Origin of the sequence: Natrialba sp. PRR66, from assembly GCF_034808065.1 — an archaeon.
Lineage (GTDB): Archaea > Halobacteriota > Halobacteria > Halobacteriales > Natrialbaceae > Natrialba > Natrialba aegyptia.
In genome coordinates this window covers 795,690-852,020 of sequence record NZ_JAXHGN010000001.1, presented here as the reverse complement: position 1 = coordinate 852,020, position 56,331 = coordinate 795,690, and the positions used below count along the sequence as shown (strand labels likewise).

Annotated in this window: 55 protein-coding genes, 1 tRNA gene, 1 other RNA gene and 2 pseudogenes (2 of these 59 running past the window's edge); 36 read left to right on the top strand and 23 right to left on the bottom strand. The window is 62.8% G+C overall.

Going from position 1 to position 56,331, the window contains the following annotated elements; genetic code table 11:
* The 4 genes from SM755_RS04025 to SM755_RS04010 form a co-directional block, all read right to left on the bottom strand.
* Positions 1-755 carry the 5' portion of a DMT family transporter gene (locus tag SM755_RS04025; RefSeq protein ID WP_323171543.1) on the bottom strand. Its footprint begins 169 nt before the window's first position, so 755 of the gene's 924 nt are visible here — the first part of the coding sequence; it begins with the start codon at positions 753-755; its stop codon lies off the left edge, out of view.
* Between the two features lie 70 nt (positions 756-825).
* A complete protein-coding gene (locus tag SM755_RS04020; protein WP_323171542.1) occupies positions 826-1,563 on the bottom strand; it encodes a helix-turn-helix domain-containing protein in 738 nt (245 codons plus the stop codon).
* A 143-nt stretch (positions 1,564-1,706) separates the two neighbouring features.
* Positions 1,707-2,018: signal recognition particle sRNA (ffs, locus tag SM755_RS04015), an RNA gene on the bottom strand.
* Positions 2,019-2,112: 94 nt separating this feature from the next.
* On the bottom strand, positions 2,113-3,759 hold the full coding sequence (locus tag SM755_RS04010; protein ID WP_323171541.1) for an NAD-binding protein: 1,647 nt from the start codon (positions 3,757-3,759) through the stop codon (positions 2,113-2,115).
* A gap of 249 nt (positions 3,760-4,008) precedes the next feature.
* On the opposite strand from SM755_RS04010, the gene SM755_RS04005 reads away from it, so the two are divergent.
* Both SM755_RS04005 and SM755_RS04000 read left to right on the top strand, forming a co-directional pair.
* Positions 4,009-4,341, top strand: coding sequence for a DUF5798 family protein (locus SM755_RS04005; protein WP_323171540.1), 333 nt, complete (start codon positions 4,009-4,011; stop codon positions 4,339-4,341).
* 119 nt (positions 4,342-4,460) lie between these two features.
* Positions 4,461-5,441: a PLP-dependent cysteine synthase family protein gene (locus SM755_RS04000; protein WP_323171539.1), complete on the top strand. Its 981-nt coding sequence runs from the start codon at positions 4,461-4,463 to the stop codon at positions 5,439-5,441.
* Here the strand turns inward: SM755_RS04000 and SM755_RS03995 are convergent.
* From SM755_RS03995 to SM755_RS03980, 4 genes are all read right to left on the bottom strand, one after another.
* Positions 5,411-5,644, bottom strand: a complete 234-nt coding sequence (locus SM755_RS03995) for a hypothetical protein (protein WP_006664059.1) — start codon at positions 5,642-5,644, stop codon at positions 5,411-5,413. The two genes, SM755_RS04000 and SM755_RS03995, sit on opposite strands and share 31 nt — an antisense overlap.
* A gap of 61 nt (positions 5,645-5,705) precedes the next feature.
* On the bottom strand, positions 5,706-6,131 hold the full coding sequence (locus SM755_RS03990) for a CoA-binding protein (RefSeq protein ID WP_323171538.1): 426 nt from the start codon (positions 6,129-6,131) through the stop codon (positions 5,706-5,708).
* Positions 6,132-6,208: 77 nt separating this feature from the next.
* Complete coding sequence (locus tag SM755_RS03985; RefSeq protein ID WP_323171537.1) at positions 6,209-7,066, bottom strand: geranylgeranylglycerol-phosphate geranylgeranyltransferase; 858 nt, start codon at positions 7,064-7,066, stop codon at positions 6,209-6,211.
* A gap of 162 nt (positions 7,067-7,228) precedes the next feature.
* Positions 7,229-7,423: a hypothetical protein gene (locus tag SM755_RS03980; RefSeq protein WP_006664062.1), complete on the bottom strand. Its 195-nt coding sequence runs from the start codon at positions 7,421-7,423 to the stop codon at positions 7,229-7,231.
* 136 nt (positions 7,424-7,559) lie between these two features.
* On the opposite strand from SM755_RS03980, the gene SM755_RS03975 reads away from it, so the two are divergent.
* Positions 7,560-7,634, top strand: a tRNA-Arg gene (locus SM755_RS03975).
* A gap of 334 nt (positions 7,635-7,968) precedes the next feature.
* On the opposite strand, the gene SM755_RS03970 is transcribed toward SM755_RS03975, so the two are convergent.
* Positions 7,969-8,610: a class I SAM-dependent methyltransferase gene (locus SM755_RS03970; RefSeq protein ID WP_323171536.1), complete on the bottom strand. Its 642-nt coding sequence runs from the start codon at positions 8,608-8,610 to the stop codon at positions 7,969-7,971.
* Positions 8,610-9,557 (bottom strand): NAD(P)/FAD-dependent oxidoreductase, encoded by a 948-nt coding sequence (locus SM755_RS03965; protein ID WP_323171535.1) that lies wholly within the window; start codon positions 9,555-9,557, stop codon positions 8,610-8,612. Before SM755_RS03965 ends, SM755_RS03970 begins: the two co-directional genes overlap by 1 nt.
* A 220-nt stretch (positions 9,558-9,777) precedes the next feature.
* On the opposite strand from SM755_RS03965, the gene SM755_RS03960 reads away from it, so the two are divergent.
* Complete coding sequence (locus tag SM755_RS03960) at positions 9,778-10,176, top strand: helix-turn-helix domain-containing protein (protein WP_323171534.1); 399 nt, start codon at positions 9,778-9,780, stop codon at positions 10,174-10,176.
* A gap of 308 nt (positions 10,177-10,484) precedes the next feature.
* Here the strand turns inward: SM755_RS03960 and SM755_RS03955 are convergent, their stop codons facing one another.
* The 3 genes from SM755_RS03955 to SM755_RS03945 all read right to left on the bottom strand — a co-directional run bounded on the left by SM755_RS03955 (position 10,485) and on the right by SM755_RS03945 (position 13,105).
* Positions 10,485-10,928 carry a VOC family protein gene (locus tag SM755_RS03955; RefSeq protein ID WP_323171533.1) on the bottom strand — a complete coding sequence of 148 codons (444 nt, stop codon included), beginning with the start codon at positions 10,926-10,928 and terminating at the stop codon, positions 10,485-10,487.
* A gap of 440 nt (positions 10,929-11,368) precedes the next feature.
* Positions 11,369-11,941, bottom strand: coding sequence for a dihydrofolate reductase family protein (locus SM755_RS03950; RefSeq protein WP_323171532.1), 573 nt, complete (start codon positions 11,939-11,941; stop codon positions 11,369-11,371).
* A 531-nt stretch (positions 11,942-12,472) separates the two neighbouring features.
* Positions 12,473-13,105 carry a GAP family protein gene (locus SM755_RS03945; protein ID WP_323171531.1) on the bottom strand — a complete coding sequence of 211 codons (633 nt, stop codon included), beginning with the start codon at positions 13,103-13,105 and terminating at the stop codon, positions 12,473-12,475.
* A gap of 279 nt (positions 13,106-13,384) precedes the next feature.
* On the opposite strand from SM755_RS03945, the gene SM755_RS03940 reads away from it, so the two are divergent.
* Positions 13,385-13,789, top strand: coding sequence for a DUF5518 domain-containing protein (locus tag SM755_RS03940; protein ID WP_049915811.1), 405 nt, complete (start codon positions 13,385-13,387; stop codon positions 13,787-13,789).
* Positions 13,790-14,033: 244 nt separating this feature from the next.
* Positions 14,034-14,234 carry a hypothetical protein gene (locus tag SM755_RS03935; protein WP_323171530.1) on the top strand — a complete coding sequence of 67 codons (201 nt, stop codon included), beginning with the start codon at positions 14,034-14,036 and terminating at the stop codon, positions 14,232-14,234.
* Between the two features lie 107 nt (positions 14,235-14,341).
* Here SM755_RS03935 and SM755_RS03930 read toward each other — a convergent pair whose 3' ends face one another.
* Positions 14,342-15,517, bottom strand: coding sequence for a Xaa-Pro peptidase family protein (locus SM755_RS03930; RefSeq protein WP_323171529.1), 1,176 nt, complete (start codon positions 15,515-15,517; stop codon positions 14,342-14,344).
* A gap of 181 nt (positions 15,518-15,698) precedes the next feature.
* On the opposite strand from SM755_RS03930, the pseudogene SM755_RS03925 reads away from it, so the two are divergent.
* From SM755_RS03925 to SM755_RS03915, 3 genes and pseudogenes are all read left to right on the top strand, one after another.
* Positions 15,699-16,226 (top strand): annotated as a pseudogene (locus tag SM755_RS03925) (transposase); the annotation flags it as partial.
* Between the two features lie 96 nt (positions 16,227-16,322).
* Complete coding sequence (locus SM755_RS03920) at positions 16,323-17,081, top strand: creatininase family protein (protein WP_049903106.1); 759 nt, start codon at positions 16,323-16,325, stop codon at positions 17,079-17,081.
* A 561-nt stretch (positions 17,082-17,642) separates the two neighbouring features.
* The gene (locus tag SM755_RS03915; protein ID WP_323171528.1) at positions 17,643-17,966 is read left to right on the top strand and encodes a hypothetical protein; all 324 of its coding nucleotides are present in this window, start codon (positions 17,643-17,645) and stop codon (positions 17,964-17,966) included.
* Positions 17,967-18,320: 354 nt separating this feature from the next.
* Here the strand turns inward: SM755_RS03915 and SM755_RS03910 are convergent, their stop codons facing one another.
* The 6 genes from SM755_RS03910 to SM755_RS03885 form a co-directional block, all read right to left on the bottom strand.
* Positions 18,321-18,767 carry a S26 family signal peptidase gene (locus SM755_RS03910; protein WP_323171527.1) on the bottom strand — a complete coding sequence of 149 codons (447 nt, stop codon included), beginning with the start codon at positions 18,765-18,767 and terminating at the stop codon, positions 18,321-18,323.
* Between the two features lie 7 nt (positions 18,768-18,774).
* Positions 18,775-20,574 (bottom strand): hypothetical protein, encoded by a 1,800-nt coding sequence (locus SM755_RS03905; RefSeq protein ID WP_323171526.1) that lies wholly within the window; start codon positions 20,572-20,574, stop codon positions 18,775-18,777.
* A gap of 6 nt (positions 20,575-20,580) precedes the next feature.
* The gene (locus SM755_RS03900) at positions 20,581-21,756 is read right to left on the bottom strand and encodes a hypothetical protein (RefSeq protein WP_323171525.1); all 1,176 of its coding nucleotides are present in this window, start codon (positions 21,754-21,756) and stop codon (positions 20,581-20,583) included.
* Between the two features lie 39 nt (positions 21,757-21,795).
* A complete protein-coding gene (locus tag SM755_RS03895; RefSeq protein WP_323171524.1) occupies positions 21,796-22,494 on the bottom strand; it encodes a hypothetical protein in 699 nt (232 codons plus the stop codon).
* A gap of 320 nt (positions 22,495-22,814) precedes the next feature.
* Positions 22,815-24,401, bottom strand: a complete 1,587-nt coding sequence (locus SM755_RS03890) for a solute carrier family 23 protein (protein WP_323171523.1) — start codon at positions 24,399-24,401, stop codon at positions 22,815-22,817.
* A gap of 94 nt (positions 24,402-24,495) precedes the next feature.
* Positions 24,496-24,708 (bottom strand): hypothetical protein, encoded by a 213-nt coding sequence (locus SM755_RS03885; protein WP_323171522.1) that lies wholly within the window; start codon positions 24,706-24,708, stop codon positions 24,496-24,498.
* A gap of 249 nt (positions 24,709-24,957) precedes the next feature.
* On the opposite strand from SM755_RS03885, the gene SM755_RS03880 reads away from it, so the two are divergent.
* The 13 genes from SM755_RS03880 to SM755_RS03820 all read left to right on the top strand — a co-directional run bounded on the left by SM755_RS03880 (position 24,958) and on the right by SM755_RS03820 (position 40,369).
* The gene (locus SM755_RS03880; protein WP_323171521.1) at positions 24,958-26,358 is read left to right on the top strand and encodes a cobyrinic acid a,c-diamide synthase; all 1,401 of its coding nucleotides are present in this window, start codon (positions 24,958-24,960) and stop codon (positions 26,356-26,358) included.
* Positions 26,359-26,552: 194 nt separating this feature from the next.
* Positions 26,553-27,650 carry a hypothetical protein gene (locus tag SM755_RS03875; protein ID WP_323171520.1) on the top strand — a complete coding sequence of 366 codons (1,098 nt, stop codon included), beginning with the start codon at positions 26,553-26,555 and terminating at the stop codon, positions 27,648-27,650.
* Positions 27,647-28,264: a hypothetical protein gene (locus tag SM755_RS03870; RefSeq protein WP_323171519.1), complete on the top strand. Its 618-nt coding sequence runs from the start codon at positions 27,647-27,649 to the stop codon at positions 28,262-28,264. Before SM755_RS03875 ends, SM755_RS03870 begins: the two co-directional genes overlap by 4 nt.
* 107 nt (positions 28,265-28,371) lie before the next feature.
* A complete protein-coding gene (locus SM755_RS03865) occupies positions 28,372-29,229 on the top strand; it encodes a hypothetical protein (protein ID WP_323171518.1) in 858 nt (285 codons plus the stop codon).
* Positions 29,230-29,377: 148 nt separating this feature from the next.
* The gene (locus tag SM755_RS03860; protein ID WP_323171517.1) at positions 29,378-30,208 is read left to right on the top strand and encodes a hypothetical protein; all 831 of its coding nucleotides are present in this window, start codon (positions 29,378-29,380) and stop codon (positions 30,206-30,208) included.
* A gap of 68 nt (positions 30,209-30,276) precedes the next feature.
* Positions 30,277-30,726 (top strand): universal stress protein, encoded by a 450-nt coding sequence (locus SM755_RS03855; RefSeq protein ID WP_323171516.1) that lies wholly within the window; start codon positions 30,277-30,279, stop codon positions 30,724-30,726.
* A 69-nt stretch (positions 30,727-30,795) separates the two neighbouring features.
* Positions 30,796-32,778 (top strand): acetate--CoA ligase, encoded by a 1,983-nt coding sequence (acs, locus tag SM755_RS03850; protein ID WP_323171515.1) that lies wholly within the window; start codon positions 30,796-30,798, stop codon positions 32,776-32,778.
* 123 nt (positions 32,779-32,901) lie between these two features.
* Positions 32,902-35,154 carry a bacterio-opsin activator domain-containing protein gene (locus tag SM755_RS03845; RefSeq protein WP_323171514.1) on the top strand — a complete coding sequence of 751 codons (2,253 nt, stop codon included), beginning with the start codon at positions 32,902-32,904 and terminating at the stop codon, positions 35,152-35,154.
* Between the two features lie 225 nt (positions 35,155-35,379).
* Positions 35,380-37,356 carry an acetate--CoA ligase gene (gene acs / locus SM755_RS03840; protein ID WP_323171513.1) on the top strand — a complete coding sequence of 659 codons (1,977 nt, stop codon included), beginning with the start codon at positions 35,380-35,382 and terminating at the stop codon, positions 37,354-37,356.
* A 67-nt stretch (positions 37,357-37,423) separates the two neighbouring features.
* Entirely contained in the window at positions 37,424-37,876 is a 453-nt protein-coding gene (locus tag SM755_RS03835) for a DUF4212 domain-containing protein (protein ID WP_323171512.1), read from the top strand.
* A complete protein-coding gene (locus tag SM755_RS03830) occupies positions 37,873-39,603 on the top strand; it encodes a cation acetate symporter (protein ID WP_323171511.1) in 1,731 nt (576 codons plus the stop codon). Before SM755_RS03835 ends, SM755_RS03830 begins: the two co-directional genes overlap by 4 nt.
* A gap of 2 nt (positions 39,604-39,605) precedes the next feature.
* A complete protein-coding gene (locus tag SM755_RS03825; RefSeq protein ID WP_006109555.1) occupies positions 39,606-40,067 on the top strand; it encodes a universal stress protein in 462 nt (153 codons plus the stop codon).
* Positions 40,068-40,150: 83 nt separating this feature from the next.
* Positions 40,151-40,369: a hypothetical protein gene (locus SM755_RS03820; protein WP_006664088.1), complete on the top strand. Its 219-nt coding sequence runs from the start codon at positions 40,151-40,153 to the stop codon at positions 40,367-40,369.
* Positions 40,370-40,406: 37 nt separating this feature from the next.
* Here the strand turns inward: SM755_RS03820 and SM755_RS03815 are convergent, their stop codons facing one another.
* Positions 40,407-40,634: a hypothetical protein gene (locus tag SM755_RS03815; protein ID WP_006109557.1), complete on the bottom strand. Its 228-nt coding sequence runs from the start codon at positions 40,632-40,634 to the stop codon at positions 40,407-40,409.
* A 48-nt stretch (positions 40,635-40,682) separates the two neighbouring features.
* Positions 40,683-41,159, bottom strand: coding sequence for a cupin domain-containing protein (locus SM755_RS03810; RefSeq protein ID WP_323171510.1), 477 nt, complete (start codon positions 41,157-41,159; stop codon positions 40,683-40,685).
* A 108-nt stretch (positions 41,160-41,267) separates the two neighbouring features.
* Here SM755_RS03810 and SM755_RS03805 point away from each other — a divergent pair, with 108 nt between their 5' ends.
* The 5 genes from SM755_RS03805 (at position 41,268) to SM755_RS03785 (ending at position 44,504) form a co-directional block, all read left to right on the top strand.
* Positions 41,268-41,849, top strand: a complete 582-nt coding sequence (locus tag SM755_RS03805) for a tRNA (cytidine(56)-2'-O)-methyltransferase (protein ID WP_323171509.1) — start codon at positions 41,268-41,270, stop codon at positions 41,847-41,849.
* A gap of 78 nt (positions 41,850-41,927) precedes the next feature.
* Positions 41,928-42,308, top strand: coding sequence for an amphi-Trp domain-containing protein (locus SM755_RS03800; RefSeq protein ID WP_323171508.1), 381 nt, complete (start codon positions 41,928-41,930; stop codon positions 42,306-42,308).
* Between the two features lie 171 nt (positions 42,309-42,479).
* A complete protein-coding gene (gene tfe, locus SM755_RS03795) occupies positions 42,480-43,016 on the top strand; it encodes a transcription factor E (protein ID WP_006664092.1) in 537 nt (178 codons plus the stop codon).
* Positions 43,017-43,024: 8 nt separating this feature from the next.
* Positions 43,025-43,729: a DUF2110 family protein gene (locus SM755_RS03790; RefSeq protein ID WP_323171507.1), complete on the top strand. Its 705-nt coding sequence runs from the start codon at positions 43,025-43,027 to the stop codon at positions 43,727-43,729.
* A gap of 1 nt (position 43,730) precedes the next feature.
* Entirely contained in the window at positions 43,731-44,504 is a 774-nt protein-coding gene (locus tag SM755_RS03785) for a DUF5803 family protein (RefSeq protein WP_006664094.1), read from the top strand.
* Positions 44,505-44,562: 58 nt separating this feature from the next.
* On the opposite strand, the gene SM755_RS03780 is transcribed toward SM755_RS03785, so the two are convergent.
* Positions 44,563-45,054 carry a chemotaxis protein CheW gene (locus SM755_RS03780; protein WP_323171506.1) on the bottom strand — a complete coding sequence of 164 codons (492 nt, stop codon included), beginning with the start codon at positions 45,052-45,054 and terminating at the stop codon, positions 44,563-44,565.
* A gap of 180 nt (positions 45,055-45,234) precedes the next feature.
* On the opposite strand from SM755_RS03780, the gene SM755_RS03775 reads away from it, so the two are divergent.
* The 9 genes and pseudogenes from SM755_RS03775 to SM755_RS03735 all read left to right on the top strand — a co-directional run.
* Complete coding sequence (locus SM755_RS03775; protein WP_323171505.1) at positions 45,235-46,107, top strand: chemotaxis protein CheW; 873 nt, start codon at positions 45,235-45,237, stop codon at positions 46,105-46,107.
* Between the two features lie 103 nt (positions 46,108-46,210).
* The gene (gene cheY / locus SM755_RS03770) at positions 46,211-46,573 is read left to right on the top strand and encodes a chemotaxis protein CheY (protein ID WP_004214542.1); all 363 of its coding nucleotides are present in this window, start codon (positions 46,211-46,213) and stop codon (positions 46,571-46,573) included.
* Positions 46,570-47,883, top strand: coding sequence for a chemotaxis-specific protein-glutamate methyltransferase CheB (gene cheB / locus SM755_RS03765; RefSeq protein ID WP_323171504.1), 1,314 nt, complete (start codon positions 46,570-46,572; stop codon positions 47,881-47,883). Before cheY ends, cheB begins: the two co-directional genes overlap by 4 nt.
* On the top strand, positions 47,876-52,309 hold the full coding sequence (locus SM755_RS03760) for an ATP-binding protein (RefSeq protein WP_323171503.1): 4,434 nt from the start codon (positions 47,876-47,878) through the stop codon (positions 52,307-52,309). Before cheB ends, SM755_RS03760 begins: the two co-directional genes overlap by 8 nt.
* An 82-nt stretch (positions 52,310-52,391) precedes the next feature.
* Entirely contained in the window at positions 52,392-52,997 is a 606-nt protein-coding gene (locus tag SM755_RS03755; RefSeq protein ID WP_006109569.1) for a chemotaxis protein CheC, read from the top strand.
* Entirely contained in the window at positions 52,994-54,352 is a 1,359-nt protein-coding gene (locus tag SM755_RS03750; protein WP_323171502.1) for a chemotaxis protein CheC, read from the top strand. The genes SM755_RS03755 and SM755_RS03750 overlap by 4 nt, the downstream gene beginning before the upstream one ends.
* Positions 54,349-54,870 (top strand): chemotaxis protein CheD, encoded by a 522-nt coding sequence (locus tag SM755_RS03745; RefSeq protein ID WP_006664100.1) that lies wholly within the window; start codon positions 54,349-54,351, stop codon positions 54,868-54,870. The genes SM755_RS03750 and SM755_RS03745 overlap by 4 nt, the downstream gene beginning before the upstream one ends.
* Positions 54,867-55,715: pseudogene (locus SM755_RS03740) on the top strand (protein-glutamate O-methyltransferase CheR); the annotation flags it as partial. The gene SM755_RS03745 and the pseudogene SM755_RS03740, both read left to right, overlap by 4 nt.
* 335 nt (positions 55,716-56,050) lie before the next feature.
* Positions 56,051-56,331, top strand: partial view of a hypothetical protein gene (locus SM755_RS03735; RefSeq protein WP_323171501.1) — the 5' portion only. 1,042 nt of this gene lie beyond the right edge of the window; only the first 281 of its 1,323 coding nucleotides appear in the window; it begins with the start codon at positions 56,051-56,053; its stop codon lies beyond the right edge, outside the window.

The following is a 56,331-nucleotide window of genomic DNA, read 5'->3' as shown; positions in this document are numbered from 1 at the left end:
AACCCCTTGTACCAGCAATACCACGCCACTGCCGTCCCCAGAACCCCGAGATAGAGCACCGCGAGGATCACCTGAGGCGTGAACTCGATCGCGCGAAGCGAGGTCCCCGTCCGGGTGAACTCGAACGGGACGAGAACCGCCAGCATCGGCACGGCAGCCACGCAGGAGTACGTTACCGTTTCTAACGCCGAATAGCGTTCGATTAACGGCTTTCCCAGCACCGTATAAAGCGCCCAGGTCGCACTCGTGAGCAAGAGCATGAGAATCCCAGTCGTTGCGACCCCCGCGAGTTCGGTGAGGTGGTACTGCCCGGAGAGGACGATGACGGTTCCGGCGGTCGCGGTCGCGATGCCGGCGACTCGTCGCACCGAGAGGACTTCGCCGAGGAGGACGACGCCGAGCAAGATGGTAAAGATTGGCGTCAGAACGGTGATGAGCGACCCCTGGCTCGCGGTCGTGAACGCGGTGCCGAGAAACTGGGTTGCGAGCGAGGCGGCGACAACGGCTCCGAGGGTGAGAAAGCCGAGGCGGTCGCGGCGGGTGAACTCGCGCCGGGGGTACCGAAGGCGGACGACGGGCAACAGCGTGGCTGCACCGACCAGGACGCGCAAGAACGCGAGCGTCAGCGGCGGGATGGCGTCGAAGCCCCACTTGCTCACGCCGTAGAGGCCGCCCCAGAGCGCTGCGGCGGTAAGCGGTGCCAGTGCGAACAGATACGTCGATATCGATGGCAGTGAAACGGAGTTCCGGTACACAGTGTGAACGCGGAGGAGTATGGACTGCCCGAGAATGGCTGCTCTCGTTAGGATGTTAACCCCGGTCGGCTCAGCGCCCGCCGTTCGGTTCGGCGTGGTCGGACTGCTCGACCGGTCCGATGGCCGAGACGGCCGAAACGAGGAGCTTCCGTTCGGCCCGACGGAGCGTCTTCGAAACGGCGGCGTCCGAGACCCCGAGTTCAGCTGCGAGGTCGCCGAGCGTGGCCTCGCGCGGGACGTCGTAGTAGCCGCCGGTGACGGCGCGGTGAATGGTCTCGCGTTCGGTCGGAGTGAGCCGCCGGGCACCGTCGAGGACCGTTCGGCCGACGGTGTCGGCGCGAACGTCTTCGAGGACGGTCGTTGGATCGACCCGCTCTCGGCTGTGGATCTCGTACTCGTCGTCGAGGTCGGCCAGAACGGTGAGCGTTCGCTCCACGGCGGCGGCGTCGTCGAAGCCGATCTCCCAGCGCTCGCTTCCGTCGACGTTTTCGAAGGGTGCGGTGAGGTAGCCGCCGTTGGCGACGACCGTTCCCATCGTGTCGGTCGTCCCCATCGTCAGGTGAACGCGGGCGGTGTCGTCCCGCTTTGCCAGCAGTTCGAACGAGTCGGTTTCGTCGTGGCTCCGAATCACGTCTAAGCCGCGTTCGACGGCCGCGCGGTCGCTCCCGTCGGCGAGGATGCGCAACTCGAGCTGCGATCGGTCGTGATCGTAGTGCCAGTGTGGCGTGACGAACGCGACCTCGGCCGCTGAACTCGCCACGCTCAACGGGCAATCGGCCTGTCGAATCGAGAGCGCGAGGCTGATCATACGGACGCCACGCCCCGGGGAACTAATCGTATTGTGGTCTTGGCGAATGCTACGGCTGGAGGACTGCGTGGGTCGAATCGGAGACACAGCAGGCACTCGTCAGCGCCACCGCTCCGGATCGATGTGACGGCAGATGAAGTATGAATGTGGAAGCCGCGATTGCCCGGCGTTCCGGCCGGGGGAATCTCGGTTGCCTCCTCCACCCCGCGACCCGTCGAGCGACAGGTGTCCGGCGGTCCACTGCTCGCTTCCGCGCCTGATGGGCTGTCGCCGACTAACCACGATGGGACGTCCCTGCGGACGGCCACCGTAGACCGCTGTCCCCGACGGACGAGGCTTCCACGTTGGCTCCCGAGGCCCCGGCCGGTCTGACCGGACGCCCGCGGTGTTTGGTCCCCGCTAAAGGCCATACTGCGGGTGATGAGCAGGGCCTAACTGCCCGACCTATCCACTTGCCTGTATGTGACTTGTACTTAAGGACCTTTCGTCTCGAGAACCCCGAGACGGCGCGAGGATCCCCCGCCGCGGAGGCGACCGCAAACGACGCGGTCAGTCGTCCTCCTCTGCACCGTATCGCTCCCGGAACGCGCGGATCTGCCTCCCGGTGCCGGAGACGACGAGTACGTCCGTCGGCTCGAGTTCTCTCCCGTCAGGGGTGGAGAAAAACGTTCCGTCCCGATTGAGCGCGACGACGGTACAGCCGGTTTCGAGTCGGACATCCGCGGCCGAGAGTTCTTCGCCGGCGAGGGCCGGTGCGCTGATACGGGCAACGCGGAGACGATCACCGAGGGTCATCGTTTCGTGTTCGAAAATGCGGAGGGTGATCATTCGCCCGGCGACGTTGGGGAGGGCGAGGACGTCATCCGCGCCCGCCGTGTGCAGGACCGCCACGCTCGTCGTCGCGTTCGCGCCGACGATGATGTCGAGATTCGGGTTCAGTGCGCGGGCGGTGAGCGTCGTCAAGATAGCTCTTTCGTCGCTATCGAGCGCGAGGATGAGCGTTCGCGCGTTCCGGATACCGGCCTCGAGCAGCGTCTCCTCCTCAGTGGCGTCGCCGACCACGTCGACCCGTTCTGCGGGTTCGGTGTCGACGACGGTCGTCTCCAGACCGGCCCGGACGAGGGTGCCGGCGGCCGTGGTGCCGACGAGGCCGGTCCCGACGACGATGACGGGGTCTCCCAGCTCCTGATAGTGGCTGCCCGGCGTGCCGGTTCGTTCGGCGACGCCGTCGAGTTCGCTTTCGGTGCCGGCGACCAGCAGCGACGTGTTCTCGTCGACGCGGACGCGTTCCGGAAGAAGCGTCACAAAATCACCCCGAATCCAGGCGCCGAGGACCGTCGCACCGGTCTGTTCGAGCCGTCGAGTGGAGGCGACGGTTTCGCCGAAGAGGTCCGACCCGGGATCGACGTGGTACTCGACGATATCGAACACCGCTTCGAAGTCGGCCTCCGCCTCGATGTCGAGGGTGACGACGTCGCGGACTTTGTCGCCGAGCGCCTTTCCGAGCCGGTGTTTCGGCGAGAGGACCTCATCGATGCCGGCGTAGCGGAAGTATCGGGCGTCGGAAGGAGCGGCGACGAGCACGAGAACGGTCGCGGTCGGCTCGTACCGTTCGATCGCGAGGGCGGCCCTGATGAGTTCTCGTTCGGTGGCGTCGACGACGACGGCGAGGGCGTCCCCGAGTCGGGCGGCTTCGAGTCCGGCCGCCGTCGACGGGTCGCGGTGGACGACCCTCAGTCCCGCCTCGTGAAGCGTCTGGGCGCGCTCCGTTTCGCCCTCGAGAACGACGTGGGGCGTCCCGTTTGCCCCGAGTTCGTCGACGAGTCGCTCGCAGTTGTCGGAGTAGCCGATGATGACGACGTGGTCGGCGACGGCCTCGGTTTCGGCGGGTGGGGCGGGCTGGACTACCTGTCGAAGCCACGGCGTGATGAACTGCGGAATCGCGACTGCGATGTACGCGATACCGGTCACCTGGATCAGCACCATCAGAACGTTCATCCAGAGACTTTCCCAGGGTGCGTCCTGGCCGTAGCCGGTGGTCGTCATCGACTGTACGACGATCTCGAACGCCTGATACCACGTGCGCGACTCGCCCTCGTAAACGGCCATTCCCCACTGGTACGTCGCCGTGTACAGCGCGATCAGGGCGAGCAGCGACGCCAAGTAGACGAGTATTCGTCGGGTCAGTGTTACCATGTGCGTTCACCTGCGAGCGATCCGATAACCGGTAGTCGGTACCGGCGGTCGATAGCTGGTGGCTGGTGGCCGATGACTGGCAGCCGGTGACCAGCGGCCGATAGCCGATCGTCGGTAGTCGGTCAGATAGAAAGTCGACACCGGGCGACGGTATGGTTCTTGGCCGTTGCCAACGCGTGCTCCAGGGACCTCGTTTCGTTCGCCGGTCGGAGGAAAAAGCCCATTAGCCAGCCGATGCATCACTGACACATGGGACTCGGCAGCACCGCAAAGAAGATTCAAGGCCTCTCCGACCGCGCCGAAGCGATGTACAAGCAGGTACAGCAACTGCAACAGCGCATCACGAACCTCGAAGGAGAGGTCGACGACACGCACGATACAGTCGAGCGCATCGACCACCAACTCTCCGAACAACGCCAACTGCTACTCGCCCTCGCCGAGGAACAGGGCATCGACGGCGAGCAAATCCTCGCCGAAGCCGCAATCGACGAAGCTGAACTCGACGACGAGGAGTCCACAGCGACCGACGACACGGCCACGGACACCGTTGATACCGAGCCGAGCGAAACGACCGCCGAGTAGCACCCGTCCGTCCTCGTCCCCGCACGTCTCACCGCCTGCGAAGTCCGCACCCGACGAGCAGTGCGACTGGTCGACCACAAAGGGAAGACCTAACAACAGTGGCAACATTTGCCAGCACGATGACGACCCACGAGCGACCGTTGGACTCGGTGCTCGAGACGATCGGGCAAACCCCGCTCGTTCGCATCCGCGACGGCCCGCAGGGCGTCCGGATCTACGCGAAACTCGAGTCGTTCAACCCAGGTGCAAGCGTCAAGGACAGAATCGGCCGCTACATGCTCGAACGCATGCTCGAGCGCGGCGACGTCACCGCAGGCGGCACGATCATCGAACCGACCGCCGGGAACACGGGCATCGGCTTTGCGACCGCCGCCCAGCAACTCGGTCTCGACGCTATCTTCGTCGTCCCCGAACGTTTCAGCGTCGAAAAACAGCAACTCATGGCCGCCCTCGGTGCGGAAGTCATCAACACCCCGACCGAGGACGGCATGGACGGTGCGATCGCCCGCGCCCACGAATTGGCCGACGAATTAGACGACGCCGTCGTCCCCCAGCAGTTCTCGAACCCGCTCAACACCGAAGCCCACTACGCCACCACCGGCCCCGAAATCTACGACGCCCTCGACGGCGAGGTCGGTGCTGTCGTCGCCGGCTGTGGCACCGCGGGCACGCTCATGGGCATCGCCCGCTACGCGTTAGAACAGGACCCGGACACCATCGTCGGTGCCGTCGAACCCGAGGGCTCCGTCTACGGCGAACTCCTCGGCGACGACCGCGAGGAAAGCGAGTACAAAATCGAAGGCATCGGCACCCACAACGTCGAAACCAACGAACTGTTCGATCCCGAACTCGTCGACGCCGTCTACCCGATCTCCGACCGCGACGCCCACGACGAACTCGAGCGACTCGCGCGTGAGGAAGGTCATTTGGTCGGCTCAAGCGCCGGAGCCGCAAGCGTCGCCGCCAAACACGTCGCCCAGGAGATCGCCGACGGTGAACTCGACGCGACGCACGACACGGTCGTTACTGTGTTTCCGGATTCGAGCGAACGCTATCTCTCGAAGGGGATCTACCGCTCGTTCGAGGAGTGGAGTTCCTGACCGACGGGCTCATCCGCCGCGGACGACTGCTGGAGCGTCGTCGCGTCGACGACCTCGAGTTCGTCGTCGCGTTCGACCTCCCACACCCGAAGGACGAGATGCGCCTTGCAGTGGTGTTCGACGACATCCATGCCCGTCGTCCGGTTTCGGAGGACGAGCTGACAGACCCCGTCGTTCGAGCAGTTCCCGGACCGGTCACACATAGGTACGTCTCTTGTGTAGTCTACTGGTATGTAAGTCTCTGTCGGTGGTACCCCCCGGTGTTCAAACACGCGACGATTCGGCGTGCAGCCGCCGGTGTTCGACTTTCATGCAGCGATCCTGCACGACCTGCCGGCCCGCCTCCTCGGCACGGGCGGCCGCCTCGTCGTCTCGAATGCCCTGCTGGGTCCAGATCACGTCGGCGTCCGTGTGATCGAGCGCCGTCTCGACGATTCCGGCGACTTCCTCGCTCGGCCGGAACAGACAGACGATATCGATCTCGTCTTCCACGTCCGCGAGCGTATCGAGGGCTTTTCTGCCGAAAATCTCGTCCGCGAAGGGGTTGACCGGAATCACGTCGTAGCCGTGGTCCCTGAGATACGCCGGCACGTCGTGGGCCGCCTTGCCCGGCGTTCGCGAACAGCCGACCACCGCAATCGTCTCCAGTCCGAGGATTTCCCGGAGCGCAGCGTCCGATTCGAGTGGCATACACGAGGTTACGAGTTCCGGACAGTTGAATGGCTTCGTCTTTTCGTTCGGCGTCCGCCTCCCGTCTCGTTATCTCGTTAGAACCAGCCGAACTCGAGTTCGAGCGCCGCACGGCCGACGATGAACGCGAGTGCGGCGAGAAAGGTTCCGTACTTGAGGTGGGACTGACCCGCGGTCGGGTCCTCGAAACTCTCGTAGGCCGCGACGATCATGATCGCGTTCGCCGGTATCACTACGAGCAGATACGCGAGTTCGAAGTGCCCGAGGACGTAGGGCAGCGGACTCGCGAGGACGCCGATCGCGAGCAGCCCCGCGGCGACGTAGAGCGCGCGGCGCTCGCCGATCGCGATCGGCAGCGTGTTCAGCCCCTCCTCGCGGTCGCCCTCCACGTCCTCGACGTCTTTGATGATCTCGCGGGTGAGCGTCGCGATGGCCGCCAGCGCACAGAGGACAACCGCCGGCCCGATCTCGCCGACCGCCGCCGCGCCGAACAGAAACGTGCTCCCGACGAGGTAGGCTACCAGCGCGTTCCCCAGCCCGGGCAATCCCTTGAAGAACTCGGTGTAGGCCACCAGCGCCACCAGATTGATCCCTGCGATGGCAACCGCAGATCGCGGGAGCGTCAGGGCGAGCGCCACGGCCGCGACGAACAGAACGAGGCTGAACGCGAGCGCGCCGCGCGGGCTCACCGCACCGCGTGGGATCGCCCGCTCGGGCTGGTTGATCCGGTCGATCTCCCGATCGAAGTAGTCGTTGATCGCGTTTCCTGCACCGACTGCAAGTCCCGTCGCCGCGACCGCTGTCACTGTCTCCGGCGTCTCGGTCGTGACACCACCGGCGACGAACGCGCCGATGAAGGTCAACACGCTCGCGGCGAGCACGTTCACCGGCCGCGTCAACTCGGCCAGCCCGCGGATCGTCTCCCCCGCTGTCATTGGCGATACTGCTCAGGCCGACCGGTTAAACGGTACGATCCGCGGGCGCAGCCGGGGTGTGTCTCCCGTGTGCGCCTACCATAAGTAGTATCGTCATCGTCGGTGTCGGCGTCGGCACCGGTATCGACACCGACACCGGCACCAACACCGATATCGGACCCGCTACCGCCAAGCCCCAAGCTCACAACACAAGCCAGATGAAACCGTCAGCCACGCCTCCTCCCGCTCGAGCGCGGTCGCGTCCACCGGCACCACCGTCACCGCCCCCGTCTCGTCCGTTCTGAACTCGAGTTCAGGTTCAGATTCGTCGGGACTTGGCGGACCGTGATCGTCGGCCGCGGTGAACTCGGCTGTCATTAGCGGGGATTGGAAGTACTGGGACAAGACCTTCGAGGTGGTTTTCAGTGGGTGGGAATGGCGGGGTGTGATGGGGGCTGTCGGAACCGGTGAAAATCGAGTGACTTATACGGAACCACCGGATACGAAGGGGTGCGGGCGCTTAGCTCAGTCTGGACAGAGTACTTGGCTTCGGACCAAGCTGTCACGGGTTCAAATCCTGTAGCGCCCATGATTTTGCGACGAACGGACGTGAGGAGCAAATCATATCCGCGAACGATTTGAATCAGGGAGCAGCTGTGCTGTGACCGTGGTTCAAATCCTGTAGCGCCCATACATTTGACGCGAAATAATCGCCCGACGACGTGGCGATTATCGGTCGAATGGGCTGATTTTGCTTTCGTTCGATAGCAAACGAGAGAGTGGTTTTCACAGGAATTCGCGTACAGCCAAACTGGTCGCACCTGAGAAAATCAATCGGCGATTGACGGACAGTCATCGCTTCTGCCAGCGAGACCGCTTCGAACCAGTTTCACAGTCAGCGCTCGATCACCACGTATGGACGCTCAAGTGTCGGTATCTCCTTCTGTATCGTCACCAGCCAGTTCTGCGACAAGGACACCCACCTGATCGTGCACGCGCTCAACCGCCGTCAGCACGAATCCGGCGTCGGTGAGTACGTCCACGAGCATGCCGACGGTCGCTGCGTCAACCCCGTGGCCGAACAAAGGTTCCTCGGGGGCAGGCGAATCGAAGAACATCGCGTCGCCAAGGACGAATCGGCGCGGGCCGAGACTGGCGATGGCCTCGATGGCCTCGCGTTTCTCCTCGTCGGTCAGGTGGTGTAATGCGAAGTTCGAGACAACGACGTCTATCTCTCCGTCGTAATGCGGGTCGCGGAACTCGCCGTAGTCGAATTCCACGTTCCCGATACCTCTGTCAGCGACTTTCGACCGCGCCTGCTCCAGCATTCCTTCGCTGATGTCGCGCCCGACGACGTACTCGGCGTTCTCCGCGAGCGCGAACGCAATCAGACCCGTGCCTGTTCCAATATCGAGAGCCATGTCGTCGGGACGTGGGTCGGCGTGATTGATGACGAGCGAGGCGCACGCATTGTAGATCGGCTTCTCTTCGCTGCCGTGTTTGTCGTCGTAGTGACTGGCTATCTGTGAGAACTGATCGGCGAGGTCCTGAAGGGACTCGTCCATTATCGCCACCCTTCTTCGAAATCTTTCTTGGACAGTTCCATATTCACGGTCGTGCCGACTGCGTATCCATCGGCGACTGCAGATGCTATCGACGGAGGAGCGCCGCTAGAGGCGTCACCTGCAACGAATAGCCCCTCGACCGACGTGAACCCGATTCCATGCTGAGACCGCGTTGTATCGACGAGTCCAGCCTGATTCACTTCGAGACCAAGCTGTTCTGGAATCTCGCTGTGTTGCTCCATCGGCGGAGGGTAGAACAGAGCGTGGCGAGCTACGTCGCGGCCATCCGCGAGTGAAATACTTTCGAGTTTGTCATCGGACCCATTTAGTGCGGTAATCGGCTCCTCTTCGATCCCGATCCCTCGTTCGACGAACGCCGATATAGTTTCCTTATCAAAGATATCGTTTCCATCAGTGAACACTACTAAGTCTTCACTCAGATTGTAGATGAGCTTGGCATATTCGAGCATGTGTTGGTTATTGACGAGAACTCCGAGTGGTTCATCACGAACTTCGTACCCGTGACAGTAGGGACAGTGATGCACGCCGCTGCCCCACAGTTCTTCGAACCCATCGATATCAGGAAGCACGTCGCGGACACCAGTCGCTAGAATCACCTTCCGACTCGTGACCGTCTCGCCGGAATCGAATGTGCTCGCGAATCCATCTTCGTCTCTGGTGACGTCCGTCACCTGCGAATCTCGGAACTCACCACCGTATTTCGCTACTTCCTCACGGCCGAGCTGGCGGAGTTCTTGTGGTGCGATGCCGTCCCGAGTCAGGTATCCGTGGGCCTCAGCTGCCGGACCATTGCGAGGCTCGTCGTTATCGCAGACCAAGACACTGCGTAGCGAGCGTCCTAACTGGAGAGCAGCACTCAAGCCCGCTGGCCCACTGCCGATGATGAGGACGTCGTAATCCAGATCGCCGCCACCAGTTGTTTGCATAGAAGGTGCAATGAGGATAGTGGTGATAAGGCTGTCGCTCGCACTTTGAGGGATGGCAACGCGATCTAAGAATGTCGATATGCCGGCGAAAACACGCCATATACCACTTAGGACACTTGGACTGGCCTTATTGAACGCTCAATTTCGATTGTGCTGCTGCAGAGATATTTGCAGTGGATGTACAATCTTTATCTGGCAGTAGCACCAAGCACCGACAACAATGGCAGACGCGGTCCTCAAACAACTCCAAGACGAGCGGGAATGCGAGGGGCTTCTCGAATGTATGCTCGGACTGAATGAGCTTGACAGAGGCGTCTTTAGACTGTTAGTGAAGTGTCCCGAGTCGATGACTGTGGATCAGATCGCGGAAGTCATTGACCGCGAACGGACGACAGCATACCGTTCGGTCAAACGTCTTCAGGAAGCGGGGGTTGCTACGAAAGAGCAAGAGAGCTGTCCCAAGGGGGGGTATCACCATGTCTACCGACCCACCGATCCTGACAAGATTGCAGATGAGTTCCAACGGATGCTCAACGAATGGTACGCCAACACGGGACAACTGATTCACGAGTTTCGAGATACGTATGCAGAGGGTTGTCCTTCTGAAATGGAGCCATAGCTTACCATCTTCGTCAAAATAAGAAACAACTCCTGTACGTTTGCTGTACGACCGAGGGTCAGAAGATACGAAGTAGGGCTCCCCGAGCGTGCATCAATATGCGAGTACGTTGCTGAATGTGTGCGCTGTATCTAACGCACTGATTCCCCAAACGGATACACTTTGAGAGGTACACTTTGCCGGCTCTGTTGAAATCCTATCCGGTCGATACCTTTCCTGCTGAAACCGCTGTTAGGTCGGAGTGCTTAGTTAACACAGGGACTCACTCTTCCCATCCTCGCACGTGTCCGGTGGACAGGCCGGTTCGGTTAGGAGGAGTCAAGCCGTTCGGTGAGTTCGACGATCAGACCCTCCGGACCGCGGACATAGCAGAGCCGGTAGATGTCCTCGTAATCACGAACCTCGCCGACTGTGTCAAAGCCTTTGCCTCGTAGTCTATCAACGATCGTATCGAGGCCATTGACCTCAATGGCGATGTGCCGGAAGCCCATCCGGTTCGCAGGAAAGTGGTGTGCGCCCTCATCGTCGATCGGCGCGTGGTACTTGACGAGTTCGAGTTTGCCACTGCCGTCCGGCGCTCGCACCATTACCACCTCTGCCCGGACACCGTCGAGTCCGTTGATCTTATCGACCGTCTCGCCCTCGACCGACGCCCCGCCCTCGCGCTCGAATCCGAGGTCGAGGAAGAACGCGGCCACGGCGTCGAGGTCATCGACGACAACACCCACATGATCGAAACGTAGCGTCTCCATCTCATGTACTCTAGACGTTCGACTCTATTGAACCAACCTGCTCCTGAAACGCTGAAGTTGCGAGGACGACCGGGTCGGGAGTGATCCGTTTTCGGCGGTTGATTGGAGGAAACCCAACGATATCTACACGTCCTGTATCTTGCACAGGTAAGTAGAAGTATCAACTCCCTGTTTGAAACAACAGTTTTGAGACGGTCGAATTCGGACGCCTCACGCCTGAAAGGTCGATTCGTTCGACAGTCGAACCGGAGCCTGCAGCGCCCATACATTTGGTCGGATAGAATCGCCATACAGCGTGGCTACTATCGGTCGAACGGGCCTGATTTTGCTTTCGTTCGATAATCGTACGAGTGAGTGATTTCCACCGAGATTGGCGTACAGTCAAACGCAGACATCTTGCCTTCGTTCGTCATCAGTAAGAGAAAGCGGAGTTGTATCAGTTAGCTTTCAGTGGACTGTTGCACCTCGTAGGTTAGAACCGCAAAAACGTCCCCCTGTTTTTCCACGTTAACTAGTTTCAGGGGCGGGTCGGTAATCCGACGTGGCAGTAGCGGTGCGCCCGACGCGAGCGTGACGGGAGCAACGCTGAGAATAATTTCATCTAGTAGACCTTGATCATGGAATTGTCCCACAAGGTCACCACCACCGACAAGCCAGACGTTCTTGCCATCTGCGGCCGTCACCATATCTGAATGGACGGGCGCAACATCCCCCTGCACGAAGTGAATGTCAGCACCCTCGACCGCCGGTAGTTCCCGGGTGCTGAACACCCATGCTGGAGCCTCGTACGACCACTTTTCCGGATGCTCCAGTAGGTTTTCGTGCTCAACGATCCACTCGTAGGTCGTTGAGCCCATGGCCAAGGCACCAACCTGGTCTATGAATTGGGAGTAATCGTCGTCCACGCCCTCGATCTCCTCAATCTCTCCGAACTGAAAGAGCCAGTCGAGGGAGCTATCCTCATCTGCGAGATACCCATCGATGCTCGTCGCTGTGTAGTATTGGGTCTTCACTGGCGGTCAATATCTGTCGTCGCTTTCAACGCGCTTAACTGGCGTGGTTGTCCTGCCGATTCCAGAGCGCTGCTATCGGATAAAGGGGCCCGACTATCGTCTCTGTGAAAGGCATGTCACCTCGATGTAGAGACGGGATTAGATACAACTCGACCAGTCCAGTGGGAACTGTGCGCGGTATCTCTTACATCGAGCCACATGTCTTTCGGGAAACTGTCAACTGGTGCTATTCTCAGCTGCTCGAATCCGGCCGCCCCACGCCTCAGAGGTCGATTCGTTCGACAGTCGAACCGGAGCCCGTAGCGCCCACTCGCAGACGACTCGATTCTCAACTAATACTAATTCGACTGTAGAGGCGATAGTGGGGGAACTTTCGCTGGTATTGGTGGTCTGTCAAGGGTGGTCGAAATATGATCCCAACAGGAAACGGGTTGCGGCTCCATCACATCATGCGATTCTCTTCGCAAATCGGGGGTGGTCGGCGTGACGATTGCGCCGTGGTCGTCGGTCGATCTGTGACCACTGCGAGGCCTATCCGAAGAGGTTCTGGAGCGTCAGGACGACGAAGAGCAGAATCACCGCTTCGGAGATAACCCACGAGTTCTCGTTCATCCAGTTGCGGACCTGCGGGAGCGCAGCTTCTGCTCGCTCTCCGAGAAGGAACACGCTGAGCGATGGAACCGCCAAGAGAAACAGCGTGAGCAGGACGAACCCGGTCGCATCCGTGACCGGATCGCCGTTTGCCGCGAGGTAGGTTCCGACGCTAACCGAGGTGACGATATCGGTCGGAAAGACGCCGAGGAGGAGAAAACCCAGTTTCAACGAGAGTTGTGGCGTCGCGTTGGTCAGTTTTCCCATCCACGCCGGCGGCTTCGACACGTCCCGTTTCCGGTAGGTATCCACGGCCGCGTAAAGAAGAAAAACGAGGACGAGAACATAGAGCAGTTGCTTTGCGCTCGCTCCTAACAGACCGCCGCTAGCACCGAAACTGTTCCCGAAGAGGTACGCGATACCGACGACGAGACTGATAGAGAGGGACGCGCCGAGAACGTAGGCCGTCGAGTTCGCCCGCCACTGGTCGCTCGTGGCGAGGAAGATCGGGGAGAGTATCTGCGGGCCCGCGATCATCACGATGGCTAACGGGAGGACTTCCAGGAAACTCATGGCTCGTACCCGCCGTGATTCGATCTGTTCTGCCGGCCGGCCCCTCCATTTTTGGAGGCGTATTTACTGGATACCATTACCGTGATTCTCCCCCGAAGCGTAGTAGGCCGCCAACGACAATTAGTGTTGTTGGGATTATGTAAAGAGTACATCTCTGTTTTTAGATATATTCCGTTCGCTCGCCTCGCGCCGCAATTACCTGTCTACTCACGGCAACAGCACTCTCCATTTCTTGTGAAGTGAAGCTTATATCCCGTGACAGCATACTAATAATTGACTATGAGAATTAATTGGTCAGCAGTCATAACTGGATTCGTCGTGACCCTCGTGCTCGGGTTCATCAGCGGGATGATCTACGCGGGATCTGATGCCTCGGTCGCGGTCTTACACTGGGGAACCATCGGCATCCTCGGCGGCCTCACCGCCGGCTACCTCGTCGGTGGAAGAATAGGCACCGGTGCGCTCCACGGCGGTATCGCGACCGTCTTCGGATCGCTCATCCTGTTAGTCATCGCAGCGTTTACGACGCTCCTGTTTGCGGGCGTCGTCCCGATGTTCAGCATGGTCGTCCTGGGCTTGCTCATGCTCGCGTTCTACGCCATCCCCGGTGTGCTGGGTGGCGCGATCGGCTCGTGGGCCAAGAGTCGCCGGACCACCACGGAGATGGTCGGTACGCGGGCCTGAGCGACTACCGACAGGACCGATCACTTTTATCGAAACAGCCGTCCTCTCTCGAGGAGTTCTTTGGCGGCCGTTCGTGATCGCTCACGGCTTTCCGGTGGACAGTTCGATTGTTGTTGGTGATATGGGATATTCAGTGTCGACACTGTGTAATAGCGCACACAAATTCAGGTGTTATTCAAAAATATGTGTGACTTTTTCGATGAAGGTCGGAAAAACATTTACTGCCGAGTATGGAGCGTGAGGCATGAACAAAATACGCAGTATCGACCTGGACAACCCGCTACTGTATATCCTCACCATGATCATCACCTGGATAGTCGTAGCAGGTGTCTTTGAAACGGTATTCGCTGATGGTAACTGGACGAACGCAATTAGCCAGGGGATCGTCGGCGGTCTTGTTTTCGGGGTTGCGATGTACTATCTCATCCAGTATACTGGGAGCTAACCCCCAGAGAAGAACTTGCGAAGAGCAATTGACCATGTATAATTGAGAAGCCTGGTTTCTTCTGGACACTATCGAACGCCGCGTAGAAAATAGCGTCAGGGTACACGTTAGACGACGCGAAGGTCTCTCGGATAGTCGGTCATGTTCTCGTGCCCATCGTCGGTGACGACGACGAGATCTTCGAGGCGGACGCCGCCGGTTCCCTGTTCGTACAGTCCGGGTTCGACCGTGACGACGTGGCCGGCCTCGAGTTCTCCGGCGTGCTGTGCGAGATACGGCGCTTCGTGAACGTCGAGGCCGACGCCATGGCCGGTCGCGTGGGGGAAGCCGCTGTCAGGGTTGTCCGCCGTGCGACCCGTGGGGTAGCCCGCTGACTCGAACACGTCGCAGACGGCGGCGTGGACGGTCTCGCCGGTGACGCCCGCCCGGATGGTGTCCAGTGCTGCCTCGGAGGCCTCGGAAACGAGGGCGTACCACTCCCGGGTGCGATCGCTGGGGGTGCCCTTCACGACGGTGCGGGTCATGTCCCCGAAGTACCGCGTCCGCTTGTGTCGGGGGAAGATATCGATGATGATCGGGACGTTCGCTTGCAGCGGTCCGGTGCCGGGATCGTGGGCGCGGGCCCCCGCGGGTCCGGACGCGACGATGCACTGATCCAGCCCGCAGCCTCGGTTTAGGACCGCGCGTTCGATGTGCTCGCGCACCCGCTCGCTCGTAAGGGGATCGCCGTCGAGGTGTAACACGCCGTCCGCGACGGTTGCGCGTTCGAGCAGGTCTTCGGCGGCGGCCATCCCGTCTTCGGCCGCTCGCTGTGTCTCCCTGATGTGGTCGATCTCGCGGTCGCGCTTGACGGCGCGGATCTCGTCGAGGACATACTCGTACTCCGGCACGACTTCGATGCCGTGCTCGCGCAACAGATCGGCGGTGCCGACCGGGAACGAGACGGGGACCGACACCGAGTCGATACCGGCGGCGTGGAGGAAGTCCACGGTCACGCGTTTTCTGGCTTTTCGCGGGTCCATGTCCTCGAGTGCAGCCGCGTTCCTGAACTCGGCGCGGGAGCGGATTTCGTCGCCGTTGCTGTCGCGTTCGGCCTGGCTACATTCGGGGCCTGGCAGGAGGAGGGTGACGCGCTCGTCGGCGTAGAGCGTGACGAACTCGTCGAGCATGTGGTAGCCGGAGAGGTAGTACTGGTGGCTGTCGTTCCCGTCGGCGTCGATCAGGTAGCCGTCGGTGCCGGCCTGGTCGAGAAACGCGGTGAGTTGGGGGATCGCCGGTGTCATGGCTCCGACGTTTCGGAGGTCGAGCAATAAGCGGTATTGAGGGGTGGTATCAGGGATCGTGCACGTCTGGTTTGCTGACGAATGCTATGATCATCACACTATTTCACCTATCGACTGCGAACCAGTTCCCTATGGGTGTGCAGGTTACAAACTATCGGCCTTGTTTAGACGCTGTTGAACCCTCCTTCGACTCTCCGCAGACCTCCACGAAACCGGTGGCGTACAGGCTATCAATGCTACTGGCTTTGACCGCCATTCGGCCAGTTGCCATTACACAAATCGGACTAACTACACGTTCAGATCGGTAAAAACGACAGCGTTGGGTGACTGTGATACCAGCACCGTGTTGGATATTCACTGTTCGATGAAGCAGCCACATGACACCCGTTGGATGGCAGGTACTCACCCGGAACCTCAACCGGCTACAGACCGTTACCGCTGACAAAGGTATGACTGGGACAATCTCCGCAAAGAGCTTCGGGGTTCAGACGTTCGACCAGTGACCAAACACCGAGAGTTCTCCTCGTTAAATATGGCGCACAACACCCGCCAAGACGACGACACCTATCACCAACGTTCAAACGTTGAGGCAGTGTTTTTCGCACTCAAGCAGCGGTACAGCGACACGTTCCGGGCACGGACGTGGTTCGGGCAATTCCGTGAACTCGTGCTGAAAGCGGCTGTAAGAAATGTCGAACTTGCTTCCTGACTTCGGCCGGTATAGAGGCTGTGGTTAGCAGTTTCCGTGTGGATCGGTGATATATCATCACAAGGTTCTTTGTTCCGACAAGATAGATGCAAATGCATGTCTTCTCGCAAAACAGTATGCCTTGAGGAGATGGTATGGCCAGAGGTTGAATCCGCCCTCGAAAACGGAACACGGACAGCAATCGTGGCTGTCGGTTCGATTGAACAACACGGCCCACATTTGCCGTTGAATATGGATACTCTAGATGGAGACGAGCTTTCACGCCGAATTTCGATAGAGCTGGGCGATGCCCTCGCCGCCCCCACGATTCGCCCCGGATGCTCGGGCCATCACATGGAGTTCCCCGGCACGATCACTGTTCCACCCGAGACGCTGATGGACGTGATCCGATCGTACTGCCGATCCCTCGACGAACATGGCTTCGAGTACATCGTCCTCGTCCCGACCCACGGCGGTAACTTCGGGCCGGTCAAGACCGTGGCTCCCGACATTGCCCGCGAACTCGAAGCCACGGTGATTGCACTTGCCGATCTTGACGAACACATGCAATTGCTGAACGAGGGGCTTGGCGAAGCCGGCATCGAGTACGAACAGGACGTGATCCACGCTGGGGCCGCCGAGACGGCGATGGTGCTGGCCATCGACGAGGGTCTCGTCAGGACGGAGAACGTCGAGCTCGGGCCCGAAGGCGAAATCTCGCCAGCGCGTCTGCTAAGTGAAGGGTTCAAATCCATTACCGAAAACGGCGTCCTTGGTGATCCAACGAAGGCAACCACCGAGGCAGGAGAAGTGATCATCCAGAACGTCGTGGAGACGTACGTTGAGCATATCAGAACCGAACGCGATGCAGTCTGACTGAGCGACCCACCGACACATACGTAGGCTTACTGAACGCCTGATTCGTAGCGTTACCAGCGCAAGGAATCTGGCTGACTTACCTCGTCTAAACAAGACCCATAACAAGTATTCGTCAGTATGACCACGCGTTGGCAGTCACCATATCGAAAGGCGATCATTGGATTTCTCATCGGAACTACGGTAGGGTTAGCAACCGGAGTTTTTGCAGTCGGAGACCCGTGGCAAGAAGAGATTATTCCTGCTCTTGGAACGGGGATCGGGATTGCGGTTGCGTTCTATTTCGTGGCTGGAGAGTGATTTCAGTACTCCTTCCCGATAGCCAACGGTAGATATAAGTCACTACCAGTTAACAATTAGAACGGAAGCCACGACGCCGGGTACGAAAGTGCCCCGGGTGCTGATACACCCGAGACGTGGCTTCCAAACCCTCCCGGGGTTCACAAGCCATGTTTGCGTACATTCTCACGGGATATAAACATCCCGCACGATTGATGAGTCGAACTGTCCGCGTAGCATCGTCGCTATCCGTCGAATTCGCCGGAATTTCGGGGTGTGACAATGGGGCTGCGTGACGACAATGAGTCGGATACCGAACCGAACGAAAACGACGACGCGCACAAGAATCCGGGCGAGACGCACGAACACCCCGGTGACGCACACGAAAATCCCGATCGCGAGACCGACCACGAGTTCAGAACGTGCCCGCGGTGCGGGGAGCCGATCACCCGAACGACGGTGATCGGGCCGACGGACGCGGTTGCGGGGCCGTGTGGGTGTCGCGTTGCGCCGCCGGTTCCCGACGACGTAGCGCAGGGGGATCGGGCTGATTGTCCCGAGCGTTTTGAGCGACCCGAGCGTTCCGACCGAGCCGACGAGTCCTAACAGCCGCGGACAGCGTTCGCGGACAGACCCATCCAACGGGTCTGCCGAACGGAGCGGGTCGCGGCGGGACATCGGATTCCACGCAGCGTGTGATGGGACATCGCTCACAGCCATCACGACCACTGCACCACCACCATTCGAAACCGCGGCGCGGAATCCGAACCGAACTCGCGGCTCGACGCTGTTGTAACGCGAGGCGGTGCTCTCGAACACCTCGCGAACCCGACCGTTGCACTGAACTCCGTAGATCGAGTTCAGTGCACGGCGGTAAGGAGCAAACGAAACAGGGAGCGCTCGGACGACACACTGGCTCGAACGCACTGTAATCCTGGCGCTGCAATCAGAAGCGGTCGCCTACCGCCAGTACGTGCCCGTGATCCACTGCGGCTCGACCGGGCGCGAGAGGCCGGTTTCTTGGTCGTACGACGGGTTGGAATCTCCTTTCGTGATGTAGCCCTCGTTCGGGGCGGGGCAGTGGACCGCTTCGGCACAGGTGAGTGAGCCGGTCGTGTTCCCCTCGAGCGCAGCGACCCAATCGTCTCCTTCCGAAACGTACGACACGGCCCGATGCACCACGAGTCGGTCCGATTCGTTGCCGTCCGCGTGAAAGACGATTATCTCGCCGCTCTCGAGGTCCTCGTGCGATCCCCACTCAGAGACCACGATCCGGGAATCCCGCTCGATCGTCGGCTCCATGCTGCCCGTCGGGACGTGGTGAATCGCAACGACCAGCGAGAGCCCGTACAGCAGTCCGCAGATGAGCACGAATCCGCCGCCGGCGATGAGCAGTTCGCGTTTCATTGGTCTGTTAGTCGACGTCGACGGTGAGCGTGGCCGTCGCCGGTCCCGCGGTCGCCGTCGCTATCGTCTCGGTCGCAGTGCCGAGTTCGACGGTGAGTGTGAACTCGATCGTGGTGTCGATCCGTGCGGCGTCGGCGGTGGGTTCGAGGTGGGTGAAATCGGGGTCGATAGCTGAGTGAGAGGACAGCGAAACGGTGTCGATGTTCAGGGCGGTGAACGACGGTGTGAGCGTCCCGTGTGGGAGGTCGGCGGGGTCCAGGAGGTCGGTCGCGGGAACGGTGTGGGCGTCGACAAGCGGTTCGAACGTCGTGCTCCCGCCGGAGGGGGTGGTGCCGCCGTCGTGGGGGATGGGGGTATCGAGAAGGTGCGGGTAGTCGTCGGGGTCCGTGACGGTCGTCCAGGTGTCCGTGAAGTCGAGGGCCGTATTTGCGCTCGCCGCAGCGCCTTGCAGTTCGCTCGTCGACAGTCCATCGAGGTCTTCGTCGCCGTTCGCTTCGATGAGACCGACGGCCGTTCCGGAGGCGTCCGTATCCCAGTAGGTTCGTTCGAGATCGCCGGGATCGCCGCCGATGCACAGAAACAGGAGACACGTCCGGTCGGTCTCGTTAACGGCGACGAAGCCGGCTGCGTTGTCGTGGTTCGGGACGGCGACGGTGGCGTAGGCATCGCTGATGACCCCGGTTTCCTCGATGTCGTCTCCGCCGAGGCCGACGAGCGACAATAATCCGTCGAGGACGCCGATAACGAGTTCGAGCAGCGAGCCGATCAGCCCCGCGTCTTCGCCTTCGCCGAGTGCGTTCGCTCCCGCGAACCCGCCGACGACGGCGTCGCCGTCGATGGTGCCCCGTGCGTAGGCGTCGCGGGTATCGGCGACGTTCAGGCCGACGAACCCGCCGGTGAATCGGTCGCCGGTGACGGAACATTCCGCGTACGAGCGATCGATGTGGCCCTGTTCGGTTTCGCCTTCTTCCCGCACGTTCGCCCCGACGAGTCCGCCGACGAGTTCGGTGCCCTGGACGGCACAATCGAGCGCGTACGAGCGGTCGATCGTCCCGATGTTTAGCCCGGCGATGGCGCCGACGGCGTTGGGACCCTGAACGTCGCCGTGTACGAGGCCGACGCGGTCGACGGTGCCCGCGTTGACGCCGATCAAGCCGACGCCGTCGTCGTCCCCGTCGATCGTGAGCCCGCAGATTCGGTGGCCGTTGCCCGTAAGCGTCCCCTCGAACGCCTCGTCCGCGTCGGTATCGGTGAGCGGATCGAATCCGCTTCCATCGTTCCAGGCTCCCGTCTGCGTCGCATTGATGTTATTGCCGAGTTCGTAATGCGCGTCAAGGGCTGCAGCGATCGCCTGGAGTTCGTGATCGGTCGTGATGACGTACGGATCGCTCGCGGACCCGTCTCCGTCCATTCCGTCGAGGACGGCACCGAGATCGGCCGGCGCATGGTCGTTTGGCTCGCTCCAGCCGGCGAACGCGCGTTCGGCCCGGCCATCGACGTGTGGATTGGCCTCGAGCGTGAACTGGAACTGGTACCCGTCGGTGAGGACGCTATCGGGAACGTTGGCGTAGTCGACGGTGATCGTCGATTCCTCGGCGACGACGGCCTCGGTGACGATGCCGCAGTTCGTCTCGATCGTCACGTCCGCAGCGTTGAACTCGAGCGAAGCGGCGAACGTCGGTTCCTCGACGCGGAGAAACTGATCGTATCCGAACGCGGATCCGAGGGCCGTCCCCAGGAATCCGGCCATCGCCGTTCGGCGCGAGAGCGATTCGGTCACGGTCGGTTGTCGGTCGGTCGAGTTCATGTCGCGTTACTCCGGTTCGGTCGTTGCTGCCCCGTCGAGTGCGATCGTTCCACCGGCGGACACGCCGCGGGTGGCGGGCGGCTTTGACGGGGAGTCCGGGTCTGACGGGTCTGACGGAGCCGACGGCTTGTCGGGTGTTTGCACGATCTTTCGCGTCGGCGTCACAACGACGACGAAGTGCTGTGTCGTCTCGGCTCGCCGGTCGTCGAGTTCAGCGCGAACGATCACGTCGAGGGCGGTGACCGCCTGGGCGTTCCCGGTCGGTTCAAACGCCGCATACGACGACGAGATCGCAGTGTGTTCCGCGAGTGCCATCGGTCCGTCGTGAATGTGTCCCGTCGCGGATCTGGACGGCGTCGGTTCGATGGCGATCGTTCCCGCGGCGATCGGTTCGAAGTCGGAAGCGAACTCGGGTCGGACGAGGAGCGAGACGGAGATTTCCGTGCCGGTCTCGATGTTAGCACCGTCGTCGTACGTGATCGTGATCGGCAACTCGCCGCCCGCGAAGTACATCGCGTCGATCCCGCCGGCGTCACCGTCGACGACGAACTGCTCGGAAAGCGTCTCGGCGGCGACGGTAAAGCCGGCGTCCCGCGAGACGATCACGGTGATCGTGTCGGTCGCCGTGGCAACCGTTCCGTACGTCTGTGATTCGACCGTCACCGCGATCTCGACGGTCGTTTCTGCTCGCTCGTACCGCTCGGTCGGCGCGAACTCCGCGTAGTCCGCGGAAACCGCTGAATGGTCGGCGAGATCGATCCCGCTCCGGTCGAACCCGTCCGAACGAAGGGTTCGGGAGATGACGCCGCTGGGCGTCGCGCCGACGTTGATCGTGCCCGAGGCCAGCGGCTCGCGCTCGTCGGCGAACGTCGGTCTCACGCCGATCGTAACGTCGAACTCGCTTTCGTTTCGTGCGACGCGATTGAACCGCTCGTAGGCGATCCGCAGCTCGATCGTCTCACCGGGAATGCGTATCGGCTCGCTGTCGCCTCCGTGCGTGGTGGCGACGACGTCGGCAGGAGAGACGGTCGCGTCGACGGTAACGGCAGGGTCGTCCTCGCTCCCGCGGCTGTGCAGCACGTACCCGAGTCCAACGCTCCCGGTCGCGCCGATCCCGAGCAGCCCGAGAAGCGCCGCTCGGCGAGAGATGTCGTACTCCGTCAGCGGCGTGTTGTCGGTCATTCTATTTCGAACGCTGGTTCGCTATCCTGTGATGGCGGCTCAGTCGGTCGTCTGCGGGGCGTTCTCGGCTTCACCGCCGAGGACGATGTGCCCCCCAACCGCGATTTCGATGTCGTCCTCGTCGATGGTCGTCACCGTGACATCGAGTTGCACGGTGGCCTCGCTGGAAACGGTGTCATAGCTGGTCGCGGCGACCGCTAACGTGAACTCCAACGTCGTCGTCGCCGACTCGCCGACGCCGTCGGCGGGCTCGAAGTCCCCGAGTTCGATCTGGCTGTGGTCGTCGATCAGGATGCTGGAGACGCCCAAATCGCCGTCTAACGAGGAGACGATCTCGTCGCTCGGGAGGGCACCAGCATCGATCGTGGTTTCGAAAATCGTCTCTTCGCTCGCGCCGAGGTCTGCGGAGGCGAGCCCGAGGGTAACGTCGAACTCGTCGACGCCGTCCCCGACCTGGCTCTCCTGAAAATTGATGTATTCGAACGCGATTTCGGTCTGGCTGCCGTCGATAGCCACGGACGCAACGTTGCCGTCGACGGTGGCAATCGTGATTCCCTCACCGGTGAGTTGCAGGTCACTGAACGCGAACGCTGGCTCGTCCGTGGCAAAGAACGTTCGGTAGCCGAACAACCCGCCGCTTGCGATCCCCGCAGCACCGAGTACGGCCGTCCGTCGATTCAAGAGCGCGATACCACGGTCACGATTATCCTCATTCACCCCAAATATGTCATCTGTCATGATACTCCAGACTACGACACAGTATATATGGATTAGAAGTTGTCTCACGAATCGAGAACATGTAGAATCGTTACTACCATGTGGTGATCACTGCACAGCACTCGGCGCGAGCCGAGTCCGTGCCGAGAGACGGTCTCCGCCCGGACGGCGATGATCACGACCGGCCGTGGCCTCCGTACCAATACCGGCCTCGTCAATACCAGTCTCGCCGCCACCACCACCACCATCATTTCCCGCCCGTCGAAACGACGGGACGGGACCGGGTCGAACGCACAGGTCGACACGGAGACGAGCAGAAGCCGCTACACGCGAGAACAGCGTCAGCCTTCGGCCTGCGACTCAGTGCCGCCGATCCAGCGGTCCCAGAACGTGTTGAACTCGGTTTCGTCCTCGGTCAGCCGATCGAGTTCAGCGAGGCCGCGCTCGGTACGGGTCCCCGGAATCGTGTTGTCGAGGACGAGCGCGGCGAGGCCGCCGATGGCCATGCCGGTCGAGCCGATAATGTAGATCGTATCGACGACGGCGATGGCCGCCCCCTCGATGACGGGGACGAGGACGGTGCCGGCGATGGCGTCAGCGCCGAGCAGCGGGTCGATCGCGCCGGCGAGGCCGACGGCCTCGCGGAAGGCGAGCGTGCTATCGAAGTTGCCCATGTACGATGGAATCGCGAGGCCGACGAAGAGGGCGAAGCCGACGATGAAGACGTTGCGCGAGGAGTCGAGGTCGACGTGTTTGAGGTTCCCGATGCCGACGGCGACGATCTGGGCGAACATGGCGATGAAGAGGCCGCCGATGATGGGGTCGGGAATGGTCGCGATGAGCTGGCCGAAGTAGCCGATGAAGCCGACGAGCAGCATGATGACAGCCCCGAGCTGGACGACGTAGCGCGAGGCGACGCCGGTGAGTCCGATCGCGCCGATGTTCTCGGAGTAGGAGGTCGAGCCGCCGGTGCCCATGATGCCCGAGAAGACGTTCATCAGACCTTCCATACCGATGCCGTGGTTGATTCGCTTTTCGCTGGGGGCGGCGGCACCGGTCAGGTTCGCGACGGCGTAGTAGTCGCCGATGCTTTCGACGATCGAAGCGAGCACGCCGGCGAACATGCCGACGACGAACGCGGTCGTGACCTCCGGGGTGCCCCACTGGAACGGCCGGATCGGCAGGACGAGCGAGGTGGTAGTAACATCGCCAAGCGGGACGTATCCGGGGTGGCCGCTACCGAGGGCACCCGCCGCCGACAGCGCCGCGGCGACGATCCAGGAGATGCCGATTGCCAGGATGACCGGATACAGTCTGAACGCCCGGTGTTTGAGATCGAGGTACTGCGAGAACAGCAGGATGAGCCCGAGCGTGAGTCCGAGGAGCCACCAACTCTGCTCCGGCGACGTGATCTGGCCGGCGTCGAACAGCGCCAGCCCGATCAGGGCGATGGTGGGCGCGATGGCGACCGGCGAGAGGTACCGCTGGAGTTTCCCGACCAGGCCGAAGTACCCCATCGCGACCTGGACGACCGCGGCGAGGATGATCGCCCCCTGTAACTGCACCAGTGCGGCCTGCCAGTCCCCGCCCGCCCCGCCAGCGGTGACGACACCGATGATGGCGAGCGCGGGCGCGAGCATCGAGAACGGTGCGCCCTGGACGATCGGATACCGGTTGCCGAACGTCGTCTGGGCGAGCGTCGCGATCCCCGAGACGACGAAGAAGGTCCCGATGAACTGCGGCCACAGTGGATCCGGCATCCCCATTGCATCCGCCAGAAGCAGCGGCACGGCGATGTTCGCGCCGACCATCGTCAGATAGTGCTGGACGCCGAGCACGGCCGACTCGCCGAGCGGCGGCTGGTCGTCGATACCGTACTCGATGTCGTCCGCGCCCGCGTTCCCCCCTGCTGTGTCTTCCCCCGTCATCGTGAACTTACCGGATAACGCGCGAGCGCGCTCAAAGACGTGTTGATGTTCGCGCTTCGCCGTACCGATTGTTGTCACTGATCAGACGGTGCAGTTACTCGCCGCCGTCATCGGAACGGTCGGGGTGGCCGTCCTGTTCGTACTCTCGCAACACCGACGTGATCGTCCGCGAGACCTCTTCGAGCGCGACGGCGTTCGTCTTCCGAAGGTCGCCCTCCTGGGCCGCATCGAGGTGGCGAAGCGCCTCGCGCAGGTGATCGCCGATCTCGGTCTCGGTTGCGGTCTCGCTGTCGTGGTCGTCTGTCATAGTCGCACCCGGACAACGTTGTAACCGATTCAGGCCGTTAAGTTCGTCGGCGGTACCGGCGTGCCACGTCGCTTGAGCGAACGAGCGCCGTCGAATCGCCCCTCCCACCGACGAGTTCAAGTAAAGTTGCGCAAAGACAAACACAATGGCAGACCGTCGTTCGCGACCGAGCGGAAACGTGGCGTACAGCAGCACCCGTGCAAGACGGAACCGAGGACGGAGCCGGGACCGGGGCCGGAGACGAGTTCGATGAAGGGAATCGTGCTCGGCGGCGTCAGCTCTGGCGTCGGCAAGACGGTCGCGACGCTGGCGACGATACAGGCGCTCTCGGATGCGGGCCGCGAGGTGCAGCCGGCGAAGGCGGGGCCGGATTTCATCGACCCGAGCCACCACGAGGCGATCGCGGGTCGCCCCTCGCGAACGCTCGACCTGTGGCTCTGCGGGGCCGACGGACTCAAACGGAACTACGCTCGCGCCGGGACCGCCGACGGCGCACGCGCCGGCACCGCAGCCGCCACCACCTCGACGGCGCAACCGGACATCTGCGTCGTCGAGGGCGTAATGGGGCTGTACGACGGCGACGCCTCGAGTTCGGCGATGGTCGCCGCTGAACTCGACCTGCCGGTCGTTCTCGTCGTCGACGCCAAGGCGGGCATGGAGAGCGTGGCGGCGACCGCGCTCGGATTTCGCGAGTACGCCGCCGAAATCGGCCGCGACGTCGACGTGGCGGGAATCATCGCCCAGCGCGCCCACGGCGGCCGTCACGAACGAGGGATCCGGGAGGCGCTGCCGGACGACCTCGAGTTCTTCGGGCGGATTCCGCCGAACGAGGTCCTCGAAATTCCCGATCGGCACCTCGGGCTCGAGATGGGGTCGGAGTCGGCGCTCCCGCGCGCGGCGCTCCGGGAGGCCGCCGAGACCCTTGAGACCGACCGGTTGCTCGCGGCCGCTCGCGAACCGTCCGCGCCCGAGCGCGAGCGCGCTGCTCCGGACCCCGTCGAGACGACGATTGCCGTGGCCAGCGATCGGGCGTTTTGCTTTCGGTACCCCGCGACGATCGAACGCCTCCGCGAGCGCGCCGAACTCGTGGCGTTCTCGCCCGTCGCCGGCGATCCCGTGCCCGACTGCGACGGCGTCTACCTCCCCGGCGGCTACCCCGAACTGTACGCCGCTGCACTCGAATCCGCGGGGACGCTCGCCGAACTCGGGACGCGGGCGAGCGAGGGACTCCCGGTCTTCGGCGAGTGCGGTGGCCTGATGGCGATGAGTCAGTCGCTGACCACGACTGGCGAAGACGATGCCGAGCGAGAATCCGGGACCGAGACAACCCACGAAATGGCCGGCATCCTACCCGCGGACGTCACCATGCACGATCGCTACCAGTCGCTCGATCACGTCGAACTCGCGGCCGTCGACGACACGCTGACCGCCCGCGCTGGCGAGACGATCCGGGGCCACGAGTTCCACTACTCGAGCGCGACCGTCGATTCGGACGCGCGCTTCGCCTTCGAAACGGTCCGCGGGTCGGGGATCGACGGCGACCACGACGGGCTGGTGGCGTACGACTCGCTCGGCACCTACGCCCACGTCCATCCCGAGAGCGGCGCGTTCGATCGGTTCCTCGAGTTCGTCGCCGGCACCCGCGAGTAGGCGAGTACAGTACTCGCCGGCCGGTTTCGTCCCGCCGTCGCCGCGCTGAACTCGGTGGTTTCGGTCACCGGTTCGCAGCGGCGACTATCACGACCGCGACACCGGTGGCGGAGAGTACTCCCCGGATCGGCCAAAACGGGTGCACACGCAAGGGCAATTACCACAGCACTGTTTCTCGTGTATTGTTCCAGATAATGATAGATGGGACAGACAGCGGTGACGCCAGTAAACAGGTCGGCCCCAGCGGTGAGGCGCGCGTGCGAGGGAGAGTTGGAGATGGAGGCGAAAACGGAAACGGAAACGGAGATGGGATCGAGACGACGAATACCGGACGACGGCTCGTCACCGATGGCGGCGAGGAGAGCAGCGAGACCGACGAGGGAGAGGACGAGAACAGCACCGCCGACGAGAGCGAGGCGGACGACGAGGATCAGGAGCAACTGAACGAGGCCGAAGACGGGGACGAGGAGGCCGGTGAGGAATCCGAGGCCGGCGGTGACGGTTCGGAGAGCGATGAGAGCGACGAAAGCGAAGGTGACGGAGCAGACGAGGACCCGACCAGCGCCCACGTCGAGGACGCCGAAGACGTCTACGAGGGTGACGAGGCGAACGGCGTCCTCCACCTGGATCTCGACGGCCTGTTTCTCGATTTGCTCGGACTCGAGGTCAACCTGAACCCGGTCACGCTCGACGTGTCGGCCCGGCCGGGCGAGAACAACTTACTCGGCAATCTGCTTTCGAGCGTGACCGGGCTGCTAGACGGTCCAGCGGCGCTGTTGGACAAGGTCACGTCGCTGGTCGAAAAGCCGGTGAACATGTTGCAGTCGGCGCTTGGAAAGCCGATAACCTGGCTGAAATCCGCTCCGGGTACCGCGCTCGACTGGCTCAAATCGCTCCCGGGGGCGCTGCTAGGAAAGGTGAAGTCGTTGCTCGGTTGGTCTCAAGGCGGCGAGCAGGAACCCGAGGGCGACGAAGCGGAAGCCGAAGCCGAGGGTGAAGACGAGGACGCCGAGGCCGAAGACGGTAACAATGACTCCGACGCGGAAGACGGCGAAAGCGACGATACCGAGTCGGATACCGGGCCCCTCGACCCGATCACGAGTTCACTGTCGTCGGCGGGAGACACGGCGAAGCAGAAGGCGGTCGGGTTGCTTCCCGGGCTGCCAGTCGAGGAACTCATCGCGACGGTCGTTCGCGAGGTCATCAAGCAGCTACTCGAACAGGCGGAGACGGCTAGTGAGGAATCGAGTGGACAGGAATCTGCGGACGCACAGCCGGAGGCCGAAGTATGAGTGCTGAGACGGATTCAGAGTCGGATTCGGACACAAACATGGACACGGACACAGACACGGACGCGAATTCGAACTCGAACTCGAACTCGGTAACCGAACGGATCGACTACGAGAAAATCGCCCAAAACATCGATCTTCGCGAACTACTCGAGGGAACGCAGTGGGAGGACGAGATCGACGACGACAAACCGTTGGGAGAGGCGCTTGGCGCGTTACTCGGGGCGATTATCGGACGCAAGCTCGGCGCGAGTCTCGGGCGGACGATCGGTGAACTCTCACTCGAGGAGATTCTGAGCCGAAGTGAAGACGAGGAAGCGGACGAAGCGGACGAAGACGAAGGCGGTTCGGAGACGGACGAGGCGGAAGAGGAAGCAGTCGAAGGCGAGTCCGACACTGCGGATGCTGAAGACACCGATGACGCCGAGGAGAGTGACGGAAATGCAGAGAGCGGAGACGACGAGGAAACCGATGACGAGGAGACTGATGGAGATAACGGCGATTCGGACAACGACGAAAACGGAGACGGGGACGGGGACACCGACACAACCGACTCGGACAAGACCAGTGACACCGAGAGTGACGGCGGCGAAGACACCGACACAGAGGATGACTAACCGCTCCCACCAGTCCCATCTCGATCCCTGCTCTCAGCCCCCGCAGCATCGACACAACCGCAACCGACACCGAAATCAGCCCCGCCCCACGAATCGAGGTGAGATCCGTGAGTGAGGACACCGGACTGCAGGAACTCGTCGCCGAGGAAGTCACCGACCAACTCGATGTTGCCGACCTCATCGACGGCGGCTCCATCGAGGACGGAATCGACGCCGGCGAAATCGGTGCCTCCGTCGGCCGCCAGTTCGGCGAGCGACTCGGACGAACCATCGGTGCCTCCGTCGGTGGCGAAATCCACGACACGCTTTCGAGTGCGTTCGAATCGGGGACGGATGCGGCCGACAGTGAAGGTGAAGCGGAAGACGGAGACGAAGACGAAGACGGAGATGGGAACGGAGACACAAAAACGCCAGCCGACAGCCTCACACTCAAACAACTCCTCGCTGAACTCGTCACGGCGATTCGGACCGGATTCGTGACGGCGCTCGACGATAGCAACGCGCGCGACTCGGTCGAGTCCATCGCCCAGAACGTCACCGAGGGAACCAGTCTCGAGGGCGTTTTCGAGACGAGTTCAGAAACGGAGACGCAGGAGGAGGGGGCGGACGATGAGGATGAGAGCGGTGCCGAGGCGGCTGGGACTGCTGATGCGGATGACCGAGATGCCGATACCGAACTCGAGCAGGCGTCGGAGGATCTAGAGAACCTTCGGCGGGAGACGTTGGTGGATTTCCTGGGCGTGATGTCGTACCAGGACCTCCAGTCCGTTGCCAAGGAAGTCGGCGTCAAGGCGAACCTCAGCCGCGAGGAGATGACGGACGAGATTATCGAGACGGTGGCTGCCGAGGAGGGCGACGGGGCGAATGGAGACGCGGATGAACGTGACTCTGGCGGTGGTGGGGAAGATGGTGGCGGTGGAGACGGTGGCGACGACACCGACGGGGAGAGTAGCGACTCCGAGTGAGTAATCGAGGCGGAAGAACGGCGGCGATGCCGGAGTCGCCGAGGTGCGTGCGTGGACGCCGGAACGAAATTCCACCTCGACCCGGAACTGGCCGGGAAACGTTCACGACGCTCGCACCCCAGTACCCCACACAGACCGGGTGAGAATCATGAGTGACGACGACCTCCCGACGCGGGTGACCGAGATACTCGAGACGGCCGATGCCCAGGCGGGGTCGCTGGTCGACGGCGACGATTCCCCGAGTGAGTCGACGGTGACGGCGGCTGCGGCCGATGCCGGCGACCTGCTCGCGTCGACCGACCCGCGGGAGCTACTCGAGGCGATCGGTCTGGGGACACTGCCGGACGGAACAGAGCCGGAGACGCTTCCGGAGGCGATCACGCGCGGCGATCCGGAACGCGTCGAGGATCTCGAGCGCCTGTTGCGCCTCGCACGGCTCGACGAGCGGTCGGACGAGGAGACGCTTTCCGAGACGGTCGGTGACCTGCAGGCGGCGATTCACGCGGACGGCGACACCGAAAGCGATGGTGACCGGAGCGACGACACATCCGAGAGCGACGCTGCAGCCGCTGCAGCCGGCGACGCGGAGGCGGATGACGACGCTGACACCGAGACCGACAGCGACGCACTCGAGTTCATCGAAGACGAACTCGGGTCGGCGGTGGGCGAGCGGCTGGCGTCGTTTAGCGAGGATATCGAGGGGTTACAGGAGCGACTCGCCGCGGCTGGCGTCGATGTCGGTGTGGGAGACGATGATAGGGAGGACGGGGGCGACGAGAGCGACGGCGACGGGACTGCTGATGACGATACCGATGACGACCTTCTCGATCCGGATCTCAGTACGGATCTCGGTTCCGATTCGGCCGGCGAACGGACCTCGCGCGGCGTCGCCCGCCACTCGACGGTCGCACCATCACCGTCCGACCGCGCGGACATGAAGACGCCGGCCCGGTTCTCGACGATGCCGAAACGGGACTGACCACCGGACGCGCTGTCGATACCGGATCCGGGTTCACCTCTTTCACCGAGGACCGCATACGGGCCGGTATGTACGACTCACTTCTCGTCGCGACGGACGGCAGCGACGCCGCAACGACGGCCACCCATCACGCCATCTCCCTTGCGACCGAACTGGATGCGACCGTGTACGGCCTCGCCGTGCTCGAATCGCGCACCGAGTACGACAACGCCATCGTCGACCCCGACGAACGCGAGCGCAAACGGCGCGCGGCGGCCGAATCCGCGCTCGCCGAACTCGCGGACGAAGCGACTGCAGCGGGCGTGCCGGTCGAGACGGAGATTCACTCGGGCGTGCCACACGAGGAGATTCTCGCGGTCGCAACGGAGCACGACGTGGGCGCGATTGTCGTGGGCGCTCGCGGGAGTTCGGAACTCAAGCGGGCGCTGCTCGGGAGTACCGTGGATGCCGTCGTTCGCTTTGCGGATCGCCCGGTGCTCGTCGTCGAGGACGATGCCGAACCGGTTCGGCCGAACTAGTCGCGTCGCCGTCTGCCTTTCCGGCGGAGGAACGTTTATTCCGTTGACCGACTTCGGTCCGAACGAGATATGGACGATCGGAACGGGTGGGGACGGAACCGTCCCGAGCCCACCGGGTCGCCACACGACCCGCCCACGTCGTTCGTCGAGCAAGCCACAGTGACGAACGCGGCCGGCGATGAGCCTATCAACGCCCAGTTCGAGGATGCCTGGCCCGCGTGCTGGGAACGGGCTGCCGACCTGCTTTCGTGGGACGAGGCGTACGACACTGTCCTTGATGACAGCGACGCGCCGTTCTACCAGTGGTTCACCGGCGGCGAGCTCAACGCCTCGTACAACTGCATCGACCGGCATCTCGAGGCCGGCCGGAAGAACCACGCCGCGATCCGCTGGGAGGGAAAGCGCGGCGAGCGCGAGACCTACACCTATCAGGACCTCTTCGTCGCGGTCAACGAGTTCGCCGCAGCGCTCCGAGAGCTGGGCGTCGAGGCCGACGACGTGGTGACGATCTACCTGCCGATGATTCCGGAGTTGCCGATCGCGATGCTCGCCTGCGCTCGGATCGGCGCACCCCACAGCGTCGTCTTCGCGGGGCTCTCGGCCGATGCGCTCGCGACGCGAATGGATGCGGCCGACAGCGAATACCTGGTCACCTGCGACGGCTACTACCGCCGCGGTGATGCGTTCAACCAGAAGAGCAAGGCGGACAACGCCCGACTCGCGGTCGAACAGGCTGTCGAGACGGTCGTCGTCGACCGCCTGGGAGAGGAGCTTCCACACGTCCTCGGCGACGACGAGTGGGACTATCACGATCTCTGTGCGGAGTTCGCTGGTGCGAGCGTCGAGCCGGTTTCGCGGGACGCCGAGGACATGCTGTTCCTGATGTACACGTCGGGGACGACGGGCGATCCGAAGGGCGTCGTCCATTCGACCGGCGGCTATCTCGCACAGATCGCCTGGACCGCTCGATCCGTCCTTGACATTCAGCCGGCGGACACCTACTGGTGTGCGGCCGATATCGGCTGGATCACGGGCCACTCCTACATCGTCTACGGGCCGCTCGCGCTCGGGACGACGACGGTGATGTACGAGGGAACGCCGGACTATCCCGACCGGGATCGGCTCTGGGAGATCATCGACCGGAACGCGGTCGACATCTTCTATACCGCTCCGACGGCGGTTCGCGCGTTCATGAAGTGGGGGACGGAGTACCCCGACCGTCACGATCTCTCGTCGCTACGGCTCCTCGGGAGCGTCGGCGAACCGATCAGTCCGCGGCCCTGGCGCTGGTACTACGAGCACATCGGCAACGAGGAGTGTCCGATCGTCGACACCTGGTGGCAGACCGAAACCGGGGCGATCATGGTCTCGACGCTGCCGGGTATCGACCCGATGAAACCCGGTGCTGCGGGACCGCCTCTACCCGGGATCGAGGTCGCAGTCGTCGACGAAGACGGCAACGAGGTCGATCCCGGGAAGGCGGGCTATCTCACGATTCCCCGTCCGTGGCCCGCCATGGCGCGGACGCTGTACGACGGCGACGACCGCTATCGAGCCGAGTACTGGGACCGGTTTTCCGACCCCGACGCCGACGACTGGTGTTACTTCAGCGGCGATACCGCTACCGTCGACGACGACGGCTATGTCACCGTCCTGGGGCGTGTCGACGACGTGATCAACGTCGCCAGCCAGCGCCTGAGCACGATGGAGATCGAGAGCGCGATCGCCGAGGTCGACGGCGTCGCCGAGACGGCCGTCGTCGGCCGGTCGAGCGATCGCCGCGGCACCGAAATATACGCGTACGTCTCCGCCGCAGGCGACCCCAGTGACGACCTCCGCGAGCGAATCCTCGAGAGCGTCGCGGATGCAATCGGTCCGATCGCGACCCCCGAAGCGGTCGTCTTTACGCCCGAACTCCCGAAGACGCGTTCGGGCAAGATCATGCGCCGCCTCCTCGAGGACATCGCCAACGGCGAAGAACTCGGCGATACGAGCGCGCTTCGAAACCCGGAAATCGTCGGCGAAATCCAGAGCGAGCGAGATCGATCCTGAGTTTCGCGATTTCAAATACAGCGAAATAGGGCCGGTGCTGAAATCCTCCCCGTTTCTGATACCGACCGAATACGGCGATCACAGCCGATACAATTATATTCTTCTCAGCTGAAAGCGCGAAACATGACTGCGGAGGCAGCCGACACGGCCCCGCTCTCGCCCCGCCAGTACGAGTTCATTCTCGACGCCGCAGAAACTTACCGGGAGGGACTCGTCGTGCGCTGCTGTGGCGAGGTCGGGCTCCGCCCGGCCGAACTCGCCGCGCTCACGGTCGGTGACATCGAGCAGGTGCGGATCGATCCGCCGCGATACGTGGTTCGCGTCCCCGCCGTCGGTGATCGGGAGGGGACCGGCCACACTGCGTACCTCCCGACGCGGGTCGAGCAGGAGGCGCGTCGGTACGCCCGGAGCAACGGGCTGGGGGCCGACGACCGGATTTTCGACGTGACGGCCCGGCGGTTGCAGATGCTCGTCGCCGAGGTGGCAACGCGGGCGAGCGAACGGTTCGATCAGCCGGCCCTCGCCGACGTTTCCTCGAGCGATCTGCGCCGATACTTCGCGCGCCGAGCGCTCGTCGACCGCGACATCAATCCGCGCGCCGTCAAAGCCGCCGGCGGCTGGCGGAGCTTCGAGGCGCTCGAATCCTACTTCCCGACGCCGACCGATTCCGAACTCGTCGAGGCGTTCGACGCCGTCGAACGGCCGTCGGCACCGCGACCCGGAGCGTCGAACGCCCGCTCCGGGCGGCCGATGAGCGACGATAGCGTCGTTCGTCTACTGTTGGCCGCGAGCGACCGCTACGCCCTCGTCCGACTCGACGAGGAGGGGTACGTCGAACGGTGGAATCGGAGTGCCGCCGCCCTGTTCGGCTATCGGGCCGGCGAGATCGTCGGCACGCACGTCTCCGCCTTCTACACCGACGAGGCGGTTGAAGACGACGTCCCAGAGCGGACGCTCGCGACTGCACTGGAAGAGTCCGGCATCGAACAGGAAGGGTGGCGCGTTCACCGGGACGGCTCCCGCGTTCGTGCGACCGAAGTCGTTTCACCGCTGCGCGACGAGCGGGGTCGACACGACGGCTACGCCGTCTTCGTCCGGGACATTTCGACCCACCACGACGAACTCGAAGCGGTTCGATCGGAGCGTGCCGCCCTCGAGCGCCAGGCGGCGGTTGCTCGTCGGTATCGGGCGGTGACGCGAGGACTGCTCGATGCGAGCGACCACGAAGCAGTCGAAGCGGCGGCCTGTCGCGCGCTCGCGGACGGTCAGCCCTACGAGTTCAGTTGGATCGATCGGACGACGGCGACGGCCGAGAGCGACGAGTGGCGAACGACGAGCGGCGTCGATGCGGCGGTGATCGATCGCCTCGTGCCGGCGGAGTGGGGAATAGACACCGGAGACGGAGACGGAGCCGTGACTGACGGCGAGGCGGCGACGGAGTCAGGGGGATGGGGGGCCGATTCCGACACGCCGATCGCGACGACGGTCGTCGATCAATCCGTCGAGGAGTTCGCCGGCACTGAACTCGCCGGCGTCCCGCTGACCTACGGCGATACGACCTACGGCACGCTCGGCGTCGGGACGACCCGCGAGGACGCGTTTACGGAGAGCGAGCGACGGTGGCTCGCGACGATCGGCCGGCAGACCGGCTACGCGATCACCGCCGTTCGGCGGCGGAACCTGCTGCTCTCGGATCGCGTCGTCGAGGTCGACATCCGCTGCCAGGATGCGAGTTCGTTCTTCGTGGAGGCCTCCCGCCGGTGTGGCTGCCGGTTCGAACTCGATTCGCTGGTGCCGATCTCGGAGTCGACGCAACTCTACTATCTTCGGCTCGCGGACGCGCCGCCCGCCGACGTGTTCGACCTGGCGGCGGCCGATCCGGGGATCGAGGACTGTCGCCTCCTGGAGACCGAACCGGACGGCTGGCGCATCGAAGTCGTCGTCGAGGGGTCCTCGCCGACGCGGACGCTGACCGAGTACGGCGTGACCGTTCGCGAGGCGGTTACCGACGACGGAACGACGACGATCACGGCCGAGTGTGCGGCCGAAGCCGACCTGCGGACGATTCTCGAGGGGCTACAGTCGGTGTTTCCGGAGTCGTCGCTGATCGGCAAGCGAGAGGCCGAGCGAGCCGTTCAGACGGCCCGCGAGTTCAGGGAGGGACTCGAGGATCGATTAACTGACAAACAGGTTGCAGCGTTGCGAGCCGCGTACTTCGGGGGGTACTACGATTGGCCCCGGGAGAGCACGGCCGAGGAGGTGGCGGACGCGATGGGGATCTCCTCGCCGACGCTGCACAATCACCTGCGAAAGGGCCAACACGAACTGTTGCAGACGTTCTTCGACGATCCGTCGGAAACGGAACGGCACGAGTGACCGCAGCGATCGACTAGGCTTCTAGGGTGGACCGGCTATCGGCCGGACAGCGGGGCTCAGACGGCGATCATTCGTTCGGTCCGTCGACGAATCTGCTGTGTGATCTCGCCGATTGTGGTCAGTTCGCGGGGCAACTGTGGCGATCCGTCCGCAAAACCGATCGCGTTGGTTTGTACACCTAGAGGCTGGCTTTACTATGGCAGTCCCGCATTGATAGTCTGTATCATGTCAAAGGAGGATGCCACGCTCGAGGCGCGGCTCGCGGAGCAGGAGGCGTTCGAACCGCCCGAGTCGTTCGTCGAGCAGGCTAACGTTACGGATCCGGGGATCTACGACGAGTTCGAGGAGAACTGGCCCGAGTGTTGGGAGCGGGCCGCCGATCTCCTCTCGTGGGACGAGTCGTACGATACCGTCCTCGACGACGGAAACGAACCGTTCTACGAGTGGTTCACCGGCGGCGAGCTCAACGCCTCGTACAACTGCCTCGACCGCCACATCGAGGACGGCGCGGCCGATCGAGAGGCGATCAAGTGGGAAGGTGAACTCGGGGAGACCCGCAGCTACACCTACGGCGAGTTGCTCGAGGAGGTAGAGACGTTCGCCGCGACGCTTCGCGGTCTCGGCGTCGAGGAAGACGACGTCGTCACGCTCTACCTGCCGATGATTCCGGAGTTGCCGATCGCGATGCTCGCTTGCGCCCGGCTCGGGGCACCCCACAGCGTCGTCTTCGCCGGCTTCTCCGCGGACGCGCTCGCGACGCGGATGAACTCGGCCGACAGCGAATACCTGGTCACCTGCGACGGCTACTACCGCCGCGGCGACGCGCTCGATCACCTTTCGAAGACCAACGAGGGCCTCGAGGGCGTCGACCACGAGGTCTCCGACGTCGTCGTGGTCGACCGACTGGGCGACGACCTCGACCACTCGCTCGCCGACAACCAGCGCGACTACGACGAACTCGTCGCCGAGTACGACGGCGAGTCGGTCGAGCCGGTTTCGCGGGACGCCGAGGACATGCTGTTCCTGATGTACACGTCGGGGACGACGGGCCAGCCGAAGGGAGTGAAACACACGACCGGCGGCTACCTCGCCTACACGGCCTGGACCAGCCACGCCGTCCTCGACTTAGAACCCGAGGACACCTACTGGTGTTCGGCCGACATCGGCTGGATCACGGGTCACTCCTACATCGTCTACGGGCCGCTCGCGCTTGGGACGACATCGGTGATGTACGAGGGGACGCCGGACTATCCCGACAAGGACCGCCTCTGGGAGATCGTCGAACGCGAGGGCGTCGACGTCTTCTACACCGCGCCGACCGCGATTCGGGCGTTCATGAAGTGGGGCAGCGACTACCCCGAGGAACACGATCTCTCGTCGCTGCGCCTGCTCGGCACCGTCGGCGAACCGATCAACCCGCGCGCCTGGAAGTGGTACTACAAACACATCGGCGGCGAGGAGTGCCCGATCGTCGATACCTGGTGGCAGACCGAAACCGGCGGGATGATGATCACGACACTGCCGGGCGTCAACACCATGAAACCCGGCTCCGCAGGGCCGCCGCTGCCGGGCGTCGATGCCCGCGTCGTCGACACACAAGGCGAGGAGGTCGACGCCGGCGAGGCCGGCTACGTTACCGTCAACAAACCGTGGCCCGGCATGCTCCGGACGCTGTACAACAACGACGAGCGGTTCCTCTCGGAGTACTGGCAGGAGTACTCCAACGAGGACGCCGACGAATGGGTCTACTTCCCCGAGGACGGTGCCAAGATCGACGACGACGGCTACATCACGATCCTCGGCCGCGTCGACGACGTGATCAACGTCTCCGGCCACCGCCTCGGCACGATGGAGATCGAATCCGCCGTCGTCGGCGTCGACGGCATCGCCGAAGCCGCCGTCGTCGGCGGCGACCACGAGGTCAAAGGCGAAGCCGTCTACGTCTACGCCATTCCCGAGGACGACTACGAGGGCGACGCTGAACTCGAAGAGCGCGCCCGAGAGGCCGTCCTCGACTCCATCGGCCCCATCGCGAAACCCGAAGACGTGATCTTCACGCCCGAACTCCCGAAGACGCGTTCGGGCAAGATCATGCGCCGACTCTTGGAAGACATCGCGAGCGGAAACGAACTCGGAAACACGTCGACGCTTCGGAACCCCGAGGTCGTCGACGACATCGCAGCACAGGTCGAAACGGACTGAATCAGTTCGTTTCCACCGATTCATTCGGACTGAAACAAGACATAGACGCGATACGATATACACACCCATGCCAGATAAAAACACTCATGATTCGGAAGACGGTGGCAAAGACGTTGCGACTGACGGGGGGATGACCGACGTCGAGCGCGAACAGCAAATCGACTACATGGACGTCGAAATCAACCTGTTGAAGCCGGCGACCCCATTCATGCGGGACCACCTCCGCATCATATGGATCGGCTTCACGATTTGGGTCTTGACGACATTTGCCCCGATTACGGCGACGCGTCTCGCCCCCGAGATAATGACGACGCAGATACCGGTAATCGGATTCCCGTTGCACTACCTCCTGCTCGCGGTCGTCGGACCGGGGGCGGCACTCGTCCTCTCGGTCTGGTACGCGCGAAAGCGCGATCAGATCGACGAGAAGTACGGCATCTCACAGGACGTTGCCGAACCGGAGATGACCGAAACCGTTGCGGACGACGCGACCGCGGCTGATGGGGGGATCGGCGAATGAGCGGGAACGCCCCGTTGCTGGCGGATTTTGCGGTCGGTGCACTACAGACGATTCCGTTGCAGTCGGACGAAGCATTGCTCCCGGAAGGACTCGACATTTCGTTCAAACTGGTTCCGTCGATCATCGTCATCGGGATGATGCTGTTGTTCATCGTGGCCGGCTTCATGTTCAAGGCCGCGAACACGGACGACATGTGGGTCGCCGGCCGATCGATCGGGAATATCGAGAACGGAATGGCGATCGGAGCCAACTGGATGTCGGCCGCGACGTATCTCGGGGTGGCGGCTACCGTCGCCGTCTCGGGCGTTTACGGCCTGGCGTTCGTCGTCGGCTGGACGACCGGCTACTTCGTCCTGCTGATCTTCATGGCCGCCCAGATGCGGCGGTTCGGAAAGTACACCGCGCCGGACTTCGTCGGCGACCGGTTCAACTCCGATACCGCACGCGCTCTCGCGGCCATCACCACGTTCCTGATCGGGTTCGTCTACGCGCTCGGACAGGCCCGCGGGATGGGGCTCGTCGGAATGTACATTCTCGGCGACTGGTCGGCGATCACCGGCGGCGTGCTGACCGGCTACCAGACGATGATGGTGATCTTCATGGTCATCACCGTCGCGTACCTGTCGCTGTCGGGGATGCTCGGCGCGACCAAAAACATGGTTCTGCAGTACGTTATCCTCATCAGCGCGTTCCTGCTTGGACTGCTGGTTACCGGCTGGACCGCAGGATACTCCACGCTGTTACCGCAACTCGAGTACGGCATGATGATCGACAGTCTCGCCTCCGAGTTCTCCGAACCGTTCTCGGAGGGGAGCTACTACCTGTGGATCGCGACGTGTTTCAGCCTCGTCTTCGGGACGTGCGGACTCCCGCACGTGCTGGTCCGGTTCTACACGGTCGAGAACGAACGGGTCGCCCGCTGGTCGTGTACCTGGGGGCTGTTCTTCATCGCGCTGTTGTACCTGAGCGCACCCGCCTTCGCCGCGTTCGGAACCGCGCTGTACGGCGACCAGATCGGTGCCGTCTACGGCGATCCCGGAATGACCGGCGCGGCCGGTGACGTGCTCGTCGTGTTAGCAACGCAGCTCGCCGGACTTCCCGAGTGGTTCGTCGGCTTCGTCGCCGCCGGCGGCATCGCCGCGGCGGTCGCGACGACGGCCGGGCTGTTCATCGCCGCCTCGTCGGCGATCTCCCACGACATCTACGCGAACATCATCAACGAGGACGCGACCCAGCGCCAGCAGGTCCTCGTCGGTCGCCTGAGCATCATCCTGATCGGGGCGCTCACGATCATCTTCGCGCTCGACCCGTCGGCACCGATCGCCGCGCTGGTCTCGTTCGCGTTCTCGCTGGCCGCCATCGTGCTGTTCCCGATGTTCTTCCTCGGTCTCTGGTGGGAGAACACCAATCGGCCGGGCGCACTCGCCGGGATGATCTCCGGCCTGATCATCTGGCTCATCCCGATGTTCAACGAGGGCCACTTCGGCCCCGCCTGGAATATCGATGTGCTTACGACCTGGATGCCGGCTATCGGTTCGGCGCTCATCGGGACGCCGATCGTGTTCGCGATCACGATCGTCGTCTCGCTCGTGACCACCGAACCGCCGCTCGAGACCAAGCAGATGGTCCGGCAGTGTCACAGCCCCGACCCGATGCCGAGTGACAAGACCGCGGCGGACATCGTCGCCGAAAAGAACGGCAATGCTAACGCGCCCGCGGACGACTGATCATGTACGAGCGTATACTCGTTCCGACCGACGGGAGCACGGTCGCACAGGCGGCGGTTGAACAGGCGATCGATATCGCCACGCAGTACGACGCGGAGGTTCACTCGCTGTTCGTCGCCGACACCGACGCGATCGCCTACGGACTCGGCACCGAACAGGTCGACCGCATTCGACAGGGCGAGTTCAGGGAGATGACGGAGTTGCGCGAGGACGCCGAGGCGGCGACCGGCTACGTCACGGACGCGGCCGAGGCGGCCGGGCTGACTGCCTACGAGCGCCACGCCGGCGGCCAGCCACATCGAATGATCGCGGACTACGCCGAGGACAACGACATCGACCTGATCGTGATCGGCAGTCACGGTCGGTCGGGCGTCCGACGAGCATTGCTCGGTAGCGTTACCGAACGCGTGCTCCGCTCGACGCACGTTCCCGTGCTGGTCGTCGACCACGTCGAGGACGATTGAATCGGACACACGACAGCAGCCAATCGATCACACTATTTCGACATGATACACACAGCAGTCATCCAGTCGAGAGGAGTCCGCTCATGAGCGTCGCCGACCGGCTGCGCGAACACGTCACGGAGAACGGGACCGGAATGGTCTACGATCTGCTGTTCGCCGTCGTCTGGGTCGGGCTCGTGAGCTTCCTCTTCGAGTTCGTCTTCCTGGATGCGCCCACGTGGGCCTACTACATGTTCATGCTCTCGGGTGTCATCGCCTACTACGGGTTTTTCTTCTCGCTCGAGCAGGCCAAACAGCAGTGACGCGTGACGCGGGCCTGCCCAAGCGCGACGGCGCGTCTCAGTCGTCCGCTCGAGCCGCGAGCCCTCGTTGTCTCACCCGAAAACACAGCAGCGCAACGCCGGCGAAAATGATCGGCGTCGCCAGATCCGACGGCGACCCAGAGAGGGCCGGTTGGACGCTCATTCCGGCCATCACGGCGAACAGCAGCGCCAGCAGACCGGCAATCGGAACGACGAAACCGCCCGTGATCGACGACCACCGCTCGTCGTTCGGTTCGTTGGGCATACCGTCCACTAGTCACGTGCTAACTAATATCAATCGCTTCGGATCGCGTCAGGAGTCCCAGTACTCCGTTTCGTCGTCGATCCGGTAGTAGCCGTGAAACGGTCGCTCGGCCCGTCCGCCCGGCGGCGAGCCGACGAAGACGCCGAATTTGTTCATCTCGGGGTATACCGTCACGTCAGGCTCGTTCATCGTCGACAGTGCCAGATAGCGAAGCGGGTCGTCGCCGTCGTTGATGACGCGGTGGCCGCCCCGTTCGTCGGCCGGAAGCGTCACGTAATCGCCCGCGGTCAGCGATTGCTCGCCGTCAGTACAGCGGAGTTGCCCCTCTCCCGCCAGCACGTACAGCGCCTCCTCGTTCGCCGTGTGATAGTGGTAAGGCCACGAGCGCATTCCCGGCGGCAGTTCGTAGAGGCTACAGCCGAGTTCACTCGCGCCCACGGCGTTCGAGAGTTCTTTTCGACGGAATGCCGTGGCTCCGTGATCGTACTCGTCCCACTCGAGTGCGGCGTCGTTGATCTTGTCCATGCGCGTGTATTGCCATCGGATCTCAAAGTAGTTCACCGACGATCGCTGGCCGCACAGGGCTGATTCGAAAGCGAAACCCCCTAATCCGCGCCGAAACTCCATCCGAGCATGCACGACGACGCTTCGGACGGCCCGACGGTCGCCGTCCTCCGACTCGGTCACCGTCCCGGCCGGGACGAGCGGATGACGACCCACGTGGGATTGACCGCCCGCGCGCTCGGTGCCGACCGCGTCTGGTTCCCCGATAACGCCGGTCAGTCGAAAGACACCGTCGACGACATCACGGACCGCTTCGGCGGCCCTTTCACGGCCGAACTGACGGATTCTCCCCACTCCCTCATCCGCAACTGGGAGGGGCACGTCGTCCATCTCACCATGTACGGCCAGCGCGTCCAGGATGTCGAAGCCGACATCCGCGAGGTCCACCGGGACGACGGCGAGCCGCTACTCCTCGTCGTCGGCTCCGAAAAGGTCTCGTTCGACGTCTACGAGGCCGCCGACTGGAACGTCGGCGTCACCAACCAGCCCCACTCCGAAGTCGCCGGCCTGGCGGTCTTTCTCGACCGACTGTTCGAGGGCGCTGAACTCGAGCGCGAGTGGGCGGACGCCGATCGGACGGTCGTCCCGATGGAGACCGGCAAGCGGGTCGAATCGGTGTCAACAGACGACGATACCGACGCGTCACCGTAACTCCCGTCCCACGGTATCTCCGCGCGGCCTGCCCCTTCCCAGCCAACCTATTTGTATCCGTTCGGTGCCATATGACCCATGGCCGACACGACGACGTACGAAGACGAAACGTCACGAGAAGCGGCCGCCGACCGACTGCGAGCGATCGCCGCCGAACTCGAGAGCGGCCCCACCGCGGACATTCAGGTCGGCAATAAACTCCTGGCGCTCTCACCGGGAGAGCCCCTCGAGTACGCGATCGAAGTCGAGGAGCGATCGCCGATGCTCGGCGGAGAGCGCGAGGCGGTCACGGTCACCCTCGGCTGGGAGGAAGCCACTCGGGAAGAACAAGATGCCGATCGCAGCCAGGGCCAGGGTCACGATCACGGTCGAGATCAAGACGTGGGCCACGAACCCACACAGAACGACCGAAGCGGAGAATCCGAAACCCAGAGCGAGCAAGACGACAGCCTGCTCTGATACGGTCTGCTGTAACGATTTACCGGCGCAACCGCAGAACGGGCGCGGTTACGCCGGAAATGACTTACAGCAGTCCGTATGAACCGTCGACGCACTGGGATCGACACCGCCGCCGGATCGAGGCGGCGTCCCTCAAAAGACTTAATTGCCACATGGCGTTACGGATAGGTAATGGCTTTTGAGGACCTGCTCGAGGATCCAGTCATCCAGAAGTACTTGCACGAGCTGGTCGGTCCCAAGGGGATGCCCGTCGCGGCGGCACCACCGGACGGGGAAGTGACCGACGAGGAGCTCGCAGAGGATCTAGATCTCGAGTTGAACGACGTGCGGCGTGCGCTGTTTATCCTGTACGAGAACGATCTCGCCAGCTACCGCCGGCTGCGCGACGAGGACTCGGGCTGGCTAACCTACCTGTGGACCTTCGAGTACGACAACATCCCCGAAAACCTCGAATCGGAGATGTACCGACTCCACGAGGCCTTAGAACAGCGCCAGGAGTACGAACGCAACCACGAGTTCTATCTCTGTGAAATCTGCTCGATCCGGTTCGAGTTCGGCGAGGCCATGGACTTCGGCTTCGAGTGTCCCGAGTGTGGCTCGCCGCTCGAATCGATGGACAACGACCGGCTCGTGACGGCGATGGAAGACCGTCTCGCGGCGCTGGAGGACGAACTCAATATCGATGCCAACGTGGATGTGGACGCCTGATCGATAGAATGGTCGTACTCGCAACCAAACTGTACGTCGAGGGCGACGCCCGCGACCGGGCGCTCGACTCCCTGCGGTCGCTGGTCGGCAACGAAATCGGCGACCTCGAAGTCGAGTTCGAACTCGGGGTGCGCCACGACGACTTCCCCTCGGTCACAATCGAGGGCGACGACGCGACCGTCGCGCGAAACGTGCTCCGGGAGGAGTTCGGCGAGATCGTCCCCGATCTCGAGGCCGGCGAGACCTACGTCGGCACGCTCGAATCCTGGGACGAGGACGGACTCGTCCTCGACGCCGGCCAGCCGGTCCGGATTCCGGCGGCCGAACTCGGGCTGGGTCCCGGCTCGCCGACGCAGATCCGCGATCGGTACGGGCTGGTCCAACACATGCCGATGCGGTTCGTTTACGGTGGTAGCGGCGGTGATACCGGAGACGAGAACGAAGCCGAAACCCCCTCGCGGCTCGCAGACGAAGAACGCGACCGCCTCTACGAGTGGAGCCGCGGCGACGGTCGGCTCAACGTCAACAGCGCCACGCGGGCGGAGGTTCGGGCCACGCTCAACCGCGCGGGCCACGCCCACGACTACGTCACGATCGAACGGCTCGGACTCCTCGAACAGAGCGTTATCTGCACCGAGAACACGGACCCGCCCGGGTTACTCGCGAGTATCGGTGAGTACCTCCCGGCCGAACTGCGATGTGTCGTCCCCTAACATGAACCGCCGGCTCGTTCTCGCTTCGGTCGCAGTCGTCCTCCTCGTCGGCCTGGCCGGCTGTTCGGCCTTCGGTGGCGGCATCTCCGACGACGAACTCGACCGCAACCAGTCCTACGACGATCTCCGCGACTCCGATTCCGACGTGGCGATCGACATCGAAGGCGGTAACCTCATCAGCAACGGCGAGTTCCGCGCCGTCTACGATCTAAACGACACCGACGAACTCTCGTTGTACCGATCGTCGTTCTACCAGGAGGAACCGCTCGACATCCACAGCGTCCGCTACTGGTATCCGAACGGCACCGAAGTGACGGGATCCGAACTCGAGATCGACCAGGGCCAATCCAGTACCAACGTCCAGGTGCCGGACGGAAACGGAACGATTGCGCTGTCGGGGCAGGCTGGGAGTAACACGTTCCAGTTGCCCGCTTACGTTTCGGGATCCTACGAGGTCACCGTGCCGGAGGGCCACCGCACCTCGAATTTCCTCCTCGGAAACGCCAGACCGGGCGGCTACGATCGGGAAGTCGTCGACGACCGAGAGCGGCTCACCTGGGACGAACTCGACAGTACGATCTCGCTTCGCTACTACCAGACGGGATACATCCCGCTGTTCCTCGGACTCGTCGGCCTGGTCGTCGTGATCGGCTCGATCGGGATCGCCTACTACTACCGGCAGGTCAAGCAACTCCAGCAGGAACGCGAGGAGTTAGGGCTCGATGTCGAACTCGAAGACGACGACAACGACGGTCCGCCGCCAGGACTCCGGTAACGGTCACACGCGGCAGGACTAGGTTCGCTATTCGAGGCCATCGATCAACGATAGCGAGTTAGCCGTGAATCGCTTCCTCGTCGAGCAGGACAACCGCCGTTCCATCGTCATCTCCAGGCGCACTGAACTCGATCCGTCCGGTAACGAATCGGGTACTCGTTCGCGTCGGTTCGAGTTCAGTGCGGGAGACGGTTTTCGTAACGTCCACATCGTCGACGAGCCAGCCGTAGTGTCGCCCGTCGGCGTCGGTGTCGGTGAATACGAGGAGAAGCGGCTCCGAGAGTTCGGAGACGGGGCGGCGTGTCGATTCGAAGATGCGGTGGAGATCGACGACGCGAACTCGTTCACCGGAAACGGCGACGCTGCCGGCGTTCCACGGGTCGGCGGTTGCGTCGAGGCCGTCGGTATCCGCGATACTGAGGACGGAGGCGACGGCGTCGGCGCGGACGCAGTAGCGGGTGTCGCCGAGGTCGAAGGTGAGAACGCGAAGCCGGTCGGAATCGCTGGAGGACGCTGTGTCGACCGTGGGGTCGTCTGCAGCCGACGTCATAGTGATGTGTGACCTTCGAGGGCGGTGCCAAGTACTTTGTGCAGTTCGAACGGAACCGGCGACGGTGAGAGAGTCACAGCGGGTGTCGGGATGACGTGTCGATTACACGCCACTATCAACACGACTGACATCCACAGGAGTCAACGTTTTACCACTGGACTGGAATACACGAACAGGAACATGGCCCCGGATCTGCCCGAGAAACTGCTTGGAATCGATATCGACGATGCAGACGCCCGTTCACAGCAGTCGACGATCGATCAGGAGGACGAAGAAGACCGGGTTCGGGTCGTCGGGTTCGGGGTCGGCGGCTACCGGCTCGCCGTTCCCGTCGCCGACGTGCGGACGACGACCGACCGACCGAACGACCTGACAAGCGTCCCGCGTACCCCCGAGGCGATCGCGGGCATCACGGACCTTCGGGGCGAGATCACGGCCGTAATCGATCCCACCGTGCACTTCCCGCCGAAGACAGCGGACGCGCCGACCTCGAAAGCGGCCGGCGATGCTATCGAAGAGCAAAACGCGCCCCCGCGTTCATCGGCCGAAGCAGCCACGCCCGCCGCCGAGCGGGAACAGCTTCTCGTCTTCGACCGCGGCTCGGACGACCAGTCCGCTGCGATCCGCGTCGAGCAGGTCTACGGCGTCGATGCCGTCCCTGAAAGCAACGTCTTCGACTCGACCACCATCGACGACAGCGACCTCTCCGGTGACGCGCTCGAACACCCGCTCGTCAGCGAACTCGTCACGAACGAGCGAACGGAACGACGACGCGGCGACCGAGCGCGGGGTTCGGAAACGACGGCAGCCAACGCGGGCAGCGTCGGAACGAGCAATGCAGCAGTCATCGAATCGGCCGCCGAGTTCAGCGCCGAGGGTGACGAACCTAGTAGTGGTGCCGACGTCGACACTGCACTGGAACCACCGGCCAGCGCGGATCGCACCGAGGACGATCCGCGGACGGTCATCGAGGTGACGCCAGTCATCGACGTCGAGAAACTCCTGCTCGCCTCCGGCCCGATCGAGCCCTCGTCGGCTGAACTCGAGTCCTGACTCGAGAGCGGCGTCGGATTGCTATCGACACTTATCACGTCTGATAATCGGGAGACAGCATTTATGGTAGTTGTATCGCTACCGGACTGTGGTGTACTAGTGAATGTCGACAGGGGTGCTCATCGTAGACGACTCACATTTTATGCGGAATTTACTGCGACAGATCCTGGAACAGGATCACCGCATCATCGGGGAGGCGTCAAACGGTGCCGAAGCGGTCAAGCTGTACAAAGAACACGATCCCGACATCGTGATGATGGACATCGTGATGCCCAAGTGTAACGGGATCAAGGCGACGGCGGCGATCAAGAAGATCGATCCCGACGCTCGCGTCATCATGTGTACGAGTGTCGGGCAGCGAGAGAAGATGAAACTCGCCGTCAAGGCCGGCGCTGACGGCTACGTCACGAAACCGTTCGAGGAGCCAAGCGTCAGGAAGGCGCTGACAGACGTTATTGCGGCATGACGCGAGTACTCGTTGTCGACGACTCGAGATTCATGCGAACAGTCATCGGCAACGCGCTCACCAAGGCCGGCTACGAAGTCGAAACGGCGACGAACGGGGTCGAAGCGGTCGATATCGTCGTGTCGTTCGACCCGGCCGTCGTGACGATGGACGTCGAAATGCCCGAGATGGGCGGTATCGAGGCCGTAGAACGGATCATGGCCGATAATCCGACGCTGATTCTCATGCTCAGCGCCTACACCGGCGAGGGAACCGACGCGACGCTCGACGCCCTCGAACGCGGGGCGATCGACTTCCTGCACAAACCCGACGGCTCGGGATCACGAAACATCGGCCACCTCGCCGATGCTGTCGTCGCGAAGGTCGACGAACTCGCGGCCGCCGACGTGTCCTCGCTCGCACTCGCCCGTGCTGCGGCGAGTGCACACGCGACATCGACGCGCGTCGCCAGCTCCTCGTCCACGCACGTCGCCGACGCACCGTCCCGATCCGCGACGCCGGCGGGGACGACGGGAGCGGATGCGAGTACGAGTATCGGCTCGACAGCATCGTCAGTGAACTCGTCTCCGGCAGGCCCCGAAACGCCGTCAGCGCCGTCGACTGCAACGCCGGCGGCTGACCGCACTCGGACTGACACGGACGAGTTCAGCGAGACCGATGCGCCGGTTATCGTTATCGGTGCCTCGACCGGCGGCCCGAAGATCGTCGAACGACTGTTCGCTCGGTTGCCGCTCGCGCTCGAGGCGACGGTCGTCGTCGTCCAGCACATGCCGCCCGAGTTCACCGACCGGTTCGCGGCGCGACTCGACGCACACAGCGAGTACGCGGTTCGCGAGGCGACAGACGGTGCGCGGATCGGACCCGGCGAGGCGGTCGTTGCCGCGGGCGGCTCCCATCTGCGGGTAACGGATAGCGAGCGTGAGATCGATCCCGATACGACGGCGGGCCGAACGTGCACGCAGTCGCTTCGCGTTGCACTCGACGACGGCGAGCGTCGCCACGGACTGCGGCCGGCGATCGACGTGACGATGGAGACCGCTGCCGAGCAGGTCGCGGGACCGCTCTGTGGCGTCGTGCTAACGGGAATGGGAAGCGACGGAGCCGCCGGGATCGAAGCGATCCAGGGCGCTGGTGGCTACACCATCGCCCAGAACGAGGCGACGAGCCCGGTCTTTGGCATCCCCTGTCAGGCGATCGAAACGGGATGCGTCGACACGGTCGTCCCCGATACGGGAGTCGTGCCGACGATCCTGAATGCGTTTACGGCCGCTGACACCGGCAACGGCGACGAGGGTGAGAGCGATGACTGACTACTGGAGCGATTTCGTTCGCGAGAGCGAAGACCGGATTACCGAACTGAACAACGCGTTGCTGACCTTAGAGCGCAACCCGGACGACGAAGCAGCGATGGACAATATCTTCCGGATCGCGCACACGCTCAAGGGCAACTGCGGTGCTGCAGGACTCGAATCCGCGAGCAACCTCGCACACGCAATCGAGGACGTTCTCGACGCCGTTCGTCGGAACCGGCTGACGGTCTCGCCGGAACTGATGGACGCCGTCTTCGACGCTGTCGACGAACTCGAACGGATGGTCGAGGAGGTCGCCCTCGAGGGAGAGATCGAAACCGATCCCTCGGCGACGATCGACTCCCTCCGGGCGCAACTCGAGCCGGCCGCGGAAACGGACGGTCTTTCCTCGCCCTCGACGGCCGAAATAGAGCGCGTTCTCTCGCAGTTCGAGCGCCCGGAAGACGACAACCACAACGCCTACCTCGCACGAATCGAGGTGGCTGATGATGGCGGAAAAGACGACCACGAGGAGATTGATAACGGCATTCTGGTCGTCGAAGCGCTGATCGACGCGTTCGATCTGATCGGGACCGATCCCGATCGACCGACCATCGCGGACGGCGCTTACGGTACGACTTTCGACGCCGTCTTCGGCAGTGCGGTCGACAAGGGTGCGATCGCCTCTGGACTCGATCCCGTCGGCGAAGTCGCGGACTTCGAACTCGTCGACGTAACGACGCAGTTCGACGATCTCATCGCCGACAGAGAGGAGACAGCCGACACACCGACCGCCGAACCCGGCAGCCAACTCAGCGCCGACGAGGCACAGGAACTCGAAGTCGACGACCTCCTCGACGAGTTCACCGAGTTCGACGACTTAGACGAGAAAGTCGAGGAGGTCGACGACAGCGATCTCGACGTTTTCGACGATATGGGCGACGCGGGCGCGTTCGACGATTTGCTTGCAGACGCCGACGCGGATGTCGACGATCTCGACCTCGGGAGTCCGGCACCGTCGGAGCCATCTGCAACGGCAGATGCGGGCCTAAATACGGGCACAGACCCGGAATCAGCCGGCGGGAGCACAGAAACCGACGCCTCCGATGCCTCCGACGGCTCGACTACGGCGACTGAAACGGAACAGGCCTCTGCGACGGCAGCCCCCGACGAAAGCGACGAAAGCGACGATGTCGACGACGCAGAAGCCGTCTTCGCGGAACTCAAAGACGAGGTCGACACCGTCGGCTTCGACGAACTCCAGGCGGAACTCGCCGAACTCGAGTTCGACGAGTTCGACCAGGAAGACGAGGTCAGCATGGACGAACTCCTCGGTGATGCGGCCGACGCGGACGAGCCGTTCCTCGCCGGTGACTCTTTAGACACGGACGAAGTCGAGTCCGTGTCCGATGCTGAACTCGATGATCTGGTAATTGCTGACGACGCGTCGGTACCTGCGGACGATGACGACGATGAGACGCTGGCGTCCGATGCTGCTGTCGGTGCGGAGTCCGCTGGTGCAGACGAGACGGCCGATGCGCAGGAACTCGAGACTGATGCTGGTGGGGTGGCCGAGTCCGCATCTGCAGCTGGAGCCGCATCCGCATCCGCATCCGAGTCTGCGTCCGAACGTGATACCGAATCCGACCTCGGGGCCGACGCTGCGGACGGACCGGTCGAATCCGCTACGTCGGCCGAATCGATCGAGTCAACCGAATCTCCCGAGGTGGCGGCCGAGTCGGTTGACGACGATCAATTCGAGTTCGATTCAGAAACGTCTGCAGAGACGGCCGGTACGGACGATACCGCACCCGAAACAGCGTCCGCGTTCGAGTTCGAGTCGGATGCCGAGTCTCCGGCGGCCACGACGCGGAAGCCAGCGACGGAATCGGAGACGGCGGCTGAGACGGACACCGATCCGCTCAGTGGTTCGTCGACCGACGGTAGTGAGACTGCGGCGTGGTTCGACGAGACAGACAAGGCGGACGGGATGGACGAACCGAACGAGACAATCGGGCCAGATGAGACGGCGTCACCCGCCACTGACGACACCAGTGTCGACGCTGACACTGCGTCCGCGGTCGATACCGAAACAGCAGAGAGTACCACGCGATCGGATGCTGGTATCGAGCCGAACGCTGAGGGTGATACTGGGGAGTTCAGTGAAGCCACTCATGGCGGCGAACTCGAGTCCGACTCGACGCCGACGGATGACTCGACCGACGAGACTGTGGCAAGCGAGGAGGGTGAGCGGATCGAGTCGGAGGCTGAGACAGCGGCGACCGAGACAGCGGATACAACCGAGACAGACGATACAGCCGAGACAACCGCTACAACTGGTTTCGACGACGAAAACGGCGATGCCACGGCCGTGGACGAGTCGGAATCCGCCGCCGAGGCGTCCGGGTTCGATTCGCCGTCGGGATCGACGGCTCCCGAGTTCAAACCTGCCGACGCTGACTTCGACACCACCGACATCGAGAGCGGCAGTGATGAGGAGGCCGGTGGAGACAGCGCGTTCAACGAAGTCGAGACGGCCTTCGATCCAGCAGTCACCGACGACGACGTTGCGTTCGACGACACCGATCGAGCGGACGCCGCTGATTCCGAGGCGTTCACGAGCGGCCTCGATTCAGAAGTCGGCGAATCGTCGACTTCGGAAACAGAAACGCCAGCCGAATCAGCACTCGGGAGTGACTCCGCAACGGACGACCTGGACGGATTCGGTACCTTCGACGACGACGCATTCGCGGACTTCGACGAGTCACTCGAGAGCGAGCCACAAACGTTCGGATCCGACTTCGATTCAGCCGCCGATGTCGGGACCGATTCCGGCTTCGAGACGACCCCCGAATCGAGTACAGACAGTTCGGGCGGTGGCGCTGCATCCAGCGGAGAATCCTCCGCGACGGCTTCGCCACGCATCGATGAACCGGACCTCGAGATCCCCGAGATCTCCGTTCCCGAAACGGTCGAGCGGCCGGATACGGACCAGGAGACTGACGAAATCCAGTCCGTCCGGGTCGACGTCGAGCAGATCGACGAACTGCTCACGCTCGTCGAGGGGCTGGTGACGAGTCGCGTCAGACTCCGCCACGAGGTCGAATCCGGCCAGTTCGGCCAATCCGTCGCCGACGCCGGTGCGATCACCGACGAACTCGACGACCTCGAGGACCTGACGACGGATCTTCAGGAGACGGTGATGGACGTTCGACTCGTTCCGCTACGGACGGTCGCGAACCGACTGCCGCGCGTTGTGCGCGACATCGCCCGCGATCAGGGCAAGACCGTCGCCTTCGAGATGAGCGGCGAGGACGTCGAACTCGACCGGAGCATTCTCGACCAGCTACGGGACCCGTTAATCCATCTCGTCCGAAACGCGGTGGATCACGGGATCGAATCCCCAGAAGAACGAGACGCCGCTGACAAGCCGGAAGAGGGGACTGTCGAGGTTTCGGCATCTCGCTTGCGGGACCGAGTCGTGATCGCGGTGTCGGACGACGGCAGTGGTCTCGATCCCGAACGGCTTCGCTCCGAAGCGGTCGAAGAAGGGATCCTCTCTGCGGATGACGCCGCTGCACTGGACGAGGAGTCGGTTGCAGATCTCGTCTTCCATCCTGGCTTCTCGACGACCGAGGAGGTCACGGATGTCAGTGGTCGCGGTGTCGGCATGGACGTCGTCAAGCGGACGATCGAGGATCTCGATGGATCAGTTTCGATCGAGACCGAACCGGATGAGGGAACGACCGTGACGATGTCGGTTCCCGTGTCGATCGCAATCGACGACGTGCTATTCGTCGAAAGCGGCGGCGAAGAGTTCGGTATTCCGACGAAGGCGGTTTCGGATATCGTTCCGGTCGAACTGGTCGAGGAAGTCGATGGTGAGGCGGTCTTGGTGGATAGTGCTGGAAGTAGTGAGACGGACCGTGGTGTCGGGGTCGGGGTCGGGGCCGGGGCCAGGGCTGTAGAGACCGAAGGAGACGATGTTGGTACCGATGACGGTGATGACGATGATGATTCGACAGCTACCGACAATGACGATACCGACGAGCGTACGCAGGAACGGGGAACACCGGTGATTCGACTCGACGAAGAGCTCGGTGTGACCGACGAGCCAGCAGCCAGCTCGGAGACGGATACCAGTGCCAGCACCGAGACGAGTGCAGGCAGCGCGCCTGACACAGCTACGACCGGAGCACGGTCCGGGCTGGCTGGGACGGGCAGCCGAGACAACAGGCCGGGACCGCGAAGTCCGGCACGCGGGATGGTCGTTCGGATCCGCGAGGATGTGCGACCGATCGCGCTTCGCTGTGACGCCGTTTACGGCCAGCAAGAAGTCGTTGTCAAGCCGTTCGAAGGGTTCATGGCAAATCTGCCGGGACTCAGCGGCGCAACGGTTCGTGGCCGCGGGAAGATTGTCAATATCCTAGACGTGACGACACTATGAACGGAACCGTATCGAAATCGAGACACGGAGAACCGGTTGCGGTTGCAGACGCAGACACTGACGCATATCGACGGAGGAATTCATGACGCTGATGGTCGACATTCGGAAACTGAGTTTCATTAACGAAATGGCAAAGGTCGGGACGAACGGCGTCGCCGACAACATGACCAAACTGACCGGGGAGGACGCCCAGATGGAGGTGATGAAGACGAACTTTATCGATGTCGACGACATCGATTCGCAACTCGAACCCGGCAAGCGAGTCGGGGTGCGCGTTCGCCTTCTCAACCCGCCACACGGACACATTCTCATCCTGTTCCCGGAAGAGAGCGCGAAGAAGATCACGGCGATCATGCTCAACGATGTCGTCGATGATATGTCCGATGTCTCCGGAAAGATGGCCAGAAGCGCCGTCGAGGAGATGGGGAACATGATGGCGAGCGGCTTCATCGACGGCTGGGCCGACGTGATGGGGCGGATGATCGATACCGCGGCACCGCAGCTCGTCTACGCTCCCGGCGAAGAAATCGTCACCCGGACGGCCGGGCTCGGAAACGACGACCTCGCCCTGTTCTTCGACTCGGATCTGACGGTTCCGAGCTACCAGATCGAGGCCGAGATCTACGCGTTCCCGGACCTAGAAGAGTTCGTCGAACTGGTCAACGGTATCGACGTGCAAACCGCATGAAACTCGACGTCAACGCACTCGGGACGTTCTACCGAATGGCTCGAGAGGGGGCCGGCCTGGCAGCGGGGCGGTTGACACACATGACTGATGTCGAGACGCGGGCTGGCGTGACGAAACTCAACTTCATGCGCGGCCGAGAGATCCGGCGCGACTTCGAGGATTCGACATCGAAAGTCGGCGTTCGGGTCGAACTCACCGGGGCGATCGAGGGCTACTCGGTCATCGTCTTCGAGCGCGAGAACGCCCTGCGGATCGTCGAGAGCCTCCTCGAGGAGTCAGCTACGGACACGGACACGGAGTCCGAACTCTCGGGCGAGGCCGGTGAACTCGACGAGTTCAACGAGATGACCCGCAGCGCTGCGACGGAGGTTGGAAACATCATGAACAACGGGTTCATCGACGGCTGGGCCGACGTGCTCGAAACCGTTATCGATGTCTCGACGCCGGAGTTCGTCGAGGGGCGCTCGGCGGATACCTTCTTCGACGAGGTCGAGAAGGCACCTGCGGGTGACGACCTCGCGTTGCTCTTTCAGAGTCAGATCGAGACGGTCGAGACCCAGGTCGGGTTCAGCCACTATCTGTTTCCCGAACGCGAGTCGATGGCGGCGTTGCTCGATCGGCTCCGGACCAGCGGCGGTATCGAGTACGACAAGCTCGACGGCTTCGACCGGATGGCCGAACGCGGTGCCGAAGAGGTTGCCAAGACGGCGACGACGCTGACCGGCATCGATACGAGCGTCGAGATTCGCCGGCTCAATTTCGTTTCCCTGGAGACGATTCCCGAACAGGTACCCGACGAGCGACTCGTCGGCGTCGCATTCGAGTTCGACGGCGTGCCAAGTGGCTACCTCTTATTCCTGTTCGACGAGGAATCCGCAAACGAAATCGTCGACGCCATGGTGCCGACGGGGGCTGGTGACACGGAGGGGACGGAGGGCTTCGGCCAGATGGGCCAGAGCGCAATCCAGGAGCTGGGAAACATTATGGCGAGTGGGTTTCTCGACGGTTGGGCGAACGTGCTCGATACGACGATCGACCACTCGACGCCCGAGTTCATCCACGATATCGGGGCTGCGGCCGTCGATCCAGTCGTGATCCAACTCGGCGAGGACCAGGAGTTCGCGTTCGTCTTCGATACTGTTATCGTGGCCGCCGGACGCGAATTCGACTGTGAAGTCTATGCGATTCCGGACGAGTCCGACCTCGAACGGGCGCTAAACGATCTCGACGTGGACCGGATCGAAGAGGAACCGACGACGGCCGAATTCCAGAACGTTACCGGTACCGGTACCGGTACTACCGGCGGCGCTGGTACTGACACGAATACCGATACCGATACCGATACCGACACATGAAGACCTACGGCACAGAACCGGGCGCGCCGACGTCGGTTCAGGTCGGAATTTCCGAACTGACCGTCAGCGACGGCGACGATACACTCAAATCCTACGGGCTCGGGTCGTGCGTGGCGATCGCACTGTACGACCCTGAAACGGAGATTGGCGGTCTCGCCCACACCATGTTACCCGACGGCGACGAGGCTGAAAACAGCGACCGCAAACCCGGCAAGTACGCAGATACCGCTATCCGGGCCCTTCTGCGACGCATGGTCGAACGCGGTGCAAGCTACACCACCGTCGAGGCGAAACTCGCCGGCGGCAGCGACATGTTCGAGTTCGATAGCTTCGGTGACGGCGTCGGCAAGCGCAACATCGACGCCGCCAAAGCTGAACTCGAGAAGTTAGGCGTCCCGCTCGTCGCGTCGGATCTCGGCGGCGACCGCGGCCGAACCGTCGAGTTCACTCCCGAAACGGGAACCCTGCTCGTGAAAAGTTCTGACGAGAACGGCAATCAAGGTGTGACGGAACTATGAGCGGTGGTACCGACGTCGACCCCGCTGACGTTCGTGGTGATCCCGAGCAATTCGCTGCCCTGATCGGCTACGTCGAGGACGAACTCGCGTTCGCGACGAGTCACTACAACGACAGTTATCTCGACCGACGGGTCGCTTCGCGGATGCGCCGAACGCGCAGCGACACGTATCTCGGGTATCTCGAGACATTGCGCTCCGACCCGGACGAACGGGAGGCGCTGCTCGGGGCGTTGAGCATCAACGTAACCGGCTTTTTCAGGAACCCCGAAGTCTGGGACGGAATCCGGAAGATCCTTCGCCACTACAGCGCCGTGGGAGACGACGAGCCGATCCGAGTCTGGAGTGCCGCCTGTGCAGACGGCCGCGAACCGTACTCGCTATCGCTGCTCGCACACGCCGATCCGGCGATCGATGCCGAGCGGGTCGAGATTCTCGGAACGGATATCAGTGTCCCCGCACTGGAGACGGCCCGGACGGGCATCTACGAGGAACCACGCACCGTCGACCTGGGTGACCAACTGTCGTTTCTCGACGACTACGGACCCTCCGATCAGTACATCCAGCAACGCGACCGCACCTACCGAGTCGATGAGACGATTCGCCGCTCCGTCTCGTTCGAACGACACGACTTGATCAACGACGCTCCCAAATCCGGATTCGAACTCGTCGTCTGCCGAAACCTGTTTATTTACATCGACAACGCCTACAAACGGCCGATGTTGGAGACGATCGCCCGATCGCTCACGCCGGGTGGCTATCTGGTAATCGGGAAGGCAGAGACGATTCCACCGACGCTCAAATCCGCCTTCGAGGTCCGTGATGCCCGCCTTCGAATCTACCAGCGGGGCGATGCTCAACAGACTCGCCAGAAACCGACCCAGACACAATCGGCCGGCAACGAGGGTGACACCGATACGGCTGGTGACGCGGCTCTGGCGACGAACACAGATTCCGCAGCCGACAGCGAGACAGACACCACCGACGACGCCGACGATGCCAACGATGCCGACGGCGATACCGATTCTGACTCCGAAATCGACGCCGAGACCGCTGTCGTCGAGCCAACGGGCGGCTCGGAGTAAGAGCCGAGTGACAGTGCGCGTGAGATCCGTCCTCCACACCTGAGAGTAGTCGAGCGTTACATGATCCTCCACCGAGTACGCTCTCCCGAGACAGATTCATGACTGGCGCTGCGCTTCAGTCGTTCATCGCTCGATCACAGTCCGTGATCGACTCCTCGCCGCCAACCGACCGCCCCTCGACACGCGTCTGGCTCGTCGATCCCCTCCTCGAAACGCTCGGCTGGAACGTCCACGCAGACTCGTGTACGACCGATACGACTATCGACGGCACGCCACTCGAGTATGTCCTCGAAATCGACGGCGTCCCCGCCTTCCTCGTCGCCGTCGAACCAGCCGCGGCCACACTCGACCAATCCCGCGCCGTCTCCCTCCTCGAAAC

What these genes read in the sequence shown, in the direction of transcription:
- SM755_RS03745 (WP_006664100.1), top strand. Translation starts at nt 54,349, where the DNA reads ATGAAGACCTACGGCACAGAACCGGGCGCGCCGACGTCGGTTCAGGTC.
- SM755_RS03880 (WP_323171521.1), top strand. Translation starts at nt 24,958, where the DNA reads ATGAAGGGAATCGTGCTCGGCGGCGTCAGCTCTGGCGTCGGCAAGACG.
- SM755_RS03775 (WP_323171505.1), top strand. Translation starts at nt 45,235, where the DNA reads ATGGCCCCGGATCTGCCCGAGAAACTGCTTGGAATCGATATCGACGAT.
- SM755_RS03945 (WP_323171531.1), bottom strand. Translation starts at nt 13,105, where the DNA reads ATGAGTTTCCTGGAAGTCCTCCCGTTAGCCATCGTGATGATCGCGGGC.
- SM755_RS03960 (WP_323171534.1), top strand. Translation starts at nt 9,778, where the DNA reads ATGGCAGACGCGGTCCTCAAACAACTCCAAGACGAGCGGGAATGCGAG.
- SM755_RS03980 (WP_006664062.1), bottom strand. Translation starts at nt 7,423, where the DNA reads ATGACAGCCGAGTTCACCGCGGCCGACGATCACGGTCCGCCAAGTCCC.
- SM755_RS03990 (WP_323171538.1), bottom strand. Translation starts at nt 6,131, where the DNA reads ATGCCACTCGAATCGGACGCTGCGCTCCGGGAAATCCTCGGACTGGAG.
- tfe (WP_006664092.1), top strand. Translation starts at nt 42,480, where the DNA reads ATGGCTTTTGAGGACCTGCTCGAGGATCCAGTCATCCAGAAGTACTTG.
- SM755_RS03750 (WP_323171502.1), top strand. Translation starts at nt 52,994, where the DNA reads ATGAAACTCGACGTCAACGCACTCGGGACGTTCTACCGAATGGCTCGA.
- SM755_RS03785 (WP_006664094.1), top strand. Translation starts at nt 43,731, where the DNA reads ATGAACCGCCGGCTCGTTCTCGCTTCGGTCGCAGTCGTCCTCCTCGTC.
- SM755_RS03760 (WP_323171503.1), top strand. Translation starts at nt 47,876, where the DNA reads ATGACTGACTACTGGAGCGATTTCGTTCGCGAGAGCGAAGACCGGATT.
- SM755_RS03985 (WP_323171537.1), bottom strand. Translation starts at nt 7,066, where the DNA reads ATGACAGCGGGGGAGACGATCCGCGGGCTGGCCGAGTTGACGCGGCCG.
- SM755_RS03910 (WP_323171527.1), bottom strand. Translation starts at nt 18,767, where the DNA reads ATGAAACGCGAACTGCTCATCGCCGGCGGCGGATTCGTGCTCATCTGC.
- SM755_RS03885 (WP_323171522.1), bottom strand. Translation starts at nt 24,708, where the DNA reads ATGACAGACGACCACGACAGCGAGACCGCAACCGAGACCGAGATCGGC.
- SM755_RS03970 (WP_323171536.1), bottom strand. Translation starts at nt 8,610, where the DNA reads ATGGACGAGTCCCTTCAGGACCTCGCCGATCAGTTCTCACAGATAGCC.
- SM755_RS03905 (WP_323171526.1), bottom strand. Translation starts at nt 20,574, where the DNA reads ATGAACTCGACCGACCGACAACCGACCGTGACCGAATCGCTCTCGCGC.
- SM755_RS03935 (WP_323171530.1), top strand. Translation starts at nt 14,034, where the DNA reads ATGAACAAAATACGCAGTATCGACCTGGACAACCCGCTACTGTATATC.
- SM755_RS03875 (WP_323171520.1), top strand. Translation starts at nt 26,553, where the DNA reads ATGATAGATGGGACAGACAGCGGTGACGCCAGTAAACAGGTCGGCCCC.
- SM755_RS03895 (WP_323171524.1), bottom strand. Translation starts at nt 22,494, where the DNA reads ATGACAGATGACATATTTGGGGTGAATGAGGATAATCGTGACCGTGGT.
- SM755_RS03870 (WP_323171519.1), top strand. Translation starts at nt 27,647, where the DNA reads ATGAGTGCTGAGACGGATTCAGAGTCGGATTCGGACACAAACATGGAC.
- SM755_RS03995 (WP_006664059.1), bottom strand. Translation starts at nt 5,644, where the DNA reads ATGTGTGACCGGTCCGGGAACTGCTCGAACGACGGGGTCTGTCAGCTC.
- SM755_RS03800 (WP_323171508.1), top strand. Translation starts at nt 41,928, where the DNA reads ATGGCCGACACGACGACGTACGAAGACGAAACGTCACGAGAAGCGGCC.
- SM755_RS03835 (WP_323171512.1), top strand. Translation starts at nt 37,424, where the DNA reads ATGCCAGATAAAAACACTCATGATTCGGAAGACGGTGGCAAAGACGTT.
- SM755_RS03815 (WP_006109557.1), bottom strand. Translation starts at nt 40,634, where the DNA reads ATGCCCAACGAACCGAACGACGAGCGGTGGTCGTCGATCACGGGCGGT.
- SM755_RS03780 (WP_323171506.1), bottom strand. Translation starts at nt 45,054, where the DNA reads ATGACGTCGGCTGCAGACGACCCCACGGTCGACACAGCGTCCTCCAGC.
- SM755_RS03965 (WP_323171535.1), bottom strand. Translation starts at nt 9,557, where the DNA reads ATGCAAACAACTGGTGGCGGCGATCTGGATTACGACGTCCTCATCATC.
- SM755_RS03820 (WP_006664088.1), top strand. Translation starts at nt 40,151, where the DNA reads ATGAGCGTCGCCGACCGGCTGCGCGAACACGTCACGGAGAACGGGACC.
- SM755_RS03855 (WP_323171516.1), top strand. Translation starts at nt 30,277, where the DNA reads ATGTACGACTCACTTCTCGTCGCGACGGACGGCAGCGACGCCGCAACG.
- SM755_RS03830 (WP_323171511.1), top strand. Translation starts at nt 37,873, where the DNA reads ATGAGCGGGAACGCCCCGTTGCTGGCGGATTTTGCGGTCGGTGCACTA.
- SM755_RS03810 (WP_323171510.1), bottom strand. Translation starts at nt 41,159, where the DNA reads ATGGACAAGATCAACGACGCCGCACTCGAGTGGGACGAGTACGATCAC.
- SM755_RS03790 (WP_323171507.1), top strand. Translation starts at nt 43,025, where the DNA reads ATGGTCGTACTCGCAACCAAACTGTACGTCGAGGGCGACGCCCGCGAC.
- SM755_RS03955 (WP_323171533.1), bottom strand. Translation starts at nt 10,928, where the DNA reads ATGGAGACGCTACGTTTCGATCATGTGGGTGTTGTCGTCGATGACCTC.
- SM755_RS03915 (WP_323171528.1), top strand. Translation starts at nt 17,643, where the DNA reads ATGGGGCTGCGTGACGACAATGAGTCGGATACCGAACCGAACGAAAAC.
- SM755_RS03825 (WP_006109555.1), top strand. Translation starts at nt 39,606, where the DNA reads ATGTACGAGCGTATACTCGTTCCGACCGACGGGAGCACGGTCGCACAG.
- SM755_RS03920 (WP_049903106.1), top strand. Translation starts at nt 16,323, where the DNA reads ATGTCTTCTCGCAAAACAGTATGCCTTGAGGAGATGGTATGGCCAGAG.
- SM755_RS03900 (WP_323171525.1), bottom strand. Translation starts at nt 21,756, where the DNA reads ATGACCGACAACACGCCGCTGACGGAGTACGACATCTCTCGCCGAGCG.
- SM755_RS03890 (WP_323171523.1), bottom strand. Translation starts at nt 24,401, where the DNA reads ATGACGGGGGAAGACACAGCAGGGGGGAACGCGGGCGCGGACGACATC.
- SM755_RS04010 (WP_323171541.1), bottom strand. Translation starts at nt 3,759, where the DNA reads ATGGTAACACTGACCCGACGAATACTCGTCTACTTGGCGTCGCTGCTC.
- acs (WP_323171515.1), top strand. Translation starts at nt 30,796, where the DNA reads ATGGACGATCGGAACGGGTGGGGACGGAACCGTCCCGAGCCCACCGGG.
- acs (WP_323171513.1), top strand. Translation starts at nt 35,380, where the DNA reads ATGTCAAAGGAGGATGCCACGCTCGAGGCGCGGCTCGCGGAGCAGGAG.
- SM755_RS03940 (WP_049915811.1), top strand. Translation starts at nt 13,385, where the DNA reads ATGAGAATTAATTGGTCAGCAGTCATAACTGGATTCGTCGTGACCCTC.
- SM755_RS03805 (WP_323171509.1), top strand. Translation starts at nt 41,268, where the DNA reads ATGCACGACGACGCTTCGGACGGCCCGACGGTCGCCGTCCTCCGACTC.
- SM755_RS03755 (WP_006109569.1), top strand. Translation starts at nt 52,392, where the DNA reads ATGACGCTGATGGTCGACATTCGGAAACTGAGTTTCATTAACGAAATG.
- SM755_RS04020 (WP_323171542.1), bottom strand. Translation starts at nt 1,563, where the DNA reads ATGATCAGCCTCGCGCTCTCGATTCGACAGGCCGATTGCCCGTTGAGC.
- SM755_RS03930 (WP_323171529.1), bottom strand. Translation starts at nt 15,517, where the DNA reads ATGACACCGGCGATCCCCCAACTCACCGCGTTTCTCGACCAGGCCGGC.
- SM755_RS04000 (WP_323171539.1), top strand. Translation starts at nt 4,461, where the DNA reads ATGACGACCCACGAGCGACCGTTGGACTCGGTGCTCGAGACGATCGGG.
- cheY (WP_004214542.1), top strand. Translation starts at nt 46,211, where the DNA reads ATGTCGACAGGGGTGCTCATCGTAGACGACTCACATTTTATGCGGAAT.
- SM755_RS04005 (WP_323171540.1), top strand. Translation starts at nt 4,009, where the DNA reads ATGGGACTCGGCAGCACCGCAAAGAAGATTCAAGGCCTCTCCGACCGC.
- SM755_RS03860 (WP_323171517.1), top strand. Translation starts at nt 29,378, where the DNA reads ATGAGTGACGACGACCTCCCGACGCGGGTGACCGAGATACTCGAGACG.
- cheB (WP_323171504.1), top strand. Translation starts at nt 46,570, where the DNA reads ATGACGCGAGTACTCGTTGTCGACGACTCGAGATTCATGCGAACAGTC.
- SM755_RS03845 (WP_323171514.1), top strand. Translation starts at nt 32,902, where the DNA reads ATGACTGCGGAGGCAGCCGACACGGCCCCGCTCTCGCCCCGCCAGTAC.